Origin of the sequence: Streptomyces sp. NBC_01460 (genome assembly GCF_036227405.1) — a bacterium.
Lineage (GTDB): Bacteria > Actinomycetota > Actinomycetes > Streptomycetales > Streptomycetaceae > Streptomyces.
In genome coordinates this window covers 8,228,236-8,285,906 of sequence record NZ_CP109473.1, presented here as the reverse complement: position 1 = coordinate 8,285,906, position 57,671 = coordinate 8,228,236, and the positions used below count along the sequence as shown (strand labels likewise).

The window sequence follows — 57,671 nt, the reverse complement described above, 5'->3', positions numbered from 1 at the left end:
TGCGCTTGGCGGGCGTCGAGGTGTCCAGGAGCACCTCGTCCCACCCCTCGTCGATGATCGGCTTCCCGTCCTCGTCACGCAGGAGGAGGTCGGGGTGGGCGTCCTGCCACCACTCCAGTGCGCCGGGCTGGGTCTGGAAGGCGTTGACGTAACAGACGTTGTACAGGCCGGCGGCCGGTTCGTCCTCACGGTCGCGGGACACCGCGCGCACCCCGTCGGGCGGCGTGTAGGCCCCGCCGATCTGGTAGTCGAACCCCATGCCCGCGGTCGGAGGGAGCACATCGGCGGCCCGCGTTCCCGGCCCGGGCCCGGTGTCCTCGGGCGCTCCGCTCGCGACGGTGCAGCCCGTCAGCACGCCTGTGCAGAGGACGGAGGCGAGACCTCTCGCCACGCGCCTGCGGTGGAGGGACAAGGAAGGGGCGCGGCCGGCCACACGTACTCCAGGTGTCTGGGCTCCGGAAGGGGATCTGCACATTCTCCGTCACCGCTCCCCTCGGTGAGCGGTGGGGCCCTACGGGTGGGACCGGCATCGGTGACACGGCATCCTGACGGCTGTCGTGCCCCTGACGCGCGCCCACCCGTGCGTCAGCTCACCCGGCTGCTGGAACTGCCACTGCTCCGGTAATGCTCGGCCGCCATGATCATGTAGTGGCTGAAGCTTCCCAGGGGCATGCAGCAGCGGGCCCATGCGTCGAAGTGGTTGCGGGCAGTGATCCTTCCGCCCGTCCGCTCCGACTGCCGGACTCGGGCCGGCAGGTGCCCCGGTTGTCGGCGTCCAGGCCGTGTCTCAGGTGGCCTGCACCCCCTGCGCCGCTTGCTCCTTCTCCACCTCGGCGACCCGGGCGAGCAGGTCCTCCCTCCCGATGGAATCCGTGCGCGTCGACGGCACGGTGCAGGCGTGGGCGCCGGCCACCGTCCCGTACAGGGCGCAGCGGTCGGGGCGTTCGCCGTTCAGCCGGCCGAACAGGAAGGCTGAGGCGAACGCGTCGCCGGCGCCGTTGGTGTCCACCACCGGGACCGGCGGGGTGACAGCGGGCACGTGCGTGAGTTCGCCCTCGTGGAGCAGGTACGCCCCCTCGGCGCCCGCCGTGGCGACGACGGTCCGGGCCCTTCCCCGTTCGGTGATGTCGCGCATGGTCCGCTCGGGATCGGACAGATCGGCGGTGGAGAGGAACACGACGTCGGCCTGGAGGGCGAACGGTTCGTGGTAGGTGTCGACGCCGTCCCAGTTGTGCAGATCGGTGGAGATGGTCAGCCCGGCCTCACGGAGCAACGGCAGGGTGAACACGCACGGCTGGGTGATGACGACGTGGGCGTGGCGGGCCTCGGCGGCGAGCTCACGGACCGTCGCCTCGTCGAACCGGTCCGAGTCCCGCGCCCGGTCCGCGTCGTACAGCGAGAGCCTCCGTCCGTCCGGGCCCACGAGGTTGACGGCGCGCTTGGTGCCGCCGGGTGACGGGAACGCGGTGAGCGGGATGCCCCGGTCGCGGTGGAGCGCGCGGACAAGATCTCCCTCGTGGTCGTCGCCGATCATGTCGAGGTGGTGGGTCCGCAGGCCGAGGGCGTGCAGTCCCATCGCGGCGAAGTCCCCGCTCTGCCCTCCCCGGGTCACGATGCCCGGCCGGATCATGTAGCTGTCGGCGAAGGGGAGCGGGAGTTCGGGGACATGGACGATGGTGTCCACGCCCGCTCCGCCCAGGACGAGGACATCGGTCTGCCGGCGCATGAAGGTGGTCGTACCTCTCGGTTCAGGACGTTCTCATGCGGTTCGCGGCCCGGCGGCCGTCACCGTCGGCGCACGGGCCGTGCTCCGTCCCGCCCGTCGGCGGCGGTCTTCCCGCCCGGCGGTGTCTCCGAAAGCCAGGGGGATCACGAAGCCGGTGACGGTCATGACTCCGGCCGGCGTTCCGTGATCAGATGGAATCGGTGCTGCATGTGCGGCTCCTTCGACGACAGGGCACGGCTGTGCCCTCGAAGGCAGCCACACGTCAGACCGCCGTGGGGGAACGTCTGGGAGCCTGCCGCCCGGTCCGTCCCGTCGTCAAGGATTTCCGCAAGGCCTTTCATCACCTTGCGCAAGTTGGGCCGCCGTCGAAACAGGACATCAGCCCACTCCTGTCGGGGAGTTCGGGCGTGGTGGTACGGGTGTGCACCTGGGTGAGCCGCCGCGCCCCGGTGCCGCCCAACCTGCCGGAGCTCCGCTCAGGAGGAAGGTGGCGGAAGGAGCGCCGCCGCCTTCCGGAGTGCCGCGGCATGCCGGGCGAGCTCGGGTTCGCCGCCCCGGTCCGCAGGCATCGATGCCATCAGGGCGAGCCGGTCGCGCCAGCTGTTTCCGGCCAGCGGCACCGCGACGGCGTTCATTCCCCGCACCGACTCGCCGGCGCTGTCGGCGCGGCCGAGGGCGCGGATCGCGGCCAGCTCGGACAGGAGCGCGGTACGGGAGACCAGCGTGCGGCTGGTGAGCCCGGGCAGCCGTTCCTCCGGGTAGAGGGCGCAGACCTGTTCCGCGGTCAGCTGGGCCAGCAGCACCTTGCCCGCCGAGGTGGCGTGCGCCGGCTGGGCCCGGCCGGTCTCCAGGACGGCACGCACGGGGTGCGGCGACTCACGGCCGTCCGTGATGATCACCTGGTCGCCGATCAGGGCGGCGGTACTGACCGTCTCCCCCGTGGCGGTGGCGGCCGCGTCCAGCACCACGCGCAGCCGTGCCCCGATCCCGGGGCCGTAACCCGCCGGGCGGCCCAGCGTGACGAGTTCGGGCCCTGCGGAGTAGCCGCGGCCGGAGGTGTCACGGGTGGCGAAGCCGCGTGCTTCGAGCGTACTGAGCACACGGTGCGCGGTGGAGCGTGCCACGTCCAGCTCCCTGGCGGCGTCGGTGACCGACAGGGTGTCGTGGGTGAGGAAGAGGCGCATCAGGCGCAGCCCGGTGTCCAATGACTCGATGATGTAGCTCTTGGGATCGGCCACGGGGTCCTCTCGGTCGCGTCACTGGCGCCGTGTTCCGGTGCGGCACCCGCGCCCCTATGATTCCGGGCCGGTCCCGCGGGTGGACGACCGCCGTCCGTCCGCCGGTTCTGCGCCGGTCGCGGAGCGGGGCGCGAACACGTCGCTTGAGAGTCCGCCGAGTGGGGAAGACGGAGTTCACCAGAGCCCACCGGTGGGCCGGAAGCGGAGGTCGTGATGCTGTCCCACAGACTTGACCATGGTGTCCTGGTCCTCACCGTGCAGGAGGATCCCGGCATCGGAGGGCGGGCCGAACTGGCTGCCGACATCGTGGCGTTCGTGCAGGCGCACCGGCCGGCGCCGGTGCTGGTGGTCATCGAGGAACCGGCCGCCACACCGGCCACGGCCAGCGCGGTCCTGCGCGCGCACCGCCAGTGCGGCACCTGGGGCGTGCTGATGTCCGCCGCCACGCACAGCGCGCCCGTGCGGCGCATCCTGGAGGCCTCCGCCGCCGACTCCGGGGGCGCGCGGCTCGTCGTCCACCCCGGGGTCGACATCGCCATCAGCGCGGCGTACGAGGCAGCGGCCTGACCCCCGGACAGTGATGCGGCTGGAGCCGGCCGGCGACCACTCCCGGGACAGGGGGGCGCACCGGAAGGCGGGGACGGGTCCCCGGTCCCTCTCCCCCGAGGCGCGTCGGCCGGTTCCGCTGCCTCTGCGCTGTCTTGACCAAGTGTCAGCAGTGCTGTTTGGATCACCCGCATGAAGTACTGCCGGGACCTCACGCGACGACGCCATGTCGATCTCGTGCGTACCGCCGGCGCTCTCTGTCTCCACGCGGGCTGACGACGTGGGCGGGATGCACTCCCCCGTCCGCCGCACACCGGCTCCGCCGCCGTTCACCCGTCGCTGAACGCGTGGGCGTCCCGGCCTGACCCGGCGCCGCACCCTCCTCCGCAGGGCGCGCTTCCGTCCGCCCGCACTCCGCTTCCCCCGCTCGCGGTACCACCGCGCCCCTCCCGGTCGACATGCCGTGTCCCACCGGGAGTTGTCTGTGCGTGCCGCATCCCGCCCTCCTGGTACATCCGTACCCGAAAGGACCGTCCCGCCGTGTCCCTCTCCCCCGCTCCCCGGCGATCCGCCCGGTGGAAGCCCATCGGTGCCCTGCTCGCGGCCTTCGTCCTCGGCTGCGCGGGCTCCGCCTCGGCCGTCTCTCCCGCGTCCTTCGGCCCGACGCCCCCGCACAATCCCTATGTGGGACCCGACGGCACCGCCACCATGCACGGGGACGCGGGTTCCTCCGACACCACGCCGCTCGCCGGGCCCGGCGCCGGCACCCTGTCGTCCTCACGCACCGCCCTCGCCTCGGCGTGCCCGACGATCCTCGTGGGGGCCGACGGCTACCCCGTCGCCCTGTGCACCCCGATCTTCGGCCAGGTGCCCACGGTCCATCTGCTCGACCCGGACGACGGTTCCTCCCTGACCACGCTGAAACTGACCAAGGGTTCGCTGCTGGGCGGTGTCTACGCCTACATCGACCACCAGGACCGGCTGGTCGTCGCAGACGGGAGCCGGAGCCTGCTCCGGATCGGGCACCACCGGGACGCCGAGGGCGACTGGAGCCTGAGGATCGACCGGAGCCTGTCCCTGGCCTCCGTCATACCGCAGGACGACGCGGTCACCGGCCTGGCACCCGACTGGGACGGCCGCGTCTGGTTCGCCACCGGTGGCGGCGTGGTCGGGACCGCCGACGACACCACCGGCACGGTGAAGGCCCTCTCCCTGCCCGCCGGGGAGCGCGTCGCCAACAGCATCTCCACGGCCCCGGAGGGCACCGCGGTCACCACCACCCACGCGACCTATCTGCTGACCGCCAGGGCCGGGGTTCCCGAGGTCCTCTGGCGCACGGCGTACGACCGCGGCTCCGCCCGCAAGCCCGGTCTGCTGAGCTGGGGCAGCGGATCGACGCCCACGTTCTTCGGTCCGGCACGGGGCACGGAGTACGTCGCCGTCGTCGACAACGCGGACACCGCGGCCAACCTGAAGGTGTACCGCACGGCCGACGGGTCGGACGTCTGCTCGGTCCCGGTGCTCAGGGCGGCGAACGGTCCCGGGAGCGAGAACTCCCCGGTGGGCATCGGGCGCAGTGTCTTCGTCGCGGGGACCTACGGCTACCCCTACCCGGCGGTCCCCGAGGGTGCGGGCACCAGTGTGCCGGCCTCCGCCGACTTCGCCGGCGGCCTGTCGAGGGTCGACGTACGGGCGGACGGCACGGGGTGCGGCCTCGTATGGGACAACGCGCTGCGATCGGCGGCCGTCCCGAAGCTCTCGACGGCCGACGGACGCCTCCACACGGTGGTGCGCGACCCGTTGATCCCGGGCACCAAGGGGACGAGCCTGCTCGACCCGTACCGCTATGTGCAGATCGACCCCGACAGCGGACAGGTCACCCGCTCCACGAAGGTCGGCGTGGGGTCGCTGTACGACACCCTGCAGATGGCGGGCACGATCGCACCGGACGGCGCCTACCTCCAGGGCACGGTGACCGGAGTGCTGCGCATCACCGCGCAGTGAGGAGTGTGTGGCGGGCAGGAGAGTGCGCCTCCCCGCCACACTTCCGGCCCTCGCGTCACGCCGTGGAGGCGACCTGCCCGAGCAGCGGAGGCCAGGGCAGCACGAAGAACTCCGCGACCACTCGCCGTTCAGCATCTCGTGCACCGCCCACTCCCACCCGTCCGCCTCTCGGTGGGCAAGAAGCTCGCGCAGACGGGTGCGCAGCCCCTCGGCAAGGGCACCGGGGAACATCCCCGGGCGAAGACGAGGTTCACCTCGTGTCCGGGGAACGAGTGAAGCATCCAGGTGGTCATGCCCAGGAGCCCATGCGTGCCCTCTGACAGCGGGCTTCGCACGGCCGACTGCCCGTCATACGCCGTTCGGCGACCAGCCCGAGGGACCTGGTGCACGTCTCCGGACGCCGCTGGGACGAGCAGGCCCACTCCTGACTCCACACTGATTAGGTTAGGCTTACCTCCACCGCGCCGGGTGGGCTTCACGAGAAGGAACCTCGGCCGCTCGCATGCCAGTTGGACAACCGAACGGGGTGGGGACAGGGATGGGACCGGCCTTCATGGAACAGGCGGACGCGGATCCACCCGCCGGGTCACCCCACCGTCCGGAGGAACCCGCGCACGGCACGGTCGTCGTCAAGTTCGGCGGGAACGCCATGGTGGACGCGAGCCTGCAGCGGTCGTTCGCGCAGGACGTCGTGGAGCTGTGGCACGCGGGCCTGCGCCCTGTCGTCGTACACGGCGGGGGTCCCCAGATCAGCGCCATGCTCGACCGGCTGGGCCTGGAGACCCGCTTCGAGGCAGGACTCCGGGTGACCACACCGGAGACCATGGACGTGGTGCGGATGGTGCTGGCCGGGCGCGTCCAGCGTGAGCTGGTCGGCCACATCAACGCCCATGGACCGTACGCCGTGGGCCTGACGGGTGAGGACGCGCACTCGATGACAGCGGTCCGGCGTCCGGCCTGGGTGGACGGCCGCCCCGTGGACATAGGCCTCGTCGGGGACGTCGTGGACGTGGATCCGGCCATGCTGCGCGCGCTCCTGGCGCAGGGTCACATCCCGGTGGTCTCCCCTGTGGCGCGCGGCGAGGACGGGCAGGTCTACAACGTCAACGCCGATCTCGCCGCGTCGGCCCTGGCCGTGGCCCTGGGGGCCGAACGCCTCGTCATGCTGACCGACGTGGAGGGGTTGTACGCGGACTGGCCGCGCAGCACCGACGTGATCGAGCGGATGACCGCCGACGCCCTGCACACGATGCTGCCGACGCTGACCAGCGGCATGCTGCCGAAGATGGAGGGCTGTCTGCGGGCCGTCCGCGGCGGTGTGCGGCGGGCGCACGTGCTCGACGGCCGCGTGCCGCACGCCGTCCTGCGCTGCCTGCTCGACGAGACGGCCCCCGGCACCACCGTGTTCCCGTCGAGCGGCGGTGACGGCTGCGACGACCTCGGGACCCGCACCATCCGGGCCCCCCGCACCCCACGACGCCAGGTCGCCGTCACCTGATCGACGGGCCCCTGCGTCTTTCCCCCTACGTGTTCAAGGAGTCGTTCATGCGCCGGGTCACGGACCGGGTCGGCACCACCGCCGACGACCTCGCTACCGGTGCGGTCGAGCCGTTCTCCGCGTTCGGGGTGTCCGGCAGCCCCGGCACCGACGCCTTCTGGTCGGCCGTACGAACTCCCGTGTCGGTACCGGCCGACGACGGCGGCTGGGTGACGCTGTTCCTGTGGCGGGGGTCGCCGGCGAGCATCGGCTTCGAGAGCTGGTCGGAAGCCGTCCCCCTGCGCCGCCGGGGCGACACCGACTGCTGGTACGCGGAGGTACGGATGCCCGCACGCCTGCGGGTGACCTATCAGTTCCTCGCGGACGACGGCGCGTACGCCGACCCGTTCAACCCCGACGGGGCGGGCGGTGACCGGTCCGTCGTCGCGACGCCGGACACCCCGCCCCAGCCGCACTGGCCCGGCATCGGGGCCGACGACGTCCTGCCCGTCCCGCGCACCCGGGTCCGGTGGGCAGGCGGGCGGCTCGGCGGGCGAAGGACCGTACGCGTCCATCCTTCGGGGGGCGGCGGGCCCGTGGTCCTGCTGCTCGACGGGGACGACTGGCTGTACCTCCATCCGGCCATGACCGCGTTCGACTCGGCCGTCGCCGCCGGCGACATGCCGCCCGTCACCCTCGTCTTCGTGCCGGCCGTGGACCGGGAGGCCGAATTCGGGTGCGAGCCCGCCCTGTGGGAGGCGGTCCGGGACGAACTGCCTTCCCTGGTCGAGGCATCCGGTGTGCCCGCCGACTGGGACCGGCTGGTGGTCGCCGGGCAGAGCCTCGGCGGGCTGAGCGCGATGTACGCGGCACTGGAGTTCCCTGACCTCGTGTCGCGCGTCGCCTGTCAGTCCCCGTCGTTCTGGTGGGCCCCGGGGGCCCCGGAGCGGGCGGACCCCCTGGGTGGGGTGGTCGGCGGCGCGATCGCCGCACGTCTGGCGGAGACTCCCGATCTGTCAGGGCTGCGGATCGCGTTCGACGTCGGGGAGCACGAGACGAGGATGCTCTCCCACTGCGAGGCGGCCGAGGCCCTCACCCGGCAGGCCGGGGCGACCGTACGCGTATCACGGTCGCCGTCCGGTCACGACCGGGCGGGCTGGCGCCACGCCCTGCTCAGGGACGTGGCCTGGGCACTCGCGTGAACGAGCGGCTGATGTACCGTCAGGCCGCCTCGCGCGTCCGCACCCGCCGGGCCGGGGCGTCATGGCGCAGCCCGTGCCGGTCCGCCCAGGCGGAAACCGCCGCGGCGATCTCGGCGGGGCGGTCCTCCGGGGTGTGGTGCCCAGCCACGACGTCATGGCGCTCGACCTCCAGGGCCGCCATGTGCCGCTCGCACCAGGCGACGGTCTCGGGGCCCATCATGGCGCCGGGGCCCGGAGCGAAGTCGATCAGCAGCTTGGGGACGTCCACGCTGGCCGCGAGCCAGGCGTCGTACGCCTCGATGCGGGCCACCACGTCGGCGGGCTCGCCCCCGAGCGGCATGGCGCGCGGCCACTGCAGCAGCGGCCTGCGGCTCTCCCGGGTGGGGTAGGGCAGCAGGTAGGCCGCCAGATCCTCGCGGTCGAGCGGGGTGGCGACGGTTCCCGGCAGGCCCTTCTCGATCATGACGTTGTCGTCGAGAATCATGGACTCCCCCACTCCCTCGGTCTTGATGGCCGAGAACAGCTCACGGCCGCCCTCGGGGAACTCCTCCCAGGTCATCGGTTTGACGATGGTCTCGGTGAAGGCGATGCCGCGGACCCGGCCGGGGTGGCGGGCGGCGAAGTCGAAGGCGAGCGAGCCGCCCCAGTCGTGGCCGACCAGGACGACTCCGTCGAGGCCGAGCGCCTCGAACCAGGCATCGAGATGGCGGGCGTGGTCGTCGAAGGTGTAGTCGATGTCGGGCTTGCCGGAGTCGCCCATGCCGATCAGGTCGGGGGCGAGCAGGCGGCCCCGGCCGACGGCCGGCAGAACGTTCCGCCACAGATACGAGGAGGTGGGGTTGCCGTGCAGGAAGACGATCGGCGTGCCCGAGCCCGACTCGCGGTGGAAGATCGTGGTGGAGAGGACAGGAGTGGTCGGCATGTGTTCTCCCAGGGGTGCGATGAGGTGTATGACGTGTCGTCGGTTCAGCGGAAGGCGGCGGCACTGCGGGCGGCCCAGTCCGCGAAGGGGCGCGGCGCACGGCCCAGGACCCGCTCGACGTCGGGACTCACCCGGCGCTCGGCGGCCAGCGGCTCTCCGAGGATCGCGAGGGTGCCTTCGGCGACAGGTTCGGGCATGAACGCGAGCATCTGCTCCCGTGCCTCCTCGCGGCTCTGCTCGACGAAGCGGACCGGCTCGCCCAGCACGGCGCCGATCGCCGCCGCCCGCTCGCGCGGGGTGGTCGGGGCCGGGCCGGTGAGCTCGTAGACGGCGTCGGCGTGGCCGGGTCGCAGCAGCGCGGCCGCGGCGACCTCCGCGACGTCCGCCGGGTCGACCATCGGCAGGCCCACGTCGCCGAACGGGGCGGCAGCCACCCGGTCGGCACGGATCGACCCGGCCCACGCGAAGGCGTTGGAGTTCAGCCCGCCGCAGCGCAGCACGGTCCGGTCGAGCCCCGAGCCGCGGAGCGCCGCCTCGAAGGCCGCGGGGTGGCGGTAGGCGTCCGGCCGGGTGGCGACGCCGAGGGAGGAGACCATGACGACCCGGCGGATGCCGGCCGCCTCGGCGGAGTCGAGGACGCCCTGCGGGTCGTCACCGGCCACCAGGAGGAACAGCGCGTCCGCACCGTCGAATGCGGAACGCAGGCTGTCGGGATCGGCGAGATCGGCCCGCACATGCCGGCCGCCGGCGGGCACGCCCTGCGCCTCGCCGCGCGAGATCGTGGTCATCGCCTCTCCGGCCTCGTCGAGGATGCGGATCAGTTCACGGCCGACGTTTCCGGTGGCCCCGGTCACTGCGATCACGAGTGTCTCCCATGAGTTAGTTGACTAACTAAGTTCCGTGACCGTAGCACGCCCTCCATGGGCGGCTAGAGTTATTCAGGTGACTGACTCAGTGAATCCCGCGGCGCGCGCAGCCGACAAGCGCCTACGGCTCACCGCCGCGGCGGCCCAGGTCCTCCACGAGCAGGGCGTCGAACGCACCACGCTCGCCGACATCGCGGGCGCGGCCGGAGTTCCCGTCGGGAACGTCTACTACTACTTCAAGACCAAGGACGAACTGGTCCGGGCCGCGTTGTCCGAGCACAGCGCACACCTCGACGAACTCACCGGGGCGTTGGACCAGCTGACCGACCCGCGCGAACGCCTGAAGACCCTGATCGAGGCCTGGGTCGGCCGGCGTGACGTCGCCGCCCGCCACGGCTGCCCTACCGGCACCCTCGCCGCCGAGCTCGACAAGCGGGCCGAGGGCACCCTCGACGCGGAGGCCGGAGCGGTGATCCAGCGGCTGCTCGACTGGGTCGGGCTGCAGTTCCGCGCCATGGGGCTGACCGATCCGGAGGGCCTCGCCGTCACCCTCGTCTCCGGCTACCAGGGCATGTCGCTTCTGGCGAACGCCCTTCGGGACCCGGACATCATGACCCGCGAGGGAGCCCGCCTCCTCCGGTGGCTCGACTCCCTGGAGGCAGCCGGCCGGACACGCTGACCGCCTCGAACGATGGCGCCGGGGCAGTACGCACCACGGCCCGAAGGACCGGCAGGTGCGCGGAGGGCTACCGCGCCACGGCCCGGCAGTAGTCCTCGTCGGCGGCGAGGAGACGGCGATGGGTGTCCTCGGCCGTGACGACCCCGTCGTCCAGGACGAGGACACGGTCGGCCGCGTCCAGCAGGGCGGGGCTGCTGGTGAGCACGACGGTGGTGCGGCCCTTGCGCAGCTTCGCGATGTTCCGCGCGATGAGCTGTTCGGTGACCGCGTCGACCGCCGTCGTCGGGTCGTGCAGGACGAGGACCTCCGAGTCCGCGGCGAGGGCACGGGCCAGGGACAGCCGCTGGCGCTGTCCCCCGGAGAGGTTCGCGCCGCGGTCACGCACACCGTGGTCGAGGCCCTCGCGGTGGAGGGCGACGACATCGGTCAGCAGCGACGCCTCGACGGCCTCGTCGACCAGCCGGCTGGTGCCCGACGGGTCGATGTTCGTGCGGAGACTGCCCTCGAAGATCTCCCCGTCGTAGGGGTTCACCAGCATGTGCGCGCGCAGCGCCTCGACCGAGAGGTCCGCGATCTCCCGCCCGCCGACCCGCACCACGCCCCCGTACGCCCGGGGTGGCACGTTCGCGCCCAGGACCGACGCGAGATCGGCCGCCGAGCGTGGCTGGTAGGAGGCGATCGCCACGAACTCCCCGGAGCGCACGTGGAACTTGAGTGCCTGCAGGGTGCCGTACCGGACGCAGTCGATCTCCAGGTCCCCGCCCGCCTCGGGCTGCTCGTGGCCCGGGTCCGTCAGGGGCGGCGCGGAGAGAACGAGTGCCATCCGGTCGGCCGAGGCGCGCGCCATCATCACGTACTTGGGCATCTCCGAGAACATCTTCAGCGGTTCCATGATGAACTGCGCCAGCCCGACGGCCATGACGAGCTCGCCGATGGTGATCCGGCCTCCGTACGCCAGCCAGCCCGCCGTCAGTGTCACCGTCGCGGCCAGCACGGCGTTGAGGGCCAGCGCGGTTCCCGCGTACACGCCGTTCACCCGGGCGACGGTGATCGCCTGGTGTCTCGCCTCCGTACTGACCTTCCGGTACGACACGAACGCCGCGTGGTTGCCGCCGAAGCCGTGCAGCGGACGCAGGCCGGTGATCAGGTCGGCGACCTTGGCCCCCGCCCGTGCCACCCTGGCCTGCTGTTCACGGGTACTGGCCCCGATCCGCCGGGACATCACGCTCAGCACCGACAGGATCGCCACGGTACCCACGATCACCAGCAGGCCGAGCCGGATGTCGGCGAGACCGAGGGCGACCGACGCGACCACCACCGCGACCAGCGAGCTGACGAGCAGCGGCACCACCTCGACGATGTCGGCCGTCTGGTCGGCGTCCTCGGTGGCGATGGTCAGCACCTCGCCGGACTTCAGGTCGACGTCCCTGGCCACCGGCTGGAGACCGCAGGCCGCCACGCGCACCCGCCAGCGGTGCGCCTCGGTCGTGTTGGCCTTCTGCAGGACCCGCATACCGAACCGCCACGACAGCGAGACCGTCGTGATGATCACGGCGAGCGAGGCGATCGACAGACCCAGCGAGCCGAGGCTCCGGTCCCGCATCGTGTGTTCCACGATCAGGCCGAGCGCGATGGGGAAGGCCGTCTCTCCCGCCTGGTAGAGGCCCATGAGGGCTGTGCCCCGGGCCACCGCGCCGGCGTTGCGGCGCAGGGCGGTCCGGAGGATGTCGGCCCCCGGGCGGGGCCTGTGCACGTCAGATGTTGTCTTCAAGGTGGCGCGCAATCGCTTCCGGGGTTCGAAGGGTGAGCAGATCACGGATGGTGATCACAGGACCGTACTCCCTGCGGAGCAGACCGATCAGCCGCACCGCCAGCATGGAGTGCCCGCCGAGGGACACGAAGTCGCTGACCGCGCTGACCTCGTCGTCGTCGAGGTCCAGTGCCTCGGCGAAGAACTCGCAGACCACGGTCTCCGTCTCCGTGCCGGGACCGCGCTCGGCTCCGGTGGTCAGCACACCGAGCGGCTTGGCCTCCGGCAGCGCCTTCGTGTCGGCCTTGCCGTTCACGGTGAGCGGGATGCTGTCGACCTGGGCGTAGTGGGTCGGGCGCAGGAAGTCCGGCAGCGCCGTGCCCACCTCGGCGGCGACGGCCGCCAGGTCCGAACCGTCCAGCACCAGGTAGGCCGCCAGCCGGTACGCGCCGTCGACCTGCGGGTCGGGCTGGGCGACCGCGGCGGCGAACCGCACGGCGGGGTGGGCCGCGAACGCCGCCTCGACCTCGCCGAGTTCGACGCGGTGTCCCCGGATCTTGACCTGCTGGTCGGTGCGGCCGAGATACATCAGGTTGCCGTCGGGCCGCCGGACGACCAGGTCACCGGTGCGGTACATGCGCTCGCCGGGTTCACCGAAGGGGCACGCGACGAAGCGGTCCGCGGTCTGGGCGGGCTGCCCGAGGTAGCCCCGTGCGATGCCGATGCCCGACACGTACAGCTCGCCGGGGACCCCGTCCGGCAGCGGGCGCAGCCAGGGGTCCAGCACGTACACGTCGGTGTTGTCGATCGCCACGCCCACCACCGGGTCCTGGCACTCGAAGGTGCCGACGCCGAGGGTGTTGATGGTGTACTCGGTGGGCCCGTACAGGTTGTACCCGGCGGTCCCCCCGGTCTCCGCGAGCCGCTGCCACAGGGTGGGGGTGACGGCCTCGCCGCCGAGCAGGACCAGCGCGGGCCGTCGCCCCGGGTCGTCGAGCAGTCCCTCGGCGACCAGTTGCTGCGCGTAGGTCGGGGTCACGTTGATGACGTCGATCCCGTGCTCCAGGCAGTACGCGACCAGCCGGGGTGCGTCGCGGCGCAGTTCCTCGTCGCAGATGTGCACCTCATGGCCGTCGGCGAGCCACAGCAGCTCCTCCCACGACATGTCGAACGCGAACGACACGGTGTGCGCGATCCTGAAGATCCGGTGCCCGTGCTCCGCCAGCACCGGTTCGAAGATGCGGCGCTGATGGTTGATCAGCATGTTGGTGAGCCCTGCGTACTCGGTCACCACGCCCTTGGGCCTGCCGGTCGATCCGGAGGTGTAGATGGTGTAGGCGGGGTGCCGCAGGCGGTGCGGGGCGCCCGGCGCGAAGGTGACGACCGGCTCGGCCGCCGGCAGGGGCCGGTCGAGTTCGATCAGGTCGCCGGTCAGCCGGGGTGACACGGCGCTCACCGTGAGGATCACGTCCGGCCGCGCCGCGTCGACGATCGCGGCGATCCGCTCGTCCGGGTGGTCCAGCTCCAGCGGGACATAGGCGGCCCCGGTGCGCAGTACGGCGAAGAGGGCCACGATCGAGTCGAGGGAGCGCGGGATCGCGAGGCCCACGGTCGTCTCCGGGCCGATGCCCCGCCGGGCGAGTACCCCCGCCACGGCACGGCTGCGGTCCCTGAGCTGGGCGAAGGTCATCGTCGCGCCGTCGGCGACGAGGGCGGTCCGCTCCGGGGCCCGGCCGGCGGCTTCGTCGAAGCGGTCGACGACGGTGTCGATGCCGATGTCCGTACGCCCGCCGGGCTCGGGGGCCCGGCCGAGGCCGGGCAGCGCGCCGACCGGCCCTGTGGAGCGGGCCAGGTCCTCGAGCACACGCAGGTAGTCGTCGACGAGGCGGCGGGCCTTCGCGGAGTCGTCGTCGCGGTGCTCCAGCTTGACCGTGAGCCGGTCGCCGGGGGTGACGACCCAGGTGAACGGGTAGTGCGTCGAGTCGTCGGCCTTCACCGCCGTGATGCCGTGCCTGGCGTTCATCTCGGCGAACGCGTCCAGGTCGAGGAAGTTCTGGAGCACGAAGAGGTTGTCGAAGAGGGTGTCGTGGCCGCTGGCCCGCTGGATCTCGCCGAGCCCCAGGTGCTCGTGCTCCATCGCCTCGACCCGGGCGGTCTGGACGGCGGACAGGTACTCCCGGACCGTGGCGTCCGGCCGTGCCCGTGTCCACATGGGCACGGTGTTGAGGAGCACGCCGACGATGCCGGACAGGCCCTCACCCTCCCGGCCGGAGACGGTCACGCCGAACACGGCGTCGCTCCGTCCCGTGTGCGCGCCCAACAACAGACCGAACGCGCCGGTCAGCACCGTGTTCAGGGTGACTCCGTGCGCCTTGGCCGCCTCCCGCAGGAGGTCCGACCGCTCGGCGGAGAGAGTGTGCACGAGCGCGCGCGGCAGCTCGTCGGGGAGGGACGGCGCCGGTCCGGCGAGGAGCGTCGGGCCGGTGAGGCCGGTCAGGTGCTCGGCCCAGAAGCGCTCCGACACCGCGGGATCCCTGGCGTCGAGCCCGCGGGCGTACTCCTCGAAGCTCGGTACGGCCGGGGCCGGGTCCGGTGTCCCGCCCGCGAGGACGGTCCGGTAGGCGTCGAACAGGTCCCGCAGCAGGATCTCGCGGGACCAGCCGTCCCACAGCAGCAGGTGGTAGCTGAGCAGCAGGCCGTCGCCTCCGCCGGGGAGACGGACGAGGGTCAGCCGGATCAGGGGCGGCTCGCCCGGGTCGAATCCCGTGTCGCGGTCCTCGGCCCGCAGGGCGTCGACGTCCGCGTCCGTCCGCAGGGCGACCGTACGGACGCCGACCCGCCGGCCCGCCTTGAGGACCTGGACGGGGTTGCCGTCGTCGTCGGTGGTGAAGCCGGCGCCCACGACCGGGTGCCGTGCGATGACGTGGGCCATCGCCTCGGACAGCGCGTCGGCGTCCAGGCGCCGGTCGAAGGTGAAGTAGCTCTGCGCGACGTAGTGTCCGGCCGCCCCGGCCATCTGGGCCTGGAAGTACAGGCCCCGTTGGAGCGGGGTGACCGGGGCGGTGCGCTCGGCGGTGGAGGAGGCGTCCGCGATGTGTTCGAGTGCCCTGCGCCAGTGAACGGTCACCTCGTCGGGGATGCCGTCGGCGAGCGTGAACGCCGCGTGCAGGCTCCCGGTGGGCTCGTCGATCCACGCGTTGACCTCGACGGCGTACGGGGTTCCCTGGTCCCCGCCGGTGATGTGCAGCGCCTGGGACTCGCTGCCCCGGCCGAGGTAGTTGAACAGCACCTGCGGACGGGCCGTCAGCAGGAGGGCGGTCTGCGGGTCGAGATACCGGAGCCGGCCGTAGGCGACGTGTCCGTGCTCGTCGGGCTGCCGTGCGGCGACCTCGCGGGCCGCGGCGACGGGGTCGGTGTGCGCGGTGAGGCGCACCGGGGCGATCGAGGTGAACCAGCCGACCGTGCGGGTGTAGTCGTGGTGCTCCCGCGCGGGGACCCGGCCGTGCCGCTCCAGCTCGACGGCGAGATCGGTGGGCACCGGCTGGACGTGGGTCAGCGCGGTCCGGAGCGCGCCGCACAGCAGCTCGGTGAGCCCGATGCCGAGCGCGGCGGGCGCGGTGCGCGTCACCCGGTCGCTGACCTCGGGGGTGAGCACGACCGTGGTCCCCCGCGGCCTCTCGGCCACCGGCAGGAGAGCGGGGGCCTGGAGCGTGGTGATCCAGTGGCCGAGGTCGTCGCTCCCGCCGGCGGGCGTGAGGTTCAGGGCTTCGGCGTACTCGGCGTAGGACGTGGTCGGCGGCGGGAGCGTCCCGCCGCGCAGTGCGGTGGTGAGGTCGTCCAGCAGGACCAGCCAGGACACGGAGTCGACGGCCAGGTGGTGCACGGTGACCACCAGGGTCCGGCAGGCCTCCAGCCAGGAGAACGCGATGACGTCGCCGGACTCGGGGTCGAGTCGTCCGGCCGCCTCGTTCGCCGCGGCCGTCGCGTCGGTGTCCACCGGTACGACGGTGACCGGGCGGGAGGCCTCGGTGCTGAGGTTCCACACGCCGTGCCTCACGTGCAGGCGCAGCCGGAGCGCCGGGTGAGCCGCCACGACGGCCTCCGCCGCCCGCTGCGCGTCGGCGAGACCGGTGCCCTCGGCGGCCATCAGGGCCCTGGCCTGGACGAACCGTGCGAGTGAGCTGCCCAGTTCCCGCTGGCGCAGGATGATCGGCGTGGGCATGAGCGGGCCGTCCTCGCGGAGGGCGGGCCCGGGCACCTCGGCCCGGGGCGCCCCTGCTCCCAGGTGCTCGGCGAGCGCTCGGGGCGTCTTGAGGAGGAACACGTCCCGCGGGGTGATCGGCAGGCCGAGCGCCCTGGCCCGGTTGATGACGGTGATGGCGACGATGCTGTCGCCCCCCGCCGAGAAGAAGTCGGTGTCACCGTCCACGTCGGGCGAGCCGGGCAGCGTCTCCGCGAAGATCCCGACCAGTTCGGCGAGCGCGGAGTCGCTCGCGGTGACCGGCGGCGTGCCGTCCTGTGCGGCGCGCTCGGTCAGGGCCTTCCGGTCCAGCTTGCCGTTGACCGTCAGGGGCAGGGCGTCGACCGTCAGCACCCGGCCGGGCACCATGTGCACGGGCAGCTTCGCGGACAGGAGACCGGTGAGGTCGCCCGGCACCCGGCCCACGACGTGGGCGACGAGGTGGTCGCCGTCGTCCGCGACGGTCACCGCCACGTCGGTCACGCCGTCGAGCTCACGGACGGCGGTCTCCACCTCGCCGAGCTCGATGCGGAACCCCTTGAGCTGCACCTGGTCGTCGGCGCGGCCGGCGAACTCCAGCTCGCCGTCGAGCGTGCGGCGCGCGAGGTCGCCCGTGTGGTACATCCGGGATCCGTCGCCGGCGAACGGGTTCGCCACGAAACGGCCCGCGGTGAGCCCCGGCCTGCCCAGGTAGCCGAGCGACACCTGGTCCCCGGCGACGTAGATCGCGCCCACCCTGCCGGGCGGTACGGGGCGCAGCCGGTCGTCGAGCAGATAGGTGGTCAGGCCGGGGACGGGGCCGCCGATGGGGCTGACGTCGGCGGCGAAGTCCTCGTCGGTGAGCACCCGGTGGGTGACGTGGACGGTGGTCTCGGTGATGCCGTACATGTTGACCAGCTCCGGCGAACCGGTGCCGTGGCGCTCGGTCCAGCCGCGGAGCCGGGCGAGGTCCAGCGCCTCGCCCCCGAAGATGATCCGGCGCAGCGCGGGGAGGGGCTCGCCGGCGTGCTGGTCGGCCTCGACGAACCGGTAGAACGCCGACGGGGTCTGGTTGAGCACGGTCACCCCGCGCTCACGGACCAGCCGGTGGAAGTCCACCGGGGAGCGGGTCAGCGCGTACTCCGGCACCAGGAGTTCACCGCCGTGCACGAGGGCGCCCCACAGCTCCCAGACCGCGAAGTCGAAGGAGTACGAGTGGAACTGGACCCAGACGTCGTCGGGGCCGAAGCCCATGTCGGGCCGGGTGTTCGCGAGCAGCGACACCACACCGGAGTGCGGGACGACGACGCCCTTGGGCCGGCCGGTCGACCCGGACGTGTAGATCACGTAGGCGGGATCGTGCCAGCCGGCTTCGGCGGTCGCCGCCGTCGGCGCGGCCTCCTGCGGCAGCTCCTCCCCCAGAACGAGCAGGCGCGCCCGCGGCGCCCCCGCGGCCCGGTTCAGCAGGTCCGTGAACCGGGCCCGCTGCTCATGGTCGACGAGCACGACCTGCGGCGCGGCGTCGGTCAGGATGTACTCCAGCCGTTCGTCCGGGTAGGCCAGGTCGAGGGGTACGTAGGCCCCGCCCGCGCTCACGATCGCGAGAAGGGCGACGACCTGCTCCGGGGAACGCGGTACGGCGACGGCGACGCGCTTGCCCGGCCCGACGCCGGCCGCGCGCAACGCCGCTGCCAGCTCGTCCTTCGCCTCGGCCAGCTCGCCGTAGGTCAGTGACCGGGTCCCGCCGTCGAGAGCGCAGTGGGTGACGGCCGTCGCCTGCGGGGCACGGGCCGCGGCGGCGTCGAACAGGGCGCCCAGGGAGGTGGGGGCGACCGGCGCGGGACGCCGGGCCTCGTCGTGGCCCAGCTCCTCCACGCGGGTGTCCGGCCGGGTGAGCAGGCCGGTGAGCGTCCGGGTGAACGTGCCCAGGACCGCCCGGGCGCCCGGCTCCCGGAGCAGCTCGCCGTCGTGGATCAGGTTGAAGCGCGGGCGGCCGGCGGAGGTCCGCTCCACGACCAGGGTCAGCGGGTAGTGGGGGGCTCCCTCGTTGACGATGCCGGTGACGGCCAGCTCGTCGCCGGGCTGCCGCAGGGCCTCCACGTCGGTCGCGACGTCGAAGACCACCAGGGTGTCGAAGAGGGAGCCGCCGCCGGCCTGCCGGCCGATCGCCGCCAGGGAGACGTGCTGGTGCGCCAGCACCGCGCTCTGGTGCTCCCGCACGGAGGCGAGGAGGTCGCCGGCGGTGGTGGATCCGTCCCAGCGGGCCCTGAGGGGGATCGTGTTGATGAAGAGGCCGACCATGTCCTCGATGCCGGGCACCTCGGCGTCACGGCCGGAGACGGTGGAGCCGAACACGACGTCGTCGCTGTGCAGGATGCCTCCCAGCGTCACCGCCCAGGCGCTGTGCACGGCCACGCTCAGCGGCACGCCCGCCGACCGGGCTGCCGCCTCGACGTCGTCCTCCGGCTCGACCGCGGTGTCGTCGAACCGGTCGGACGGGGTGTGTCCGTCGGCGACGAGGGAGGGGCCGGGCAGACCGGCGAGCTGCTCGCGCCAGACCCGGTCGCTCTCCTCGTCGTCGAGTCCGGCGAGCCGGTGCACGTAGTCGGTGAAGCCGCCGAGCGGGTAGAGGCTGCCCGGCGCGTGGTACTCGGCGAGCAGGGCCCGGAGCATCGGCGGCACCGACCAGCCGTCGGCGATGATGTGGTGCACGGTCTGCACCAGGATGTTCCTGCCGGAGCCCGCCCGGATGAGGGTGTACCGCATCAACGGGCCCGTGGCCAGGTCGAACCCCGCGCGACGGTCACGCTCGGCGTGGTCGCGGATCTCGGCGTCACTGATGCCGGGGCGGTCCAGTGTGGTGAAGGGTGCCGCCACCCCGCTCTCCAGCACGGAGACGACGCGTCCGTCGGCGAGGGCGGTGAAGCGGGCGGCGAGATTCGGGTACAGCGTGAGGAGCCGGGTGGCCGCCGCCGCGAGTCTGTCGGCGTCCACCTCGCCCTCGAGCGTGAGCAGTTGCTGTTCGACGTAGCTGCCCGCCGAGTCGTCGTCGAAGACCGAGTGGAAGTAGAGGCCCTCCTGCAACGGGGTCAGGGGAAGGATGTCCCGGAGCCCCGGTCCGTCCAGGGCGTCGACGTCGGTCTGGACGAGGGCCACCAGGGGGAAGTCGCCGGGAGAGTGGCCGCCCCGGTCGAGGCCGGCGAGGCCGGTCAGGGCCTCCCGGAGGTAGGCGCCGATGGCCGTGGCGTCCGCGTCGGCGAACACCCCGTCGGGCCAGGAGAGGGTGGTGGTCAGTTCGTACGCGCCGCTCGACGCGGGTTCGGCGACCGCGTTGAACTCCAGGACGCGCGGCAGACGCATCGCGGGGTCGCGCTTCTCGCCCAGCTGCCCGGTGGCGCCGGCGAACTCCCAGTCCCCCGACGTGCCCGAGTCGAAGCGGCCCAGGTAGTTGAAGAGCACCTGGGGCGCCGGGGTCTCCAGCCCGGCGTCGGTCAGATAGCGCAGGGCGCCGTAGGAGAGGCCGTTGCCCGGCACGCGTCCGAGATCGTCCTTGACCGCCTTGAGGGCGGCGGCCAGGTAGTCCGGGGAGGTGAGGTCGGCCGCCGCGCCGGGGTCCACGACCACCGGGAACAGGGTGGTGAACCAGCCGACGGTCCGTGACAGTTCCGGCTCGAAGCCGGCGCTCTCCGCCACGAACCGCCCTTCGCGGCCGTGTCCTTCGAGTTCGATGTGCGCGAAGGTCTGGTCCTGACCGAGGTCGCGGCGCCACCGGGCCAGCGCGACGGCGAGCGCGGTCAGCAGCACGTCGTTGACGCCCGCGTGGAACAGGCCGGGGATCTCTCCCAGCAGCGCGGCCGTGGCCTCGGGTCCGACCCGTACGACGTGGGTCCGTTCCCCGGCCACGGTGTCGGTCTCCGCCAGGGCGCGCCGGCCCAGGGGCGCGTCCGTGCCCGGCAGCGGACGTTCCCAGGCCGCACGGTCCGCCTCGAATCCCGCGCCCTCCAGCAGCTGGGTCCAGCGGCGGAACGAGGTCCCCACCGGCGGGAGCTCCACACCCGCACCGGAGGTGAGGCCGTTCCAGGCGGTGGCCAGGTCCTCCATGAGGATCCGCCAGGACACACCGTCGATCACCACGTGGTGGGCGACCAGGACCAGTTGCCGTGCCTCGCGGCGCCAGACGGCCCGCAGCATGACGCCGCCGTCCGGGTCGAGCCCCTCCGTGGCGCGCTCGACGCAGGCGTCCAGCGGGAGGTCGCTCTCCTGCCACCGGGCGACGGTCCCGCAGGTCCGGTCCGCCTCCGGGATGTCGAAGCTCCAGCGGTCGCCGCGCACCAGTGCGGCGCGCAGCATGTCGTGCCGCTCCACCACGGCGGTGAGGATCTCGTCCAGGGCCTCCGCGGTGAGCTCCGCGGGGGTGTTCAGGACGACCGACTGCACGAAGCCGTCGATCGCGTCCGTGGTCTCGCCGAGCCATTGCACGACGGGCGAGCCGACGACGGTGCCGGTCGCCTCGTCGCCGTGTTCCGCGGCGGAGGCGTCCTCGCGGCTCACGACCGCCGCCAGGGCGCCGACGACGCTGTGGGTGAAGATCTGCCGTGCCGTCACGTAGAGGCCGGCCCCGCGGAGTGCGCCGAGCAGCGAGATGGCCAGGATGCTGTCCCCGCCGAGCCGGAAGAAGTCCTGGTCGACGCCGACCTGGTCCAGGCGCAGCACGGTGGCGACGGCTTCGCACACCAGGCGCTCGTCGTCGGTGGTGGGCAGGACGAGCGAGCCCGTCCCGATACGGGGTTCCGGCAGGGCGACCCGGTCGATCTTGCCGTTCGCGGTGAGGGGGAACGCGTCCAGCACGACGATGTGGGTGGGCACCATGTACTCCACCATGTGCTCGTCGGCCCACGCCCTGACCTCGTCGCCGTGCAGTTCCTCGCTGCCGGCGGCCGGGATGACGTACCCCACCAGGTAGGTGCCGCCCGCCGTGTTCTTCTTCGCGACGACGCAGGTGTGCCGGACCGCGGGGTGCTCCGCGAGACCGATCTCGACGTCCTCGATCTCCAGACGCATGCCGCGGATCTTGATCTGGTTGTCGGCCCGGCCGAGGAAGTCCAGTGACCCGTCCGGGGCGAACCGCGCGAGGTCGCCGGTCCGGTACAGCCGGGAGCCGTCCCCCGCGAACGGGTTCGCGACGAACCGGGACGCCGTGAGTCCGGCGGCGTTGACGTACCCGCGCCCCAGGAGGAACCCTCCGACGTACAGCTCGCCGCCGACCCCGACGGGGACCGGGCGCAGCTCGTCGTCGAGCACGTACAGCTGGGTGTTGGGGTTCGCCCTGCCTATGGACGTCGACAGGCGCTCCGCCTCACCCCGGTAGATGACGTGCGAGACACCGATCGTCGTCTCCGCGGGGCCGTAGCCGTGGTACAGGGGGATGTCGAGCCGGGTCCGGAAGCGTTCGTACAGCTCCGGGGTCAGCACCTCCCCGCCGCACCACACGTGCCGCAGGCTGTCGAGCCGCCCGGAGTCTCCCGCCATCTCCAGCAGCACGTCCAGCATGGACGACACCAGGTAGGTGAAGGTCACACGCTGCTCGGCCAGCACGCTCAGGAGGTGCTGGGGGTCGCGTTCGCCGCCGGGGCGCAGGACGATCAGCCGGCCGCCGCGCACCAGGGGCAGGAAGATCTCGTTGATGGAGATGTCGAAGGACAGCGGCGCCTTGAAGAGTGACGCGTCGTCATGGCCGAAGCCGAGGATCTCCTCGGACTGCCACAGCAGGCGCTCGCTGATCGCTTCGTGCCGGATCATGGCGCCCTTGGGCCGGCCGGTCGATCCGGACGTGAAGATCACGTAGGCCAGGGCGGCGCCGGGCACGTCGACCTCGGGCCCCTCGGCGGGCCAGGAGCCGTGGCCCCAGTCGGAGAGGTCGACCGCGACGGCCTCCGGCTCTCCGTCGCGCCCGCGGCCCGAGTCGTCGAGCTGCAGGACGACCCGGGCGTCCTGGATGACGACGGCGCGCCGCGCGGCCGGCCACTGCGGGTCGAGGGGCACGAACGCACACCCCGCCTGGAGCACGCCGAGCAGCCCGATCACCATGTCGGCGGAGCGGCCCAGCGAGACGCCCACGACCTGTTCGGCGGTGAGTCCGCGCGCGATCAGGTGGTGGGCCAGGTGGCCGGAGAGTTCCGCTGCCTCACGGTAGGTCAGTGTCCGGTGCTCGTCGACGATGGCGACGGCGTCCGGCCTGCTCCGGACCTGCTCGCGGAACATCTCCACCAGGGTCGGGCGGACCCGGTCGGCCTCGGTGTCGTTCCATCGGGCCAGGGCGCCGGCCCTCTCCGCCGCTCCGGTCGGGCCGATGGTGCCGACGGGCCGGTCCGGGAAGTCCGCGAGGTCGTCCAGCGCGAGCTGTGCTGCGGCCGGCTCGACGCCGTCGGGGGTGGTGATGCTCCTGCCGTCGGCGCCGGTCTCCCAGCCGGCGGGTGCGGCACCGCCGTTGTCGACCCAGCGCAGGACGTCGGCGAACAGGGTGCCCGGGGTGAGGTCGATGCCCTCGGGGCTGCGGCCCGTCGCCCAGTACGACAGGCCGATGGCGCACGCCCCGGCGATGGTCCTGTCCGGGTATCCGCCGGTCCGCCTGCGTATGTCGTCCAGGCTCGTGGGGGAAAGCAGCACGAGGCGAGCAGTCTGATCCGTCATCGAAGACCCATCGTCCTTCCAGCGTATGAGAGTGGGACCGACCTCGGCCCGGGTGTGCCTAACTGCCCTCGCGCCAGGCCCGCCACAGTCGTGCGTACCGACCGCCGAGAGCCACCAGCTCCTCGTGCGTTCCCTGTTCCACGACGCGCCCCGCGTCCAGTACCGCGATCCGGTCGGCGGCCATCGCCTGGGTCAGCCGGTGGGCCACGAACAGCGTGGTCCGGCCGGCGCACGCGGCCCGCACGGACCGCTCCAGCTCGGCCGCGCCCTCGCTGCCCGCTTCGGCGGTCGACTCGTCGAGCACGACCACCGGAGCCCGGTTGAGCACCAGCCGGGCCAGGGCGATCTGGGCGACCTTGGTGACGTCCAGGCGTTCGCCGCCCTCGCCGACCGGGGTGGCCGGTCCGTCGGGCAGCGCTTCGACCCAGCCGACCGCGCCGACCGTGCGCAGTGCGTCCGTCAGCTCGGCGTCGGTCGCGCGTGGCGCGGCCAGCCGCAGGTCGTCGGCGAGCGGACCGGAGAACACGTGTGTCTCCTGCGTCAGGATGCTCACGAGGGCCCGCGCGCCCGCCTCGTCCATGTCCGCGAGGTCGTGCGGCCCGATGCGCACGGATCCGGCGTCCGGAGTCCCGATGCCCGCGATCAGGGCGGCCAGCGTCGACTTGCCCGCGCCGGTCGCTCCCACCAGGGCGAGCGAGCCGCCCGCCGGGATCGTCAGGTCGACGTCCCGCAGGACCGGGTCCTCGGCGCCGGGATAGCGGAAGGTGAGCCCCTCCACCGTCACGGGGTAGGGCACGGCGTCCGCGGCCGCCACCGAGGCGTCGCCGACCAGCCGGTCGTCCGCGGACTCCCCCAGCACCCCGACGAGCCTCGTGAGGCTCGCGCCCGACTTCTGCGCCTCGTCGAAGGTGAACATGATGGCGCCCAGCGGGGTGAACAGCCGGTGGAACATGAGCGGTGCCGCCGACACCTCGCCCAGGCTCGCGGCACCGTTCTCCAGGAGGACGTAGCCGACCACCAGGATCAGGACCAGCCCGATGAACTCGGCGCGGTTCTCCCTGCCGACGAACCGGCCGAAGATCCGGAAGACCTCGATGCCGAACTCGCGCACCCGCCAGGACCGGTCGGTGACCTTCTCACGGAAGGCGGACTCCAGGCCGTACGCCCGGACGGTGTCGATCCCGTTCAGTCCGCTGATCAACGCCTGTGCGCGGTCGGCCTGGGCCACCCGCTGCCGCCGGTAGAGCGGCGCCGACCGGGGCAGGTACCAGCGCAGGGCCAGCGCGTAGGCGGGCAGCGCCCCGGCGCCCGCCAGGCCGAGCCTCCAGTCCAGTCCGAACATGCCGACCGTCGCGATGGCGACCAGCACACCGGCGGAGAACACCGTGGGGATGGCCGTGCGGATGCCCCTGGAGAGCACGGCCACGTCGTCGCCGACCCGGGACAGCACGTCTCCCCGGCCGACCTGTTCGATCCGTGCGCTCGGCATCCCCAGCACCGCCCGGACCGCGGCTTCCCGCAGCTGGGCCAGGAGATCCGCGCCCAACCGCCCGATCAGGTAGGTCGAGACCGCGGTGGCCGCCGCGCCGAGCAGCGCGGCGGCTCCCATCAGGATGCCGATCGTGACCAGGACCGAGCGGTCGTCGCCCTGGACGACACCGTCGACGACCCGGCCGAGCAGGAGCACGGGGAGCACCTGGAGCGCCGCCCCGGCCACCGTGGTGAGCACGGTGGCCGAAGTGAGCCACGGCAGCTCGCGGCAGCGCGCGGCGACCCAGCGGGTGGACTCGCCTCCGGCGGCTGTGCGCAGGGTGGCCGGGGCGACGCGCGTGTCGGTGGTGCTCACGCAGAGGCCGGGACGTGCCGGTGGCGGGGCGGGGCTGTCGCCGTCACTGGTCGACCGACTTGACGAGCTCGTCGATCGCGTACGGCAGGGACAGCAGGGTGCCCTGGGACATCGCGGCGCCCACGGCCGGGCCCTCGCTGTCCAGGAGGTAGGACACCTTGCCCGCCTTGACCGCGGGCAGGTTCGCGAAGAGTTCGAACTTCTTCAGCGCGTCCTGGTCGGCCTTGTCGTTGATGACGAAGATGCGGTCGACGTCGATCAGGTCGATGCGCTCGGGCGAGAGCTGGGTGTAGAACTTGTCGCCGGCGATCTCGTCGATCTTCGTGTTGCCCTTGAAGCCGATGCCCGTCACCAGGCGTCCGCGTACGTCCGTGGTGGTGAACGGCGCCACCTTGCCCTCGTACCAGGACAGCGGGACGGCGGTCTGGTCCGCGAACTCCGGGTGCGCCTCCTTGGCGGCGTCGAGCTTGTCCTGGATGCCCTTGACCAGTGCGGCGCCCTCGGACTCCTTGCCGAGTGCCTTGGCGATGTGGACGGCGTTGTCCTGCCACGGCGCGCTGAAGAGTTCCTTCTCGGCCTTGGTGCGGCCCACGGTCGGGGCGATCTTCGAGAGCTTGTCGTAGGCGGCCTGGTCGACCTCGGAGTAGACCGCGACGATCAGATCCGGCCGCAGGGCGGCGATCTTCTCGTAGTTGGGGCCCGTGTCGCCGTTGCTCATGATGACTTCAGGCTTGGCGTCGCCCCACTTGTCCTTCACCCAGGGCCACTGGGTGTTGATGTCGGGGGACGTTCCTGCCGGGTTCGGGTACTGGTCGACCATGCCGACGGGCTTGGTGCCGAGCGCCAGGACCGCCTGGTCGTCGGTGTAGCCCACGGTGACGACCCGCTCGGGGGCCTTGGTGATCTTCGTCGATCCGAAGGCGTGCTCCACGGTGACCGGGAACGCGCCGGCCTCGGCGGCCGGGGCCTTGTCCTTCGTCCCTTCCTCCGCGGGGTCGGAGCCGCATCCCGCGAGGAGGCCGACGCCGAGGGTCACGGCGGAGAGGGTCGCCACCAGTCGCCGCCGTGGCTTCAGAAACGTCGATCTGTGGAAGAGCATCCTTGATTCCCCTGCTTTCACGCTGTCAGCTACACCCGAACGAGGGCAGCCTAACCTTACCCATGCGGAATGAGGTTAGCCTAGCCTAACTATTGCTATTTCCTTTGGAGAGGCATCAGTTGAGACGCACATGGGTGCGGCCGATCGGCACGATGAGGGGGCGGTCGCCCACCGGGTCGTCGATCACCATGGCCCGCAGCCCGAACGCCTCCTCCAGCAGCTCGGCCGTGACGACGTCACGCGGGTGGCCCTGCGCCAGGATCGCCCCCTCACGCATGACGACGAGGTTGTCGCTGTACCGGGTCGCCAGGTTGAGGTCGTGCAGCACCATCACCACGGTGCGCCCCGACTCGTGCAGGTCGTCCACGAGGTCGAGGACGTCGATCGCGTGGGCCAGGTCCAGATACGTCGTCGGCTCGTCCAGCAGGAGCAGGTCGGTGCCCTGAGCCAGCGTCATCGATATCCAGACGCGCTGGCGCTGTCCGCCGGACAGCGAGTCGACCGGCCGGTCGGCCAGGTCCGACACCCCCGTCATGGCCAGGGCGCGCTCCACGACGGCGGCGTCGTCCGACGACCACTGCCGCAGCCAGCTCTGGTGCGGATGCCGTCCCCTGGCGACCAGATCGGCGACCGTCAGCCCCTCCGGCGCGACCGGGGCCTGCGGGAGGAGGCCGAGCTTCCTGGCCACCTCCCTGGTCCTGAGCGTGACGATGTCCTCGCCGTCCAGCACGACCGCTCCCGCGGTCGGCTTGAGCAGCCGGGTCAGCGTGCGCAACAGGGTCGACTTCCCGCAGCCGTTGGGGCCGATGATCGTGGTGATCAGCCCTGAGGGGACGGCCACGTCGAGGCCGTCGATGACGGTCCGGCCCCCGTAGCCGACGGAGACACCCCGGGCGGCGAGCCGGGGGGCGTCCTGGGCCGCGGGATCGTTCTCGGTCTCGGTGATGTGCTGAACGCCCACAGGTCCCCCCGGTTGTCCGGTTCGTACGGTCTCTTCGGTCATCTATCTGAGGTTCGCCCGCACCAGCAGGTATACAAGGAAGGGCCCGCCGATCGCCGCGGTGACCACGCCGACCGGGAGGGTGATCGGCAGCGCCGAGCGCGCGATCAGGTCCGCGCCGATCAGCAGCAGCGCGCCCACCAGCCCGGAGGCCACCAGGGGCGGGGTCGGACAGCGCGCCAGGCGCATGGCCACCTGCGGCGCCACCAGTGCCACGAAGGGGACCGGGCCCGCCGCGCTCACCGCCGCGGCGGCCAGCAGCACCGCGCACAGCAGGAGAACGGCCCGCACCCGCGTGAAGCGGACGCCCAGGCCCGCCGCGACGTCGTCACCGAGGTGCATCGGTTTGAACTGGAACGCGGCGCCCGTCACGACCACCACGAGGACGAGCGTGCACCAGAACACCACCCGGACCTCGTCCCACGAGCGGTTGTCCAGCGAACCGACCAGCCAGGCCTGGGCCCTGGCCACATCCCTGATGTCGGCCGTGGCCAGGAGCCAGGTCGTGAGGGCCTGCATCACCGCGGTCACCGAGATCCCGATGAGGATGAGCCGGAATCCGTCGATCCCGCGCCGCCACGCCAGGAAGTACACCAGCAGCCCCGTGCCGAGGCCGCCGGCGAGCGCCGCGGCCGAGAGGCCCACGGAGCTGACGACGGCGGCCGTGGTCCCGCCCGACACCGTCACCAGGAACACCGCGACGGTGGTGGCGCCCCCGGTGATCCCCAGGATGTCCGGGCTGGCCAGCGGATTGCGCGCGACGGACTGGGTGATGGCCCCGGAGACCCCCAGGGCGATGCCCACGAGGAGCCCGGCCAGTGCCCTCGGCATCCGCAGGTCCAGGACCACGAACTCGTCGACCTGCTCGCCCCGCCCCACGATCGTGGCGATCACCCGGTCCAGTCCGAGCGGGAAGTCGCCGACGGCGAGGGACAGACAGAACACCAGGAAGGCGGCCGCCGCGAGCAGCAGCGTGACGCAGACCATCCAGGGCCGCCAGACGAACGACATCTGCCCGACCCGCACTCCGGGGGTCACGGGTCGCTTCACCTCGGTCGCGTTCATGCGCTCCTGAACTTTCCTCGCCACACCAGAACCGCGAAGAACGGGGCGCCGAGAAGGGCGACGACGACTCCCGCGTCCAGTTCGCCGGGCCGCACCACCAGGCGGCCGACGATGTCGCAGACCAGGAGTACCACCGCTCCGAGGAGCCCCGCGTACGGCACGAGCCAGCGGTAGTCCGGCCCGGTCAGGTAACGGGCGACGTGGGCCACCATCAGCCCGAGGAAGGCGATGGGACCGCAGGCCGCCGTCGCCGCCCCGGCCAGCAGGGTGATGGCGACGATCCCGACGGTCCGGCTCAGCGCGATGTTCACGCCCAGCCCCCGTGCGACGTCGTCACCCAGGTTGAGCAGGTTGAGGGAGGGCAGCGTCGTCAGCGCCAGCACCAGCCCCACCAGGATGAACACGGCCACCGGCCGGATGACGTCGAACCCGACACCGGCGACGGATCCCGTGTTCCAGAACCGCAGCACGTTCAGCGACTTCAGGTCCGACAGGGCTACCGCCGTGGTCATCGCGGCGAGGAACACCGTCACGCCCTGGCCGGCCAGGGCGAGGGTCAGGGGGTTCCCGGCCCCCCTGCCTATGCTCGACAGCCCGAACACGACGACACCGGCGACCCCCGCCCCCAGGAAGGCGAACCAGACGTAGTGCAAGGGGTCCGCCAGCCCGAGGAGCGCGATCGCGGTCACCACGGCGAACGAGGCGCCGGAGTTCACACCCAGCAGCCCGGTGTCGGCGATGGGGTTGCGCGTGAACCCCTGGATCAGCGCACCGCCGACCCCCAGGGACAGACCCGCCACGACCGCGAGCACCGTCCGGGGCACCCGCACCGTCTGCACGATGAGCCTGGTCTCGGTGAGGCGGCCGTCGGCGTCCGGCGCGGCGAACAGCCCGTGCCACACCTCGGCGGGACTCAGCGCGCGCGCACCGACGGCGAGCGAGACAGCCGCCCCGATCAGGAGGACCGCCACCAGCGCACCCAGACCCACCACCCGTCTCCGACGGGCCTCTTCCGTGCCCCGGGGAGCGGAGCGCTCCACTGCAGTCGTGCTCATGTCGACGTACGATATCCCTTTGATCTTCGGGGAACGCGCGGCCAGTTGGGCAGCCGCGCGGTGCTGCTCCTCCCTCTCACCGGGTGGCAAGCCCCGGAACAGGTCCGCCCGTGCGGGCTAGCCGGCCGCACCACCGGACCGGTCGGCGACCAGCCGGGCCTCGTCCGACGCGGCCTTGACGCCGCGGCCGAGCAGCGAGTCCAGGATCTCGCCGACGCGGATCGCGGTGTTGGACAGCAGGGCGGACGTGATGCCGTGCGTGTGCTCCGTTCCGCCCTGCAGGTAGAGCCCGCAGCGCAGTTCGGGTCCTGTCGAGATGCGGTAGTCGCGCTCGACGCGGACACGGCCGTCCTCGTCGCGGAGGCAGTGGTCCGCGGCCTCGCCTAGGAGGCCGAGGGGGTCCACGGGGCTGTAACCGGTGGCGAACACCACGACGTCGGCGTCCAGCACGGTCTCCTCCCCGGTGACGAGGGACTTCACCGTGGCGTGGACCGTGTCCGGCTTCTCCTCGACGGCTTCGAGCCGGGACACGTTGATGAAGCGGAGCCGCTCGGTGCCGAGGACCTTCTCCTGGTACATCTGCCGGTACAGGTCGTCGATCAGGTCGATGTCCACCACGGAGTAGTTGGTGTTGCCGTGGTAGTCCATCAGCCGGCGCTTGACGTTCCCGGGGGCCGCGAAGTACTCGTCGACCGCCCCGGGGTCGAAGATCCGGTTGGCGAAGCTGCTGTCGTCGGCGGGGCTGTAGCCGTAGCGGGAGAAGACCGCGCACACCTCGGCCCGGGGGAAGCGCCGGTGCAGGTAGGCGACGTTCTCCGCTGCGCTCTGCCCGGCGCCCACGACGACGAACCGGGAGGGTGAAGTCCCGTCCAGTTCCTCGACCTTGGCCAGCAGGTCGGAGTTGTGCCAGACGCGGTCGCCCCGCTCCACGCCCTCGGGCATCAGGGGGCGCAACCCGGTCCCTATGACGACGTTGCGGGCCCGGTGCACCACGAGCCCCTCCCCCGAACGGACCGTCACGTCGAGGTGGTCCACGACCCCGTCCTGGACGACGGGCGTGACGCCGACGACCTCGTGGCCGTAGGAGACCATGCCGCCGACCTTGGCGGCGGCCCACTCGAAGTAGTCGTGGAACTCGACCCGCAGGGGGAAGAGGTTCTTGTGGTTGATGAAGTCGACCAGGCGGCCCCTGCTCTTCAGGTAGCAGAGGAAGCTGTACTCACTGGTCGGGTTCCGCAGTGTCACCAGGTCCTTGAGGAAGGACACCTGCATGGTCGCGTCGTCGATCAGCATCCCTCGATGCCAGCCGAAGCGCGGCTGCTGCTCGAAGAAGTGGGCGGACACCGCCTCGTTCGCGTCGACGCCCGCGTTGTGCTCGCTGAGCGCGATCGCCATGGCCACGTTGGACGGTCCGAAGCCGATGCCGATGAGGTCGAGGACCGGTGATGCTGTGTCGCCAGGCAGGACCTGAGACATGTCACTCCCATCGTGCGGTGAAGCCGCCGAGAAATGGCGTGGGGGAAGCAGAGACGAGCGGGCACACCGACACGGCGGCCCGTTGCTATTTAGGTGAGCCTAAGCTCATCTAGCGGAGCTGTCGATAGCCCACAGCAAGAACGGCGGGACAGTGCGTGTCCGTCAACACGACTCCCATGACGCCCTGTTGCACAGTAAGGTAAGCCTCGCTTTACTGTCTGTTCGTCAGTCCCTGCACCAAGGAGGAACCCATGCGGGTCGTCATGTTCGGGTACCAGACCTGGGGGCACCGAACCCTTCAAGCCCTCCTGGACTCCGAGCACGACGTGGTGCTGGTGGTGACCCACCCCAGGAGCGAGCACGCGTACGAGAAGATCTGGAGCGACTCCGTCGCCGACCTCGCCGAGGCGCGGGGCGTGCCGGTGGTGATCCGGAACCGTCCCGACGACGACGAGCTGTTCGCGCGCCTCCAGGAGGCCGCCCCGGACATCATCGTGGCCAACAACTGGCGGACCTGGATCCCCCCGCGCATCTTCGGGCTCCCGCGCCACGGCACGCTGAACATCCACGACTCGCTGCTGCCGAAGTACGCCGGGTTCTCGCCCCTGATCTGGGCCCTGATCAACGGCGAGTCCGAGGTGGGCGTCACCGCGCACATGATGAACGACGAGCTCGACGCAGGCGACATCGTCGGCCAGGAGGCGGTTGCCGTCGGCCCGAAGGACACCGCGACCGACCTCTTCCACAAGACCGTCGACCTGATCGGCCCGGTCACCATCGGGGCACTCGGCCGCATCGCGGCCGGGGAGACCGAGTTCACCCGGCAGGACCGCACCCAGGCGACCTTCTTCCACAAGCGGGCCGCCGAGGACATCCGCATCGACTGGACCTGGCCCGCCGAGGACCTCGAGCGCCTGATCCGCGCCCAGTCCGAGCCGTACCCCAGCGCCTTCACCTACCACCGGGGCAAGCGCATCGAGGTCGTCGCCGCGGTGGTCTCCGAGGGCCGATACGGCGGGACGCCCGGCCGCGTCTTCTACCGCGAGGGCGAGGGCGTGGTGATCGTGGCCGGCGCGGACGCCCGCACCGGCCGCAACCACGGTCTGGCCATCACGCGGGTACGCACCGAGGACGGCCGGGAGGTGCCGGCGACGGAGCACTTCACCACCATGGGCGGCTACCTGACCAGCCGGCCCTGACCCCTCACGGCTGACCTCTCACCCCTGCCGGCCGTCCCTGTCGTCGCATCCGGCCCGCACACGCCCGTGCGGGCGGTAGCGGCGACCGGAACGGCCGTTGCGCTGCCTGGACAGCTGCCCACCGGGAGGTCCGCCCACGTCGGCCCGGGCGGATCGGGGCGACGCCTCCGAGGTGCCCGACCCGCCGTCGCCCCAGGCGTGCGCCTGCCGCTCACACCTCCTCGGCAGCGGTTCCCAGGAATGCCGTGACACACCCGAAGACCGGGCACAGGCGTCAACTCACTTGCCCCCAGGTATTCCTGACCATCCGTCAACGCATTCGCCACAGAGCAGGGTGATCCGGCCACGGCCCCGCCCCGCCTGACCTGCGCGGCCTCCGGGCGCTCCGCGCCCACGGCTCCGGCCCGGCCGGTCCGCTGTCCGCGGCATCGTCCGCCCGAGCCGAGCGGGGGCCCTGGTCACCAGCACACATAAGGGCAGGCTAACCTAACGCCCATGAGAGCTGGTGAGAGCACTTCCAGTGCTGCTTCGGGCACCCCTGTGGGGGTCGCCGTGCCGCGTACACGTGGACACGGTCTGTCCGCCGACGGGGTCACCGTGGCGTACGGCCGCGTCGACGTCGTACACGAAGCGGCCATCACCCTGCGGCCCGCCGAGGTGACCGCCCTGGTGGGCCCCAACGGCAGCGGGAAGTCCACGCTGCTGCGTACCCTCGCCCGGCTGCAGACCCCGCGCACCGGCTCGCTCACGGTCGACGCGGGCACGGACGAGGCAGCGGACGGCTTCGCGCTCGGCGCACGCGAGTTCGCGCGCCGCGTCGCGCTGCTGACACAGTCCCGCTCGACGCCGGGCGGACTCACCGTCCGCGACGTGGTCGACTTCGGCCGCTACCCCTACCGGGGGCGCTGGGGCCGTCCCGACCCCCACGGCACCGCCGCGGTGGACCGGGCGCTCGGCCTCACCGGTGTCGCTGACCTCGCCGACCGGGGCGTAGAACAGCTCTCCGGCGGTCAGCTCCAACGCGTATGGCTGGCGAGCTGCCTCGCGCAGGAGACGGGGGTCCTGCTCCTGGACGAACCGACCACCTACCTCGACCTCCGCTACCAGGTCGAACTTCTCGACCTGATCCGCGATCTCGCCGACGACCAGGGCATCGCCGTGGGCGTCGTCCTCCACGACCTCGACCAGGCCGCGGCCGTCGCCGACCGTGTCGCCCTGCTGCGGGCAGGACGCATCGTCGCCGACGGTGTGCCCGAGGACGTGTTCACCCCCGACCTCCTGTCGGACGTCTACGGCATCCGCATCGACGTGGGCACCGACCCCTCCACCGGCCGGCTGCGCACCCGCGCGATCGGCCGCCACCACTCCAGATCCGAAAGGCTCAGCACCTCCTCATGAGACGCCACCTCCTCGCCACGGCCACCGTCGCCGTCGCCGCCCTCTCCCTGGCAGCCTGCGGGACCACGGAGCCGTCCTCCGACGACGCCGCGGCCTCGAAGAAGCCCGCCGGGAAGATCACCCTCACCGATGCCAAGGGCACGAAGGTGACCCTCGACGGCCCCGCCACGAAGGTCGTCGCCACCGAGTGGAACGTGGTCGAGGACCTGGTCGCTCTCGGGGTCGCCCCCGTGGGTGTCGCGGACGTGAAGGGCTACACCGCGTGGAACACCGCGGCCCCGCTCACCGGTGACCCCAAGGACATCGGGACCCGCGGCGAGCCGAGCATCGACACCGTCGCCGCGCTCGCACCGGACCTCGTGGTCGCCACCACCGACCTGGCCCCGGCCGTCGTGAAGCAGCTCCGCAAGGTCGCGCCCGTCCTGGAGCTGACGGCCGCCGACGGCGCCGATCAGATCGGCTCCATGACGGAGAGCGTCGACCTCATAGCGAAGGCCACCGGCAAGGAGACCGAGGCGGAGGCCCTCAAGAAGGACTTCGAGGCGAGTCTCGCCGACGGGAAGAAGGCCCTCGAGGACGCCGGTCTCGGCGGCGCCGAGATCGCCTCCGCCGACGGTTACGAGGCGTCGAACCAGGTCTCCATCCGTGCCTACACCGGCACGTCCCTCCTGGGCGCCGTCAACGAGAAGCTCGGCCTGAAGAACGCCTGGAAGGTGAAGGGTGACGCCAGCTACGGCCTCGCCACCACCGACGTCGAAGGCCTCACCGGTCTCGGCGACGTCCAGTTCACCTATGTCGCCAACGACGCCGACGGTGACACGTTCACCGGGCCGCTCGCGAAGAACGCCGTGTGGAAGTCGCTGCCCTTCGTGAAGGACGGCAACGTGCACCGGCTGCCCGACGGCGTCTGGATGTTCGGTGGTCCCCGCTCGATGGAGGCGTACATCGACTCCCTCGTCGACGCGCTGACGAAGTAGCGCGCCGTGGCCGTCATCGACAAGACCGCGGTCGGCCGTGACCGCACCGCCGCGGCCACGACGGGCGCGGTCGCCGTGACGGCCACGCTCGTGCTGCTGATCGCGGCACTCGCCGCCGTCGACATCACCCAGGGCACGGCCGACGTCGGCGCCTCGCAGGTCTGGAACGCTCTCACCGGCAACGCCGAGGCCGGCGACGCGTCCGTCGTCATCGCGTCCCGGCTCCCGAGGATGGTCGCCGCCGTCCTCGTCGGTGTGGCCCTCGGCATGGCCGGCGCCGCCCTCCAGGCCGTCAGCCGGAACGTGCTCGCCGCGCCCGACACCCTCGCCGTGAACGCCGGTTCCTACCTGGCGCTCGGGGTGCTCGCCGTCACCGGGACCTCCCTCCCGCTCCTCGCCTCGTCGGGCGCCGCGTTCGTCGGCGGACTCGCCGCCGCGGCCGTGGTGCTCGGGCTGTCCGGGCTCGGCAAGGGCACCGTCCGCCTGGTCCTCGCGGGCACCGCCCTCGCCCTGGGGCTGAACGCGGTGACCGACGCGCTGCTGCTCCTCTTCCCTCAGCAGACCGAGGGCCTCTACCGGTGGAACCAGGGAAGCGTCGGCCAGAACGGGTTCGACGGCGTCGTCCAGATGGCTCCCGTCGTGGCCGTCGGCCTGGTCGGGCTGCTCCTGGTCGCCCGCCGGGTCGACGCCTTGGCCCTGGGCGACGACGCCGCCCAGGGGCTGGGTGTCTCCGTCCGCGGGACCCGCGTCACCACGGTCGTGCTCGCCACCCTGCTCTCCGCGGCGGCGGTCACGCTCGCCGGCCCGATCGGCTTCGTCGGTCTCTGCGCGCCCGCGCTCGTACGCCCTCTCACCCGCCGGTTCCGGGGGCTCGTCCGCTCCCGGGTGGGCATGCCCGTGGCAGGGCTCGTCGGGGCCGCGCTCGTGCTCCTCTCGGACGTCGCGCTGCGCGCGATCGTGCCCGCCGACACCGCCGTGGAGGTCCCCACGGGCGTCGTCACGACCGTGGTCGGTGGCGTGTTCCTCGTCGTGATGGCACTCCGCACCCGGGACACCGCCTCGGCCGACGCGCCGGACCGCCTGCGCATCCCCGGGCGGAGGGCCTTCGTCGTCACCGTGGTCGCGCTCGCCGCCGTCCTGGTGGGCGTGCTGCTCGCGGCCGTCCTCCTCGGCGACTCGAAGCTGCTGCTGGGCGACGTCGTGAACTGGGCCCAGGGCCGGGCGGGCCGGGTCGTCACCTTCGTCCTCGACACCCGGGTCCCCCGGGTGACGGCGGCGCTCCTCGCCGGTGGTGCGCTCGCCCTGTCCGGCACCCTGGTGCAGGCGGTGACCCGCAACCCGCTCGCGGAACCGGGCATCCTGGGAGTCTCCGGAGGCGCCGGTCTCGGCGCGGTCCTCCTGGTCACCACCGCGCAGGCCCCCGGCTCGTGGGAGATCGCGGGAGCGGCGTTCGGCGGGGCGGCCGTCACCGCGACGCTCGTCTTCGGACTGGCCGCGCGGGGCGGTTTCCGGCAGAACAGGCTGGTCCTGCTCGGATTCGGGGTGTCCTCCGCCGCGGCGGCCCTGATCAGCCTGGTCATCGTGCTCAGCGACCCCTTCGACACGACGAAGGCCCTGACCTGGCTGTCCGGTTCGACGTACGGGCGGACCATGCCCGACGTGGTGCCGGTCGCCGTCGTACTCGCCGTCGGCGTCGTCGTGGCGGTGACCCGTCGCCGGGAGCTGGACCTCGTCGCACTCGACGAGGACACCCCGAGGCTTCTCGGCCTCGGTCTCCCCCGGGCGCGTCTCGGCTTCCTCGTCACGTCCGTCCTGCTCGCCGCCACCGCGGTCTCGGCCGCCGGCACGATCGCTTTCGTCGGGCTCGTCGCCCCGCACGCGGCACGCGCCCTCGTCGGGCGCCGGCACGTACGGGTGGTCCCGGTCGCCCTCCTCCTCGGAGGGCTCCTGGTCTGCCTCGCGGACCTGGCGGGGCGCACGGTGATCGCACCGGCGCAGCTCGGCGCGGGCCTGATGACGGCCGTCATCGGTGCGCCGTACTTCGTCTACCTGCTGGTCCGTACCCGGCGCTGAGCGGGGTGGCGGGCCCTCGCCGGCCGGGGCCCGCCACCGCGCGCCAGTTCTTCGTCCGTGATCCCGACGGCCGCGTCGTCAACGTGCTGAGCCATCGGTGACCCGCCCCGGCGTTTCACGCGCCCGACCTCCGCGCCCCGGACCTCCGCGCCCCGCCTGAGGCCACCGGTCTCGCGGGGCGGAGGCAGACGTCGCGCCCCGGAGTGTGCGCCGTTCGTGCGAAAGAAGACCGTGGCCCGCGCGTTCGAAGCGGCGCCGGGACCGCCTCGCCGTTGGATGGGCCACTGGTACGCATCGTGTGGGCCGGAGCGACCCGGGATCCCGGGTCCGGTCCCGAGACGTCCGGAGGTGCCGTGTGACCGGCCTTCAGCTGTCGGTCGTCGTGCCCTGCTTCAACGAGGCCGAGGGGATCGGTTCCTTCCACGCAGCCCTGACGGCCGTCCTCGACGGGCTCGGGGAGACCTTCGAGATCTGTTACGTGGACGACGGCAGCCGCGACAGCACACGGCTCCTGCTCAACGCCTTCGCCGCGCAGGACGAACGGACGCGCTACACGGCGTTCAGCCGGAACTTCGGCAAGGAGGCCGCCATGCTCGCCGGGCTCCGCATGGCGAGGGGGGCCGCCGTGGTGATCATGGACGCCGACCTCCAGCACCCGCCCGGGCTCATCCCCCGCATGCTCGAACTGCACCGCCACGGCTACGACCAGGTCGTCCCGCGTCGCGACCGCTCGGGCGAAGGCCTGGTGCGCAGCACCCTCAGCCACGCCTACTACGCGGTCGTGCGCCACTGTGTGGACGTGGAACTCCTCGACGGGACGGGCGACTTCCGGCTGCTGTCCCGGCGGGCGGTCCGGAGCGTCCTGTCCCTGCCGGAGAGCAACCGGTTCTCGAAGGGGATCTTCTCCTGGATCGGCTTCGACACCGTCAGCTTCCGCTACCGGAACAGCGAACGCGTGGCGGGCCGGTCGAAATGGGGGAGCAGGCGGCTGCTGAACTACGGCATCGACGGGCTCCTGTCCTTCAACAACCGTCCGCTCCGCCTGGCCATCTACACCGGCTTCTGGGTCTTCCTGTCAGCACTGGCCTACGCTGCGTGGACCGTGGTGAAGGTCGTGCTGCACGGCGCGGACACACCGGGCTACGCCACTCTGCTCACCGCGGTGGTGGCGCTCAGCGGCATCCAGCTGGTCACCCTCGGAGTCATCGGCGAATACGTGGGCCGCATCTACCACGAGGCCAAGCACCGCCCGCCCTACGTGGTGCGGGAGACCGACGAGAACGGTCCCGCGCTGTCGGTCCGTCCGGGGCCACCGGTCACCGTGGATCTGCGGGAGCACGTCACTCCCCGGGCCCGCACCGCCCGCCAGTTCGGCAGTTTCGTCCTCGTCGGGTGCGTGAACACGGCCGTGTACCTCGGCGTCTACGCCGTCCTGAACCGGTGGATCCCCTATCTGGTGGCACATGTCCTCGGGTACGCGGTCAGCATCGTGTGCTCGTTCCTGCTCAACTCCTACGTCACCTGCCGGACGAAGCCGACGTGGCGCGCCTTCGTTCGCTATCCCGTGTCGAGCGCCGTCAACCTCGTGGCATCGGGCGCGCTGCTGTACGCCGCGGTCGGCGGGCTCGGCATGGACAAGAACCTGGCTGCCCTTCTGGCGGGTGTCCTCGTCACCCCCGTCTCCTTCCTGCTGGCCCGGTGGGCGATCATGTCGGGCCGGCGTGACGGCTCCGCGCCGGCCGGGGCTGCCGAACGGCCGGTGATCGCCCCGCTCCCCGAGCACCCCCTCCACTCGTCAGAGGACCGGTGAGCCGGGATGTCCGACGGCACTCCGGAATCCGCGCTCCCCGGCCCCCCGGACGCGGGGCGGCGACCGGAGGCCGATGAACCGCGGGGTGTTCCGGCCGGCGGACGGAGCCCTCGCTCACGGGCACGGCTCTGGGTGACGGCCCTCTCCCTCCCGCCCCTCGCCCTGCTCGCCGCCGCCGCGTGGTTCGGACGGTCGGTCAGGCCCGGCGCGGACGACTGGTGCTTCCTTCCCGTGGTGCGGGACGACGGGCTCACGGGCCTCATCGGGCAGTTCTACTTCGAGGACAACGGGCGGGTCGCCAACGCCCTGCTCGTCGGCGCCTACGCGACGTTCCAGGTCCCCGGCCACCAGTGGTTCGGCCTGATCAGCGGCGTGCTGACACTCGTGGTGCTCCGGGCCGTGGCGGTCCTCGCCCTGCGGCGCGCCGGGCTCACCGTGCCGCGCGGGCTGCCGCTGCTGCTCGCCGCCATGGCGACCGCCCTCTTCCTGTTCGCCACGCCCAACACGTACAAGACCTTCTACTGGCCGGCCGCGTCGGTCTCGCACACCCTGCCGCCCGTGCTGGCCTGCGCCGCCCTGCTGCCGTTCCTGGCGGCCCGTTCGCGTCGCGGGAGGGGTGTGGCCCTCGCCGTCGCGGCGTTCGCCGGTCCGGTCATCGGCACCCTGTCGGAGGAGACCGCGCTCGTGGTGGCGGTGCTGCTGGCGACCACCCTCCTCCTCAGCATCCGTGCCGCCGCGGGGCCGTCCCGGAAGTTCCTCCGCCTGTGGTGCGTGGCGGGGATCGCCGGGGTCGGGGCCGGGGCCGTCGTCCTGGTCACGTCCCCCGGCTCGAACCACCGGCGGGAGCGGTTCGGGGCGGGCACGACGTCCATGGTCGCCCCGGAGTCGCTCGCCGCCTCCCTGCGCGGGTTCACGGAGATCGTCCTCACCGTGATCACCACGTGGCCGTACATCGGGGCGGTCGCCGTGGGCGTGCTCCTGGGCCTGCTGTGCCGACGCCAGGACGGGAACCCGCCGCGTCCGCCCGCCGGATGGCCTCTGACGGCGTGTGCCGGAGTCGTCGCGTTCCTGGTGTCCGGCTACGTCTGCACGGTCATCACCTACCCGGTGTTCCAGGACCGTGTGAGCGCGCCCAGCGCCGCCCGTCTCTGGAACGACTACCTCCTGCTGTTCGTGGTCCTGCTGATCGGTGCCGGCGCGCTGCTGGGGCTTGCCGCGAGGAGCCGTACGCGTACGGCGGCCGGCCCTCTGCGCGCGGTGTGCGCGGTGCTCTGCGTCCTGGCCTGCGTCGGCCCGGCCGTCGGACTGCTCGGCCTCGACGCGGACCTGCGCGCACGGGCCGTGAAGTGGGACGCCCAGGACCGGCGGCTGCGCACGGGGGCGAGCGCCGGCGTGGAAGTCCTCCCCTACGAGCGGCTGGTGATCAGCCAGATGCTGGAGCCGTTCAGCCGACGGGGCCGCACCTACTGGCCCGGAGGGTGCGTCGCGGACTACTACCGGATCGACCGCGTCACCGACGCGACGCGGCCCGCCGGGCGGCCGTAGGGTGGGCGGACTGGTGTGCACACGCGTGCGAGGGGAATCGGGGGCGGCGTTCCGATGGACGTGGGTTGCGGTGGCCCCGACGGGCGGGACGGCGAACGCCTGGCCTCGTACAGCGCCGTCTCCACGTCTCTCGCCCTGCTCAGCGATCGCCGACTGGCCGAGCAGGTGGATTCCGCCGTGCCGCTGGGCTCAGGTATCGGCGGGAGGTCCGCACTGCTGGAGGTCGCCGGAAGACCCGTCTTCGTGAAGCGGGTGCCACTCACGGATCTTGAGCGGCTGCCGGAGCACGTGCGGTCCACGGCCAACGTCTTCGAGCTTCCCACCTTCTGTCAGTACGGCGTCGGCGGGCCCGGCTTCGGGGCATGGCGGGAGCTCGCCGTTCACACCATGACGACGGACTGGGTGCTGTCAGGGCAGTACCAGGGATTTCCGCTGATGTACCACTGGCGTGTGCTGCCGGACACGGCCGTGCTTCCCGGGGAACTCGCCGATGTGGAGCGGGCCGTGGCCTTCTGGGGAGGTGGCCCGGAGGTGCGCCGTCGCATCGAGGCGCTCCAACAGGCTTCGGCGAGCCTCACGTTGTTCCTGGAGTACATCCCTCGAACGCTCCACGAGTGGCTCACCGAGCAGGTCCAGGCTGATGCCGACACCGCCGACCGGGCCTGTTCCCTGGTCGAGAACGAGCTGGAGGCCGGTACGTCCTTCATGAACGCTCATGGGCTTCTGCACTTCGACGCGCACTTCGAGAACATCCTGACCGACGGCCGGCGCCTCTACTTCGCCGACTACGGCCTCGCCCTCTCGTCCCGGTTCGATCTGTCACCGTCCGAGATCCGCTTCTTCGGACTCCACGCGACCTACGACCGCTGCTACACGGTCAGTTGGCTGGTGAACTGGCTGATCACGGCTCTGTACGGATACGAACGGACGGAACGCCTGGCACTCATCCGCGCCTGTGCGGAAGGGAGGGAGCCGCCGCGCGGTCCGCGAGGGGTCAGGGCGTTCCTCGCTCGCCATGCACCGCTCGCCGGGGTGCTGACGGACTTCTACCTCAAGGTCCAGGACGTGAGCAGGACCACCCCCTATCCGCGGGAGGAACTTCGACGGGCCCTTCATGCGGCCGGATCACGTCGTGCCTGACCAGGTGCTGACAGGTTCCGCGGCCCGCGAGGCCGGGCGGCATCAGTAACACACGTGACACACCTGCGTATTGAACCCATCCCGGAACGATCATAGACTTCGTCGCCGTCGGCTCCGGTCCGTATCCGCGCCTGTGACCCAGTTCCGCGGACGTGCGCGCGACCACCGTCGCACCCGTCACGGCGGGCCGGGGGCCGCTGCTCGGCCTGCACCACTGCGTAACCCCGTACCCACGAGCCGGGAGAAGCATGTGAGAGCACGTCGCACGGCCGGATGGGCCGCCTCTGCACTCGTCACGAGCCTCGCTCTGACCGGCGTACTCGCCGGCCCCGCCGCCGCCTCCGGGCCGGCCGCGGAGCAACGGCCGGCCGGCCCCGTCACCCATCAGGAGAACGACCGCGTGCCGGAGGGGGCGCGCTGGACGCAGCACTACTTCCCGTCCTCGGACAACTCCGGTACCGAACTGCACGCGGACGTCCTGCTGCCCGAAGGGCTGCCGGAGAAGGCCGAGGTGCCCGTCATCCTGTCGGTCGGGCCGTACTTCGGTCACTCCGGGCAGTCCGGCGCCGAGGGCTGGACGCACACCGGCCCCTCCACCCGCTTCCAGGACTTCATCGAGGGCACCGACCTCTTCGACGAGGGCTACGCCTTCGTGATGGTGGACCTGCGCGGCTTCGGCGGCTCGACCGGCTGCCTCGACTGGGGCGGGCCGGGTGAACAGGCGGACGTGAAGGCGGCCGTCGACTGGGCCGCGAGACAGCCCTGGTCCACGGGCTCGGTCGGTCTCTACGGCAAGTCCTACGACGCGCTGACGGGCCTCATCGGCAACAACCTGGACCAGCGGGCGCTCAAGGCCGTCGTCGCGCAGGAGCCCGTCTGGGACATGTACCAGTACATCTATTCGAACGGCGTGCCCCGCCCGAACGTCTCCGGGACCGCCAACGCCTACAACTCCATAGCGACGCTCCGCCAGCTGCCGGACGACGACGCGCACTACCTGGCCAACTCCCGTTACGAGGAAGGCCATCCCGAGTGCCTGACGCAGAACTCGGCCGGGTACCGGATCGCCGACCAGGACGACCCTCACTGGGTGTCCCGCGACCTCGCGAACGCGGCCAGGGGCACCGACACCCCGCTCTTCGTCACCCAGGGGTTCATCGAGAACAACACCAAGCCCGAGGAGATGCAGGAGTACCTCGACAACCACAAGGGCCCGGAGCGCGGCTGGGTCGGACAGTGGGAGCACGTACGCGGAGGTGACCGCACGTCCGACGGCCGTCTGTCCATGGGGCGTGAGGGCTGGTACGACGAGACCCTCTCCTTCTACGACCAGTACCTCAAGGGCATCAGGCCGGCGGCACGCTATCCCGCGTACTCCGTGGAGGACTCCACCGGCGCGTGGCGGGCCCAGCGGACCTGGCCGGTCGTCGAGCGGCACGTCACGCTGCCCCTCGGCGGCGGCTCGTACGTGGACGACGGCGGCCTCTCCGGGATCGCGGCCCTGGGCCCGTCAGGCGGACCGGCGCCCCGGGGCCACTCGGGGAGCTCCGGCGCGTGGGACATGGAGAACGCGCCGAGGACGGACCCGACGGCACCGAGAGGCCTGGCCGGCGGGCTGGCACGGCTCCAGGAGACCGGCCAGGTCACGTCGAGCTTCTTCGTGTGGTCCGAGGCGCTCAGGAAGGCCGTGCGGGTCACAGGGACCCCGCAGGTGAGCCTGAGCGCCGAGGGTGAGGGCAATGTGATGCTCAAGCTGTACGACGTCGCCCCGGACGGCACCGCCGTCATGTTCGACGAGCAGGTCTCGCTGCTGACCACGGGCAGGCTCACCGTCGACCTCAAGGCGACCGACTGGACCCTGGGGGCCGGGCACGTGCTGGCCGTGGAGGTCGGTTCCATCCGGACCGGCTCCTGGCGCGACACACCTTCCGGCGAGACGATCGAGGTCAAGGGGGCGCGACTCCGGCTGGCCCTGGACGACCCGTCCGACGACGTCGCGACCGGTGGTGCCCGGTCTCCGTATCTGGACACCTACCTGAGCCAGTACACGGTGGACCTGCCGGCCGGCCCCGGCACGTTCACGGTGGTCCCCGGCGGGCGCCTCTGACCCACGTCCCGCGCCGGCCGTGGCTCCCTGATTCCACCGGGAGCCACGGCCGGCGTCCGCGCACCCCGGAACCCGGGCCGGGTTCCGGGGTGCGGCATGCCGTGGATGCGGATGCCACCGTTTCCGGTCTCACCTGCTGAAACAGTGGCCGGTCCGTACTTGAGCCGGGCGGTGCCTCTCCCCCACAATGCCTGACATGACCGCTGCTGCCGACCTCCTCGTGGCGCGCCTGCACGTCGACCTGTGTCGCCAGTCCAGCGCGACCTGTCGCCGCTGACGCCTGTCGGGCCCCGGGGCCGTAGGGCCTGCGCCCTCCCTCTTCCGACGCATCCGCATTCCCACGGCGCCGCGCATCGCCGCCGTTCTCGCCTCGTGTCTCGCGTGCCTCGACGCGTTCCCGAACGTACGCCGTCGGGCCGCTGGGCCATGCCCTGAAGGGCGTGGCCGGCACGTCATCCTCCGCACCCACCTCCGGAGCACCCATGTCTGCCCTGACCTTCCATTGGTTCCTGCCCACGACCGGTGACAGCCGGCACGTCGTGGGCGGTGGCCACGGTTCGACGCCCGGCGCCGCCGGCGGGGACCGTCCGGCCTCCGTCGAGTACCTCGGCCAGATAGCCCGCACGGCGGAGCAGCTCGGCTTCGTCGGTGCCCTCACCCCCACGGGCGCGTGGTGCGAGGACGCCTGGATCACGACCGCCATGCTCACCCAGGTCACCGAGCGGCTGAAGTTCCTGGTCGCCTTCCGCCCCGGCCAGATCAGCCCGACGCTGTCGGCGCAGATGGCCGCGACCTACCAACGGCAGTCGCACGGGCGGCTGCTACTCAACGTCGTCACGGGAGGCGAGTCCGCGGAGCAGCGCGCGTACGGCGACTTCCTCGACAAGGACCAGCGGTACGCCCGTACCGGGGAGTTCCTGGACGTCGTACGCAGGCTCTGGACGGGCGAGACCGTCGACCATCACGGCGAGCACCTGCGGGTCGAGGCGGCCAGGCTGAGCCGGCTGCCCGAACCGGCACCGCAGATCTACTTCGGCGGCTCGTCGCCCGCCGCCGGAGAGGTCGCGGCGCGGTACACCGATGTGTATCTGACCTGGGGCGAACCGCCTCAGCAGGTGAAGCAGAAGATCGACTGGGTGCGCTCGCTGGCCACCGCGCAGGGCCGCACCGTGCGGTTCGGCATCCGCCTGCACACCATCACCCGGGACACCTCCGCACAGGCCTGGGCCGAGGCGGAGCGGCTGCTCGCGGCCATGGACCCGGAGCGCGTCAAGGCGGTGCAGGAAGGGCTGGCGACCAGCGAGTCCGAGGGGCAGCGGCGGATGCGCGAACTGCACCACAGCGGCGACACCACGAACCTGGAGATCTACCCGAACCTCTGGGCGGGTGTCGGGCTCGTCCGCGGCGGCGCGGGCACGGCGCTGGTCGGCAGCCACACGGAGGTCGCGGACCTCATCGAGGAGTACCACCGGCTCGGCATCGACGAGTTCGTCCTGTCCGGAGTCCCGCATCTGGAGGAGGCCTACTGGTTCGGTGAAGGGGTGCTGCCGCTGCTGGAGAAGCGCGGTCTGTGGCGCCACCCGGCCGGTCCGCGTCCCGTCGAGGCGGGCATCGTCCCGTTCGCCGGCCGGTGAGCGCCGTGCCCGTGCCCTCGGAGGCACCGCGGAACGCCCCGGAAGCTCCGGAACTCCCGGAACCGGAGCCGGGTGCCACGACTCCCCGGCGGCTGAGGACGGTGGTGTTCGCCAGTCTGCTGGGCACCACGGTGGAGTGGTACGACTTCTTCCTCTACAGCACGGCCGCCGGGCTGGTCTTCAACAAGCTGTTCTTCCCCACAGCCGACGGCACGGTCGGCACGATGCTGTCCTTCGCGACGTTCGCGGTGGGCTTCGTCGCCCGGCCCGTGGGCGGTCTGCTCTTCGGGCACCTCGGCGACCGGATCGGCCGTAAACACACCCTGGCCTTCACCATGGGGCTGATGGGTGTCTCCACCGCCCTCATCGGTCTGCTGCCCACGTACCAGCAGGTCGGACTCCTCGCCCCCGCGCTGCTCCTGGTCCTGCGCGTCGCCCAGGGCGTGGCGCTCGGTGGGGAATGGGCCGGGGCGGTGCTGCTGGCCGTGGAGTACGGGCCGGCGGGACGCAAAGGCCGCTTCGGCAGCTATCCGCAGATCGGACTGGCCCTCGGACTGGCGCTGGGCACCGGGGTGTTCGCCCTGCTGAGCAACGTGCTCAGCGAGTCGGCGTTCCTCGACCACGGGTGGCGGATCGCCTTTCTGATCAGCCTGGTTCTCGTCGTCGTCGGGCTGACCGTCCGTCTGAAGATCGACGAGACACCCGCGTTCCGTGCCGCCCGCCGCCTCCAGGAACTGCCGCGTGCGGCGCCGCTGGTGGAGCTGGTGCGTGAGCCGGCCGCGCGCCGACACGTCGTGCTCGGCATGCTCGCCCGGTGGGGCGAGGGGGCCGCCTTCAACACCTGGGCCGTCTTCGCCATCACCTACGCGACGGGGACGCTCGCGCTGGACCGCACCCCGGTCCTGCTCGCGGTCACGGCGGCGGCGGTCGTCATGGCCGCGATGATCCCGTTGTCCGGATCCGCCGTGGACCGCTACGGGGCCCGCCGGGTCTACCTCGTGGGCATGGCCGCCTTCACCGTTTCGGTCTTCCCCGCCTTCTGGCTCTTCGGCATCGGCGGGACCTGGGCCTTCGCGGCGGCGCTCGTCGTGACGCTGGGCCTCGTGCACGGCTCGTTCTACGGGGCCCAAGGCACCCTGTTCGCAGCCCTGTTCGCGACGCCGGTCCGGTACACGGGCATGTCGTTCGTCTATCAGATGTCCGGCATCTTCGCGTCCGGTATCACTCCGCTCATCATGACCGCGCTGCTGGCGCTCGGGACAGGGAGCCCCTGGTGGGCGTGCGGCTATCTGGTGCTGACCGGGCTGGTCAGTGTGTGGGCGACCGGCCGGCTGCGGGACGGGGACCAGCACGTGCCGACGGGACGCGCCTTCCCGGCCGCGGCTTCTCCGGACGGCTCCTCCGCACTGGTGGGGGCGGGAAGCGCCCGCTCCTGAGGAAGGGATGAACGGTCACGCACCGGGCCGGGACCGGACCGCCACGGAGGTCGTCTCCACGGCGGGCCGGTCCCGTCGTACGACAGGGGCACCCTCACCCCAGAGGGGGCAGGTCCAGGTGTTCGCGCAGGGTGGTGCCCTGGTACGCGGTGCGGTGGACGCCGCGCTCCTGGAGTTCGGGGACGAGCTTGTCGACGATGTCCGTGAGAGAGGCCGGAAGCAGGTGCGGCAGGAGGTTGAAGCCGTCGACGGCGCGGGTGCTGACATAGCGCGTCCACTCGTCGGCGATCGCGGCGGGCGTGCCGACGAAGGACGGGTGCCCCGGGGACACCTCCAGCACCAGTTCCCTTATGGAGAGGGAGCGTTCCTCCGCCAGCTCCCGCCACTTCCGGATCAGGGCCGCCTTCCCGCTGCGGAGCTCGATGGAGATCGTGCCTCGGGACGGATCGAGCTCTTCGGCACCGGGCTCGATGTCGGGCAGCGGACCGTCCGGGTCGTAGGCGGACAGGTCGGTGCCCCAGTACTGCTCGAGGTAGGCGATCGCGCGGGGCCCGTTGACCTGCTCGCGGCGCACCCAGCGCGCTTTCTCCTCAGCGTCGGCAGCCGTGTCGCCGAGGACGACGCTCGCGCCCGGCAGGATCCGCAGCGAATCGGGCGTCCGGCCGTGGCGGGCCAGCCGGTCACGCAGATCCGCGGCGTAGGCGACGGCCTTGCCGTACTCGGTGTTGGCGGAGAAGACCACGTCGGCGTGGCGGGCGGCGAGCTCACGGCCGCCGTCCGAGTCACCGGCCTGGAACAGCACGGGACGGCCCTGGCGGCTGCCCGGCAGGGTGGCGGTCGCGCGCAGTCGCACCAGGTCGCCGTCCCGGTGGACCGGACGGATCGCGCCGGGCCGCGCCCAGTTCGCGGCACGGCCGTCGGGCGCGACGGTGTCCGGGGCCCAGGACGCCCACAGCTCCTGGGCCGCTTCGACGAACTGTGCCGCGCGCTCGTAGCGGCGCTCGTGCTCCAGCCAGCCCCCGTGGCGGAAGTTCTCCCCGGTCCAGGCGTTGTCGGTGGTGACGATGTTCCAGCCCGCCCGGCCGTCGGACAGCAGGTCCAGGCCGGCCAGCCGTCGGGCCAGGTCGGCCGGATAGTTGTAGGTGGTGTTCTGGGTCGCGACGAGGCCGATGCGTTCGGTCACCGCGGCGAGCGCGGACAGCTGGGTGATCGCGTCGGGCCGGCCGGCGATGTCGAGATCGAAGACCTTGCCGCGGTTCTCCCGTACGCGCAGCCCTTCACCGAGGAAGAACGCGTCGAACAAGCCGCGTTCCAGGATCCGCGCGGTCTCGGCGAACGTCTCGAACTCCGTGTGCGACGGCGCGTCGGGGTCGGTCCAGATCAGCTGGGGCCCGACGCCGGTGAAGAAGACACCGAGGTGGATCTGCGGACGGGGATTCTGTTCGGTCATGGCACTCACCTCAGGCGTTCGTGGCCGCCGCGGCGGCGAATCGGCCGGCGGGACGGGGAAGGCCGAGCGTCTCGCGCAGGGTTCCGCCGGCCCGGGGCGCCCCGCCGACCTTCGGGAGGACCTGCCGGGCCAGGACGGGGAGGTCCACGGCGAGTACGGCCGGGTGCAGCCTGACGCCGTCGACCGATTCGGCCAGTTCGCGGAGCAGTTCCAGCAGGGACTCCGGGGAGCCGGTGTGACGCAGGCGTCCGGATTCCGGCCGGGCGGCGGCTCCGTCCAGCTCCGCGAGCCGGTCGGCGGCCGGGACCTCCGCGTCAAGGACGACCTCCACTTCGGCGAAGACCAGGGGCGCGCCCGCCTCCCTGGCCGCGCGCGATCTCGCCGCGATCGCCGCGAGACCGGGTCGCCCGACGAGCACGACGTCGGCCCGCGCGTCGACGGCCAGGGCGTCGGAGGCGAGGACCACCACCTGGCCCTGGGGCGGACGCGGCGTGATCAAGGGCCCTTTGACGGTGAAGGAGGCACCCTCGAAGTCGATGTGGTGCACCCGCCGCGAGTCCAGGAACCTGCCGGTCGCCACATCCTTGATGACGGCGTCGTCGTCCCACGAGTCCCACAGGGCGCGGGCGGCGTCGATGACGTCGGCCGCCTCGCGGGCCAGCGCGGCGGCGGGGAGCGCCGCTCCCCCGACGGTGGCGAGTTCGTCCTCGCCCGCAGCCGCTCCGACCACCCAGCCGGCCCTTCCGTGCGAGGCGTGGTCCAGGCTCGCCAGCTGCGTGGCCAGATGGAACGGTTCCGTGGTCGCGACGTGCAGGGTGGGTGCGAGGCCGATCCGGTCGGTCAGGGGGGCCACGTACGCCGCACGGGTTCCGGCGTCCATGCGTCCGGCGACGCCTGTACCCGCGTCCGGCGGCAGGGGCGAGTCGGCGAAGGTGACGAGGGCGAAGCCCGCGTCCTCGGCCCCGGAGACCACGTCCCGCAGGGCGCCCGAGGTCAGCACGGCGCCTGGTGGGCGCCCCGAGTGGCGCCAGGCCGCGGGGTGCGCGCCGTCGCCGTCGGCTTCCAGGGCGAGATGCAGGCCGGACAGCCCGGTTCTGCGGTCGGTCATGTGAGGTGCCTCCGGTCGAAGTGGAGTGCTGGAGAAGCGAGTTGACGAGGGGCGAGGAGTGGGCGTACGGCCTCGGCGTCAGGTCGGCGCGCGCCCGCCCCGGTGCCGGGGTCTGAACCCGGCCCGCGGTCCCGGCCGGCCGCGGCCTGCCGGGCGATCAGGTCGCTCACGGGGTCACCGGGTCGCCGGGCGTGGCGCCCGTCGAGCGCATCGGGGCGCCGGTGGCCGGGTTCAGTCCTGTGGCTCGCGGGTCAGCCGTGCGGGCAGCCGCACACAGGGCCGCCGGGCACAGGTGTCGCGACAGCCGCTGGAGGAAGGAAGCGCTCGGGGCGCGCGGATGACGCCTGGCCATCGGCGCCGGCCGGGACGTGCGGTGCGGACGCGCTCAGCGGCGCGGAGACGTCCCTGTACACAGCGCGCTGCTCACCCGGAGCAGGTCGACGTGGCGTCGGGCGACCAGCAGGGCGGCAGATCCGGCGCGGTGCGGCACGAGGTCGTCGCGCTCGTCGGAGGATTGCGCCTGCATGCCGGTCACCTCACAGCCGTCGGATCGGCCAGCTGGTCCAGGACGACTGCTGACTCGTACGATCGCTGCTCACGTTAACCGTTCGCCACCCGTTGAACAATGCCGCCCCGTTCGCCGCCCGGACACCTCCCACGCCTCGGGAGCGCTGCGGGCGCTCCGCCCCGGGGAGCACCGTTCATCGCGCCGAAGCTTCCTTCTCCTACCGGTGTTCGAGCTGGTACGTTGCGTGGCATCGTCCCTCCGGGGCGATGCCACGTGCCGGAAGGGACCGTGCCACTCATGCCGTACCAGCCGAATGCCGCCGGGGCCACGCCTCCGGGCCGGGCCGCTGGTACACGCCGCTCGGGATTCTTCCGTCCGCGCTTCGCCGCCCGCCGGCACATCGATCTGCACCGCTTCTCCAGCGCGATCTGTCAGGCCTGACGTCCCTCACCGCTTGACCACCGGCCCGTGTGACGGCCTGGCCCGCTCCCGTACGCGGCCCTGTCCGCCCAGGTAACCCACCGCCGTGGCCGACCTCCTCCCCTCTTGCGGAGAATCACTGATGTCCGGTCCCCGCGCCGCGGCAGGGCGGATGATCCGGATCGACGGGCAAGGCCGGACTCGACGCAAGGAGCACTGCATTGGACGTCCACGGATCCCTGACCGACGTGGTCGGCAACACTCCGCTGGTGCGGCTCAACCGGGTCACCGGCGGAGCTCCCGCACCCGTCTACGTGAAACTGGAGTACGTCAATCCAGGTGGCAGCGTGAAGGACCGCATCGCTCTCTCGATGGTGGAGGCGGCCGAGGAGGCCGGGCTGCTGCTCCCCGGTGGCACCGTCGTCGAGGGGACGTCGGGCAACACGGGGGTCGGCCTGGCCATGGTCGCGGCACAGCGCGGCTACCGCTGCGTCTTCGCGATCCCGGACAAGAGCAGCACGGAGAAGATCGCCGTGCTGCGCGCCTACGGTGCCGAGGTCATCGTCTGCCCGAGCGATGTGCCGCGCGAACACCCCGACCACGTGCACTCCGTGGCCGCCCGTGTCGCCACGGAGACGCCGGGCGGCTGGCTGGCCGACCAGTACGACAACCCGGCCAATCCACAGGCCCACTACCGGACCACGGGGCCGGAGATCTGGCGCCAGACCGACGGGCGGGTCACCCACCTGGTGTCGGGCATCGGCACCGGCGGCACCATCACCGGGACCGGCGCCTACCTCAAGGACGTGAGCGGCGGCCGGGTGACCGTCGTCGGCGCGGACCCGGAGGCCTCGCTCTACTCCGGAGGCGACGGGAGCCCGTACTCCGTGGAGAGCATCGGCCGTTACCGCCACCCCGAGACGGTGGTCGACACGTGGCCGCGGTCCTACCAGCCGGAGGTCGTGGACCGGTTCGAGCGGATCAGCGACCGTGACTCGCTGCTGACCGCACGGCGCCTGGCGCGGGAGGAGGGGCTGCTGGTCGGCGGCTCCGCGGGGACCGCGGTGGCCGCCGCACTGCGTGTGGCGGCCCGTCTGGATCCGGACGACCTCGTCGTGGTCATGCTGCCGGACTCCGGCCGCAACTATCTCTCCAAGGTCTTCGACGACGCATGGCTCGGCCGGCTCGGCTTCCTGGACGAGGTTCCCTCCGGGCTCCCCCACCCGGACGCCGCCCCCGCGCTGCCGCGCACCCACCCGTGAACGTCGCCGGAACCGGCACCGGCTGCACCACCTCGCATCGCATGGAAGGCACCCCCACCATGACCCCCTCGCACGCCCGGGCCGCCCTCTTCCCGACTCCGCGCGGGAGTACCGGCCCTGACCGCAGGGATGGGATCACCGGCGTCACCCGTCCCGACGCAGCGAGCCGCGGGGACGACTCCGTACGCTGGGCGTCGACCGGCTGGGACCATCCCGACGCGCTCGCCCTGCGGACCCGGATGGACGCCGAACTGCGGCCCCGATACGCGCCGTTCGACGCCGAGCGCGCCGGCCGGCGTCCCGGGCCGCCGGCCGCGGAGGAGATCGTCGTCACCTGGATCGCCTACGGGGGAGACGCACCGCTGGCGACGGCTTCCCTGAGACTGCTCCACGAGGCCGGCACCGAGGACCGGTACGAGGTCAAACGCGTCTACGTACATGAGGAGCACCGCGGGCGCGGCTTGGCCAGGGCCGCCCTCGACGCCGTGGAGGACAGCGCCTGGGCCCTCGGCGTGACCCGGCTCTCCCTACAGACCGGAAAGCTGCAGCCGGAGGCCATGGGGCTCTACGAACGGCAGGGCTGGCACCGCGTCGCGTGCTACCCGCCCTACGACACCGACCCGTTCAGCGTCTGCTACGGCAAGCACCTGTGAACGGCCCCCACCCACGAGCACCACACCACACCAGGGAGCGAACATGACGGTCCAGGACATCGACCGGGCGGCTTTCGTCCGGGACTGGGAGCAGTGGCACCGCGAACACGAGGAGGTCCTCGCCGGCCCGCACGGGTTCCTCGCGATCACGAGTCTGCACTGGCTGAACGCCGAACCGACCCGCTTCGAGGACGCCCCGGGTGCCTGGTCGAGCACGCCGGAGGGCGTGGTGGTCGAGCTCGCGGAGGGCGAGGAACTGACCGTCGACGGCACGGTGGTCAGGGGCCGGTACGCGTTCGGTGTCATCGGCGAGAGGGACAGCCTCTACCCCGGCTTCGGCGACGCGGTCATCGAGGTCGCCAAGCGCTGTGGGCACGACATCCTGCGCCCCCGCCATCCCGGGAACGCACTGCGGGCCGGATTCACCCGGACCCCTGCCTACGCACCCGACCCCCGCTGGGTCCGTACCGGCCGGTTCCTCCCCTTCGACCACCCGCGCGCGGTGACCGTCGGGGCCGCGGTCGAGGGCCTGGAGCACGTCTACGACTCCCCCGGACAGGTCGAGTTCGAACTGGACGGCACGGTGCACCGGCTCACGGCGTTCAACGGCGGACGCCCCGGCAGCCTGACGGTGCTGTTCACGGACACAACCTCAGGCGTGACCACGTACGCGGCGAACCGCTCCCTGCAGATCGGTCCTCCCGACGCGGAGGGCGGGGTGATCCTCGACTTCAACCGCGCCGCCAACCTGCCCTGCGCCTATACGGATCTGGCGACCTGCCCGCTGCCTCCGGCGGAGAACCGGCTGCCGGTCGCGATCGAGACCGGCGAGAAGATCCCCCTGGAGCGCGGCGGGCACGGGTGAGGGCCGCCGTGGTCCGGTGCCCCCGGGTCCCATCCGCCCGGGGCACCGGGCCATGGCGCGCGGGCCACCGCTAGCATGCGTCCTCATGATGCGCGCCTGGATGCTGCCGATGCTGTTCGTACTCTGCGGCGCACTCGTCGCGGCACCGCTGTTCACCGGAGGGCCGTCCGGCACCGCCGTCGCGCTCCTGCTGGGGTTCGTCGTGCTCGCAGGGATGTATTCGCCGCTGGCGTTCCCGCGGTCGATCGGCGCCGAGGAGGCGCAGGGCCGTAGCGCGGTCGACGGCCGGCCGGTCGTCTACTGGCGGCCGGGCTGCGCGTTCTGCATGCGCCTCCGGTTCCGTCTGGGCCGCAAGGCCCGACGGGTGCACTGGGTGAACATCTGGCGCGATCCGGCCGGCGCCTCGGTGGTAAGGGCGGCCAACGACGGCGACGAGACCGTGCCGACCGTCGTCGTGGCGGGCGTGCCGCACGTCAATCCCGATCCCGCGTGGGTGCGCGCACAGCTCGCACCGAGGTGACCGACGGGGCACCCGGCCCCGGGGCCTCGAACCGGCGACGCGGGGCCCGAGCCCCGCGTCGCCGGAAACCCGGTGGATTCCTGCCGCACCCGCTGGCTAGGGTCCTGGGATGAGTACGCGTACGTTCCGTATCACTGTCCGCGGTGTCTTCGACGGGCTCACCACCGACCAGCGCGCCGAGCTCCTGGCCCGGGCCGCGGAGCACGACGTGCTGCGCGCCGCGTTCACCCCCGAAGGACACCTCAGCTACGACATCGCCGCACGATCCGCCTTCACCTTCCGCTTCCAGGACTCCGGGGAGGAAGAGGAGGACATCCTCGAGGCGACCGAGCGGGCCGAGGAAGCGGCGAAGGCGTGGCTGGCGCAGCGCCGTTACGGCTACAAGAATCTCCGGTCCCAGGCCGAGGACCTCTCCCAGGCGGCTCCGGGCAAGCGGCAGCGCCGCGAAGCCGCACGGAAGTACACCTGAGCACCGCCGGCCGCGCCGCCCGGCGCCTGTCCGTGATCTGCCGGAGCCGGGGCAGATCACGGACAGGCTCGGCTCTCCCCGAGGACCTGGCGGGCGATGTCACACAGCGACGCGCGGGTTCTCCGGGTCGGTGTCCGGAGCCGGGTCAGCGTGTGCGGCCGGGTCCGATTCCGGCCCCGGCTCGCTGAGCTGCTCGCGCACGTAGTTCCAGACCACCGCGATCAGCGCGGCGGCGGGCACGGCGAGGAGACTGCCCACGATCCCCGCGAGGCTGCCGCCCAGCGTCACCGCGAGGAGGACGACCGCGGCGTGCAGGCCGAGCCCACGGCTCTGGATCATGGGCTGGAACACATTGCCCTCGAGCTGCTGCACCACGATGATGATCGCCAGCACGATCAGCGCGTCGGTCGGCCCGTTCGACACCAGGGCGATCAGCACCGCGACGAAGCCGGCGAACAGGGCTCCGACGATCGGCACGAACGCGGAGACGAACGTGAGGACCGCCAGCGGAAGCACCAGCGGCACTCCGACGACCCACAGGCCGATGCCGATGAGGACCGCGTCGAGGAGGCCGACGTATGCCTGGGAACGCACGAACTCACCCAGGGTCGTCCAGCCGCGCGCGGCCACGGTCGGAACGTCGGTGGCCAGGCGTCCGGGCAGCTGACGTTCGAGCCAGGGCAGGAAACGGGGGCCGTCCTTGAGCATGAAGAACATCAGGAAGAGCGCCAGGACGGCGGTGACCACACCGTTGACCACGGTGCTCACGCCCGTGACGACCGTGGTGACCATACTGCCGACGCTGTCCTGGATGCGGGCGGTCGCGGAATCGAAAGCCCCGTTGATCTGGTCGTCACCGATGTTGAGCGGCGGCCCCGAAGCCCATTCGCGCAGCTTCTGGATGCCTTCGACCACACCGTCGCCCAGCTCCCCCGACTGGGAGGCGACCGGCACCGCGATCAGCGCCACGACTCCCCCCGCGACCAGGAGGAACAGCACGGTCACGACCGAGGCCGCGAGGGCCGGGGGCCAGCCCCGCCGACGCAGGTAGCGCGCTGCGGGCCAGGTCAGGGTGGTGAGCAGCAGGCCGACGATGAGGGGCCAGACGACCGACCACATGCGGCCCAGAAGCCACATGGCCGTCGCAGCCATGACAAGAACGAGGAGCAACTCGACCGAGACGCGCGCCGAGGTACGGAGGGCGGCCCGGGTCCTGGTTGAGCTCAGCATGACAGACATGCGATCACCCTATTGGCCGAAACTCCCTCCGCGGACCGCTCCCTCGGCCGCCGTCACGAACCGGTGGTCGCAGGGCTGCCGGACCGGCCGTCGTGACGGAGCCTCACCTGTCCTGCCGGTGGAGCGGTCGCTCGACACGAGCCTGCGCCCGGCACCACGAGACGCGTGACGCGCATGTGTGGAATATGGGCGCATTTAGGCTATTTGTTTTCCATGAGCGATCTCGACTATGCCGACAGGTCCGATTTCGAGGACGCCGAGCGGGGCTTCGTCGCCGCCCTCTCCCCCGCGGTGGTCCGGACGCAGGACGGCCGGGTGATCTGGGACGGGGATGCGTACGCGTTCCTGGACGAGGACTGTCCCGGCACCGCGCACCCGAGCCTGTGGCGACAGAGCCGGCTCTGCAACACACAGGGCCTGTTCGAGGTGACCGAGGGGATCTACCAGGTCCGGAACCTCGACCTGTCGAACATGACACTGGTCGAGGGCGACACCGGCGTCATCGTCATCGATCCGCTGATCTCCGCCGAGACCGCGGCCGCCGCGCTCGCGCTGTACCGCGAGCACCGCGGCGACCGCCCGGTCACCGGGCTGATCTACACCCACTCGCACGGCGACCACTTCGGCGGCTCCCGCGGTGTCCTGCCTCACGGCCACGCCCCCGTGCCGGTGATCGCCCCGGCCGGCTTCCTCGAGCACGCGGTGGCGGAGAACGTGTACGCCGGCGGCGCGATGACCCGCCGTGCGGTCTACATGTACGGCGCCGAACTGGACAAGGGACCCGCCGGGCAGATCAGCGCCGGGCTGGGCATGACGACGTCCACGGGCACGATCACCCTCGTCCCGCCGACCCTGGACATCACCCGCACCGGTCAGGAGGAGACCGTCGACGGCGTGCGGATCGTGTTCCAGATGACACCGGACACCGAGGCGCCCTCGGAGATGAACTTCTACTTCCCCGACCGACGCGCCCTGTGCATGGCGGAGAACGCGACCCACAACATGCACAACATCCTGACCCTGCGCGGGGCGCTGGTCCGCGACACCCGGATCTGGGCGCACTACCTGGGTGAGGCGATCACCCTGTTCGGCGAGGGTGTCGAGGTCGCCTTCGCCTCCCACCACTGGCCCACCTGGGGCCGGGAGCGCATCGTCGAGCACCTGGCGGGCCAGCGGGACATGTGGGCGTACCTCCACGACCAGACCCTGCGCCTGACCAACCGGGGACTCAACGGGACGGAGATCGCCGAGCAGCTCGTGCTCCCGCCGGCGATCGCGAACCGGTGGGCGAACCGCGGCTACTACGGCTCCGTCAGCCACAACGCCAAGGCCGTCTACCAGCGCTACATGGGCTGGTTCGACGGCAACCCCGCCCACCTGTGGGAGCACCCGCCCGTCGAGCAGGCCGAGCGGTTCGCCGCCGACTACGGCGGCGTGCCGGCGCTGATCGCCAAGGGTGAGGAGTACGCGGCCTCCGGGGATCTGCGGTTCGCGGCGACGCTGCTGGGGCACGCGGTCTTCGCCGCCCCGCAGGACCCGCTCGCCAAGCAGGCGCTGGCCTCGGTGTACGAGAAGCTCGGCTTCGGCGCGGAGAACGCCACGTGGCGCAACTTCTACCTGATGGGCGCCCAGGAGCTGCGCGGCAGCATCGCACACACCTCGCTGGTGACGACCAACCCGGAGATGGCGATGGCCCTGACCGTCGACATGCTCATCGACTCGCTCGCCATCCGCATCGACGGTCCCCGTGCATGGGACGAGACGCTCTCCATGACCTGGAACGTCACGGACGAGGGCCGCACCTGGCACCTCCTGCTGTCCAACGGTGCCCTCACCTACCGGAGCGCCGACGCCGCCCCGGAGGCCCAAGGAGCGCCCCGGGCCGCCGACCTGACCTTGACGCTGACGAAGCCGCAACTGCTCGGCGTCCTGGCCGGGAACGGACTGGACGGGGTGGGCGTGCAGGGCGACCCACAGGTCTTCGCGACCCTCACCGGCCTGCTCGACACCCCCGATCCCGACTTCGCCATCGTCACGCCGTGACCCTGCACGCCACACACGCTCCGGTCACCGCCCGCGGCCAGGGTGAAGTGCCCTCACCCCGCACGCCCGGGGAATCAGGGCGGTGAGCGCGGCGCAGCTGGCGATCGGGACCGTCGGTCTCGGGTCGTTCGAACTCACCGGCGGCGGCACCTTCATCAACCTGGTCGCGGCGACCACCAACGCTCTGAACGGGGCGCTGCCGGCCCGCCGCCCCGACCACTACAAGAACTTCACCGTGGTCGGCATCCTGCTGATGGCCCTGCTCGGCGGCATCGGCGGCGGAGTCAGCCGCGACGTCATGGTCGGTCGCGTCCCGGCCGCACTGACCAATTCCTCGTACGTCGTGCTGTGCCTGATCGCCGGGTACATCGGCCACCGCCTGGCCTATTCCGAGGGGCAGTTGTTCCGCGAGGGGCTCTTCCAGTTCGTCACGTCCTTCGCCCTGCCCTGGTACGCCGTCGTCGGGGCGCAGACCGGGGCGGACGTCGGCCTGCCGGTCGTGGGGTCTCTCGTCCTCGCCGTCGTGGGCCCCACGGCGGGGCGCTTCCTCATCGACGTCTCCTGCGGCGTCCCGCCCAAGCAGTTCGTCCGGGGCGAGTGGTTCGTCGCCGTCGCCGCGCTGACCGGCGCGGTGTGGACCGCCCTCGGCCAGGCGGGGCTCCCCCGCGCCGCGAGCGCGCCGCTCGCGTTCCTGGTCGGCTTCACCGTCCGCCCCACCGCCCTGTACCGGGGCTGGGAGGAACCCCTGGCCACCGAACCGGTGGGTGTCTACCGCCACGACGACGGCCGCCCGCTTCTCGGCCGCAAGATCGCCGGCAGGTCCACCCGGGAACTGCGCCTGCTCGGCCTGACCGTCGAACCCCGCGAGCCCGGGCGTCCTCCTGCCGGCCCCGCACAGGGCGACCACGACGGTGGGCGGTGAGGCGCGCACGACACGTACGACGGCCCCGTCACG

At 72.0% G+C, this 57,671-nt stretch carries 41 protein-coding genes and 1 pseudogene (1 of these 42 running past the window's edge); 24 read left to right on the top strand and 18 right to left on the bottom strand.

The annotated features are described in order from the left end of the window. From OG488_RS36935 to OG488_RS36920, 4 genes are all read right to left on the bottom strand, one after another. Window positions 1–433, bottom strand: partial view of an endo alpha-1,4 polygalactosaminidase gene (locus OG488_RS36935; RefSeq protein WP_329237540.1) — the start only. Its footprint begins 446 nt before the window's first position; 433 of the gene's 879 nt are visible here — the first part of the coding sequence; its start codon is at window positions 431–433; the stop codon falls past the left edge of the window. A gap of 152 nt (window positions 434–585) precedes the next feature. Then, window positions 586–756 (bottom strand): glycoside hydrolase family 11 protein, encoded by a 171-nt coding sequence (locus tag OG488_RS36930; RefSeq protein ID WP_329239281.1) that lies wholly within the window; start codon window positions 754–756, stop codon window positions 586–588. Window positions 757–787: 31 nt separating this feature from the next. Next, window positions 788–1,726, bottom strand: a complete 939-nt coding sequence (locus tag OG488_RS36925; RefSeq protein ID WP_329237537.1) for an adenosine kinase — start codon at window positions 1,724–1,726, stop codon at window positions 788–790. 476 nt (window positions 1,727–2,202) lie between these two features. Beyond that, window positions 2,203–2,964, bottom strand: a complete 762-nt coding sequence (locus OG488_RS36920; RefSeq protein WP_329237534.1) for an IclR family transcriptional regulator — start codon at window positions 2,962–2,964, stop codon at window positions 2,203–2,205. A 213-nt stretch (window positions 2,965–3,177) separates the two neighbouring features. Between OG488_RS36920 and OG488_RS36915 the strand changes: the two genes are divergently transcribed. From OG488_RS36915 to OG488_RS36900, 5 genes are all read left to right on the top strand, one after another. Beyond that, a complete protein-coding gene (locus OG488_RS36915; protein ID WP_329237531.1) occupies window positions 3,178–3,531 on the top strand; it encodes a hypothetical protein in 354 nt (117 codons plus the stop codon). Window positions 3,532–3,702: 171 nt separating this feature from the next. After that, window positions 3,703–3,786 (top strand): putative leader peptide, encoded by an 84-nt coding sequence (locus tag OG488_RS39375; protein ID WP_403920009.1) that lies wholly within the window; start codon window positions 3,703–3,705, stop codon window positions 3,784–3,786. Window positions 3,787–4,104: 318 nt separating this feature from the next. Then, a complete protein-coding gene (locus tag OG488_RS36910) occupies window positions 4,105–5,514 on the top strand; it encodes a hypothetical protein (protein ID WP_329239278.1) in 1,410 nt (469 codons plus the stop codon). A gap of 538 nt (window positions 5,515–6,052) precedes the next feature. Then, window positions 6,053–7,012, top strand: a complete 960-nt coding sequence (gene argB / locus OG488_RS36905; protein ID WP_329237529.1) for an acetylglutamate kinase — start codon at window positions 6,053–6,055, stop codon at window positions 7,010–7,012. A gap of 47 nt (window positions 7,013–7,059) precedes the next feature. Continuing rightward, complete coding sequence (locus OG488_RS36900; RefSeq protein WP_329237526.1) at window positions 7,060–8,193, top strand: alpha/beta hydrolase-fold protein; 1,134 nt, start codon at window positions 7,060–7,062, stop codon at window positions 8,191–8,193. 19 nt (window positions 8,194–8,212) lie between these two features. On the opposite strand, the gene OG488_RS36895 is transcribed toward OG488_RS36900, so the two are convergent. Together OG488_RS36895 and OG488_RS36890 are read right to left on the bottom strand one after the other, a co-directional pair. Next, window positions 8,213–9,115, bottom strand: a complete 903-nt coding sequence (locus tag OG488_RS36895) for a haloalkane dehalogenase (protein ID WP_329237523.1) — start codon at window positions 9,113–9,115, stop codon at window positions 8,213–8,215. A gap of 44 nt (window positions 9,116–9,159) precedes the next feature. Continuing rightward, on the bottom strand, window positions 9,160–9,978 hold the full coding sequence (locus tag OG488_RS36890) for an NAD(P)H-binding protein (RefSeq protein WP_329237520.1): 819 nt from the start codon (window positions 9,976–9,978) through the stop codon (window positions 9,160–9,162). A gap of 79 nt (window positions 9,979–10,057) precedes the next feature. On the opposite strand from OG488_RS36890, the gene OG488_RS36885 reads away from it, so the two are divergent. After that, complete coding sequence (locus OG488_RS36885) at window positions 10,058–10,660, top strand: TetR/AcrR family transcriptional regulator (protein WP_329237518.1); 603 nt, start codon at window positions 10,058–10,060, stop codon at window positions 10,658–10,660. A gap of 67 nt (window positions 10,661–10,727) precedes the next feature. On the opposite strand, the gene OG488_RS36880 is transcribed toward OG488_RS36885, so the two are convergent. From OG488_RS36880 to OG488_RS36845, 8 genes are all read right to left on the bottom strand, one after another. Next, entirely contained in the window at window positions 10,728–12,413 is a 1,686-nt protein-coding gene (locus tag OG488_RS36880) for an ABC transporter ATP-binding protein (RefSeq protein ID WP_406466094.1), read from the bottom strand. A gap of 1 nt (window position 12,414) precedes the next feature. Beyond that, window positions 12,415–23,319 (bottom strand): non-ribosomal peptide synthetase, encoded by a 10,905-nt coding sequence (locus OG488_RS36875; protein ID WP_329237512.1) that lies wholly within the window; start codon window positions 23,317–23,319, stop codon window positions 12,415–12,417. Window positions 23,320–23,377: 58 nt separating this feature from the next. Next, entirely contained in the window at window positions 23,378–25,165 is a 1,788-nt protein-coding gene (locus OG488_RS36870) for an ABC transporter ATP-binding protein (protein WP_329237509.1), read from the bottom strand. A 43-nt stretch (window positions 25,166–25,208) separates the two neighbouring features. Continuing rightward, window positions 25,209–26,264 (bottom strand): iron-siderophore ABC transporter substrate-binding protein, encoded by a 1,056-nt coding sequence (locus OG488_RS36865; protein WP_329237506.1) that lies wholly within the window; start codon window positions 26,262–26,264, stop codon window positions 25,209–25,211. A gap of 115 nt (window positions 26,265–26,379) precedes the next feature. Beyond that, the gene (locus OG488_RS36860; protein WP_329237503.1) at window positions 26,380–27,225 is read right to left on the bottom strand and encodes an ABC transporter ATP-binding protein; all 846 of its coding nucleotides are present in this window, start codon (window positions 27,223–27,225) and stop codon (window positions 26,380–26,382) included. A gap of 42 nt (window positions 27,226–27,267) precedes the next feature. Continuing rightward, window positions 27,268–28,329, bottom strand: a complete 1,062-nt coding sequence (locus OG488_RS36855; protein ID WP_329237502.1) for a FecCD family ABC transporter permease — start codon at window positions 28,327–28,329, stop codon at window positions 27,268–27,270. Beyond that, a complete protein-coding gene (locus OG488_RS36850) occupies window positions 28,326–29,384 on the bottom strand; it encodes a FecCD family ABC transporter permease (protein WP_329237500.1) in 1,059 nt (352 codons plus the stop codon). Before OG488_RS36850 ends, OG488_RS36855 begins: the two co-directional genes overlap by 4 nt. Before the next feature lie 117 nt (window positions 29,385–29,501). After that, window positions 29,502–30,860 carry a lysine N(6)-hydroxylase/L-ornithine N(5)-oxygenase family protein gene (locus tag OG488_RS36845; protein ID WP_329237497.1) on the bottom strand — a complete coding sequence of 453 codons (1,359 nt, stop codon included), beginning with the start codon at window positions 30,858–30,860 and terminating at the stop codon, window positions 29,502–29,504. 251 nt (window positions 30,861–31,111) lie between these two features. On the opposite strand from OG488_RS36845, the gene OG488_RS36840 reads away from it, so the two are divergent. From OG488_RS36840 to OG488_RS36790, 11 genes are all read left to right on the top strand, one after another. Beyond that, entirely contained in the window at window positions 31,112–32,059 is a 948-nt protein-coding gene (locus OG488_RS36840; RefSeq protein ID WP_329237494.1) for a methionyl-tRNA formyltransferase, read from the top strand. Window positions 32,060–32,554: 495 nt separating this feature from the next. After that, window positions 32,555–33,457 carry an ABC transporter ATP-binding protein gene (locus tag OG488_RS36835; protein ID WP_329237491.1) on the top strand — a complete coding sequence of 301 codons (903 nt, stop codon included), beginning with the start codon at window positions 32,555–32,557 and terminating at the stop codon, window positions 33,455–33,457. Further along, the gene (locus tag OG488_RS36830) at window positions 33,454–34,434 is read left to right on the top strand and encodes an iron-siderophore ABC transporter substrate-binding protein (RefSeq protein ID WP_329237488.1); all 981 of its coding nucleotides are present in this window, start codon (window positions 33,454–33,456) and stop codon (window positions 34,432–34,434) included. Before OG488_RS36835 ends, OG488_RS36830 begins: the two co-directional genes overlap by 4 nt. A 6-nt stretch (window positions 34,435–34,440) precedes the next feature. Further along, window positions 34,441–36,507, top strand: a complete 2,067-nt coding sequence (locus tag OG488_RS36825; protein ID WP_329237485.1) for an iron ABC transporter permease — start codon at window positions 34,441–34,443, stop codon at window positions 36,505–36,507. 355 nt (window positions 36,508–36,862) lie between these two features. After that, window positions 36,863–38,317, top strand: a complete 1,455-nt coding sequence (locus OG488_RS36820; protein WP_329237482.1) for a glycosyltransferase — start codon at window positions 36,863–36,865, stop codon at window positions 38,315–38,317. A gap of 6 nt (window positions 38,318–38,323) precedes the next feature. After that, on the top strand, window positions 38,324–39,862 hold the full coding sequence (locus OG488_RS36815; protein WP_329237479.1) for a DUF6056 family protein: 1,539 nt from the start codon (window positions 38,324–38,326) through the stop codon (window positions 39,860–39,862). 54 nt (window positions 39,863–39,916) lie between these two features. Further along, the gene (locus tag OG488_RS36810) at window positions 39,917–41,002 is read left to right on the top strand and encodes a serine/threonine-protein kinase (protein ID WP_329237477.1); all 1,086 of its coding nucleotides are present in this window, start codon (window positions 39,917–39,919) and stop codon (window positions 41,000–41,002) included. 250 nt (window positions 41,003–41,252) lie between these two features. Next, window positions 41,253–43,109 carry a CocE/NonD family hydrolase gene (locus OG488_RS36805; protein ID WP_329237474.1) on the top strand — a complete coding sequence of 619 codons (1,857 nt, stop codon included), beginning with the start codon at window positions 41,253–41,255 and terminating at the stop codon, window positions 43,107–43,109. A gap of 187 nt (window positions 43,110–43,296) precedes the next feature. After that, on the top strand, window positions 43,297–43,386 hold the full coding sequence (locus OG488_RS36800; protein ID WP_362941074.1) for a putative leader peptide: 90 nt from the start codon (window positions 43,297–43,299) through the stop codon (window positions 43,384–43,386). 205 nt (window positions 43,387–43,591) lie between these two features. Beyond that, window positions 43,592–44,743, top strand: a complete 1,152-nt coding sequence (locus tag OG488_RS36795) for an LLM class flavin-dependent oxidoreductase (RefSeq protein ID WP_329237471.1) — start codon at window positions 43,592–43,594, stop codon at window positions 44,741–44,743. Window positions 44,744–44,847: 104 nt separating this feature from the next. Then, window positions 44,848–46,179: an MFS transporter gene (locus OG488_RS36790; protein WP_329237468.1), complete on the top strand. Its 1,332-nt coding sequence runs from the start codon at window positions 44,848–44,850 to the stop codon at window positions 46,177–46,179. Between the two features lie 94 nt (window positions 46,180–46,273). On the opposite strand, the gene OG488_RS36785 is transcribed toward OG488_RS36790, so the two are convergent. The 3 genes from OG488_RS36785 to OG488_RS36775 all read right to left on the bottom strand — a co-directional run bounded on the left by OG488_RS36785 (window position 46,274) and on the right by OG488_RS36775 (window position 49,263). After that, window positions 46,274–47,629: an NtaA/DmoA family FMN-dependent monooxygenase gene (locus tag OG488_RS36785; RefSeq protein WP_329237465.1), complete on the bottom strand. Its 1,356-nt coding sequence runs from the start codon at window positions 47,627–47,629 to the stop codon at window positions 46,274–46,276. 10 nt (window positions 47,630–47,639) lie between these two features. Then, on the bottom strand, window positions 47,640–48,737 hold the full coding sequence (locus OG488_RS36780) for an LLM class flavin-dependent oxidoreductase (RefSeq protein ID WP_329237462.1): 1,098 nt from the start codon (window positions 48,735–48,737) through the stop codon (window positions 47,640–47,642). 385 nt (window positions 48,738–49,122) lie between these two features. Continuing rightward, window positions 49,123–49,263: a putative leader peptide gene (locus OG488_RS36775; RefSeq protein WP_329237459.1), complete on the bottom strand. Its 141-nt coding sequence runs from the start codon at window positions 49,261–49,263 to the stop codon at window positions 49,123–49,125. A gap of 623 nt (window positions 49,264–49,886) precedes the next feature. Between OG488_RS36775 and OG488_RS36770 the strand changes: the two are divergent. The 5 genes and pseudogenes from OG488_RS36770 to OG488_RS36750 form a co-directional block, all read left to right on the top strand. Next, a pseudogene (locus tag OG488_RS36770) lies at window positions 49,887–50,924 on the top strand (PLP-dependent cysteine synthase family protein); the annotation flags it as partial. Between the two features lie 62 nt (window positions 50,925–50,986). Next, window positions 50,987–51,580, top strand: a complete 594-nt coding sequence (locus tag OG488_RS36765; protein WP_329237456.1) for a GNAT family N-acetyltransferase — start codon at window positions 50,987–50,989, stop codon at window positions 51,578–51,580. A 43-nt stretch (window positions 51,581–51,623) separates the two neighbouring features. Next, window positions 51,624–52,445, top strand: coding sequence for a DUF1684 domain-containing protein (locus OG488_RS36760; RefSeq protein ID WP_329237454.1), 822 nt, complete (start codon window positions 51,624–51,626; stop codon window positions 52,443–52,445). A gap of 85 nt (window positions 52,446–52,530) precedes the next feature. Beyond that, window positions 52,531–52,965 carry a glutaredoxin domain-containing protein gene (locus OG488_RS36755; protein ID WP_329237451.1) on the top strand — a complete coding sequence of 145 codons (435 nt, stop codon included), beginning with the start codon at window positions 52,531–52,533 and terminating at the stop codon, window positions 52,963–52,965. A gap of 109 nt (window positions 52,966–53,074) precedes the next feature. After that, on the top strand, window positions 53,075–53,434 hold the full coding sequence (locus OG488_RS36750) for a DUF6204 family protein (RefSeq protein WP_329237449.1): 360 nt from the start codon (window positions 53,075–53,077) through the stop codon (window positions 53,432–53,434). Between the two features lie 99 nt (window positions 53,435–53,533). On the opposite strand, the gene OG488_RS36745 is transcribed toward OG488_RS36750, so the two are convergent. After that, window positions 53,534–54,673, bottom strand: a complete 1,140-nt coding sequence (locus OG488_RS36745; RefSeq protein ID WP_329237446.1) for an AI-2E family transporter — start codon at window positions 54,671–54,673, stop codon at window positions 53,534–53,536. 213 nt (window positions 54,674–54,886) lie between these two features. On the opposite strand from OG488_RS36745, the gene OG488_RS36740 reads away from it, so the two are divergent. Together OG488_RS36740 and OG488_RS36735 are read left to right on the top strand one after the other, a co-directional pair. Beyond that, entirely contained in the window at window positions 54,887–56,716 is a 1,830-nt protein-coding gene (locus tag OG488_RS36740; protein ID WP_329237443.1) for an alkyl/aryl-sulfatase, read from the top strand. A gap of 82 nt (window positions 56,717–56,798) precedes the next feature. After that, entirely contained in the window at window positions 56,799–57,638 is an 840-nt protein-coding gene (locus tag OG488_RS36735) for a trimeric intracellular cation channel family protein (RefSeq protein WP_329237441.1), read from the top strand. Window positions 57,639–57,671 lie beyond the last annotated feature (33 nt).

Excerpts from the sequence above, each read along its gene's own strand:
- argB (WP_329237529.1), top strand. The coding sequence starts at position 6,053 with ATGGGACCGGCCTTCATGGAACAGGCGGACGCGGATCCACCCGCCGGG.
- OG488_RS36845 (WP_329237497.1), bottom strand. The coding sequence starts at position 30,860 with ATGTCTCAGGTCCTGCCTGGCGACACAGCATCACCGGTCCTCGACCTC.
- OG488_RS36815 (WP_329237479.1), top strand. The coding sequence starts at position 38,324 with ATGTCCGACGGCACTCCGGAATCCGCGCTCCCCGGCCCCCCGGACGCG.
- OG488_RS36835 (WP_329237491.1), top strand. The coding sequence starts at position 32,555 with ATGAGAGCTGGTGAGAGCACTTCCAGTGCTGCTTCGGGCACCCCTGTG.
- OG488_RS36830 (WP_329237488.1), top strand. The coding sequence starts at position 33,454 with ATGAGACGCCACCTCCTCGCCACGGCCACCGTCGCCGTCGCCGCCCTC.
- OG488_RS36865 (WP_329237506.1), bottom strand. The coding sequence starts at position 26,264 with ATGCTCTTCCACAGATCGACGTTTCTGAAGCCACGGCGGCGACTGGTG.
- OG488_RS36925 (WP_329237537.1), bottom strand. The coding sequence starts at position 1,726 with ATGCGCCGGCAGACCGATGTCCTCGTCCTGGGCGGAGCGGGCGTGGAC.
- OG488_RS36800 (WP_362941074.1), top strand. The coding sequence starts at position 43,297 with ATGCCTGACATGACCGCTGCTGCCGACCTCCTCGTGGCGCGCCTGCAC.
- OG488_RS36900 (WP_329237526.1), top strand. The coding sequence starts at position 7,060 with ATGCGCCGGGTCACGGACCGGGTCGGCACCACCGCCGACGACCTCGCT.
- OG488_RS36745 (WP_329237446.1), bottom strand. The coding sequence starts at position 54,673 with ATGTCTGTCATGCTGAGCTCAACCAGGACCCGGGCCGCCCTCCGTACC.
- OG488_RS36855 (WP_329237502.1), bottom strand. The coding sequence starts at position 28,329 with ATGAACGCGACCGAGGTGAAGCGACCCGTGACCCCCGGAGTGCGGGTC.
- OG488_RS36875 (WP_329237512.1), bottom strand. The coding sequence starts at position 23,319 with ATGACGGATCAGACTGCTCGCCTCGTGCTGCTTTCCCCCACGAGCCTG.
- OG488_RS36840 (WP_329237494.1), top strand. The coding sequence starts at position 31,112 with ATGCGGGTCGTCATGTTCGGGTACCAGACCTGGGGGCACCGAACCCTT.
- OG488_RS36915 (WP_329237531.1), top strand. The coding sequence starts at position 3,178 with ATGCTGTCCCACAGACTTGACCATGGTGTCCTGGTCCTCACCGTGCAG.
- OG488_RS36895 (WP_329237523.1), bottom strand. The coding sequence starts at position 9,115 with ATGCCGACCACTCCTGTCCTCTCCACCACGATCTTCCACCGCGAGTCG.
- OG488_RS36795 (WP_329237471.1), top strand. The coding sequence starts at position 43,592 with ATGTCTGCCCTGACCTTCCATTGGTTCCTGCCCACGACCGGTGACAGC.
- OG488_RS39375 (WP_403920009.1), top strand. The coding sequence starts at position 3,703 with ATGAAGTACTGCCGGGACCTCACGCGACGACGCCATGTCGATCTCGTG.
- OG488_RS36755 (WP_329237451.1), top strand. The coding sequence starts at position 52,531 with ATGATGCGCGCCTGGATGCTGCCGATGCTGTTCGTACTCTGCGGCGCA.
- OG488_RS36740 (WP_329237443.1), top strand. The coding sequence starts at position 54,887 with ATGAGCGATCTCGACTATGCCGACAGGTCCGATTTCGAGGACGCCGAG.
- OG488_RS36785 (WP_329237465.1), bottom strand. The coding sequence starts at position 47,629 with ATGACCGAACAGAATCCCCGTCCGCAGATCCACCTCGGTGTCTTCTTC.
- OG488_RS36775 (WP_329237459.1), bottom strand. The coding sequence starts at position 49,263 with ATGCAGGCGCAATCCTCCGACGAGCGCGACGACCTCGTGCCGCACCGC.
- OG488_RS36750 (WP_329237449.1), top strand. The coding sequence starts at position 53,075 with ATGAGTACGCGTACGTTCCGTATCACTGTCCGCGGTGTCTTCGACGGG.
- OG488_RS36810 (WP_329237477.1), top strand. The coding sequence starts at position 39,917 with ATGGACGTGGGTTGCGGTGGCCCCGACGGGCGGGACGGCGAACGCCTG.
- OG488_RS36780 (WP_329237462.1), bottom strand. The coding sequence starts at position 48,737 with ATGACCGACCGCAGAACCGGGCTGTCCGGCCTGCATCTCGCCCTGGAA.
- OG488_RS36760 (WP_329237454.1), top strand. The coding sequence starts at position 51,624 with ATGACGGTCCAGGACATCGACCGGGCGGCTTTCGTCCGGGACTGGGAG.
- OG488_RS36765 (WP_329237456.1), top strand. The coding sequence starts at position 50,987 with ATGACCCCCTCGCACGCCCGGGCCGCCCTCTTCCCGACTCCGCGCGGG.
- OG488_RS36850 (WP_329237500.1), bottom strand. The coding sequence starts at position 29,384 with ATGAGCACGACTGCAGTGGAGCGCTCCGCTCCCCGGGGCACGGAAGAG.